This is a genomic window from Clostridioides sp. ES-S-0048-02 (genome assembly GCF_020658495.1).
Classification (GTDB): Bacteria; Bacillota; Clostridia; order Peptostreptococcales; family Peptostreptococcaceae; genus Clostridioides.
The window spans coordinates 1-41,748 of the sequence record NZ_JACVWH010000023.1; the positions used below are offsets into that span (position 1 = coordinate 1).

The following is a 41,748-nucleotide window of genomic DNA, read 5'->3' on the forward strand; positions in this document are numbered from 1 at the left end:
CATCAAATATTTGTTTAAGGCCATCCATTGTCTGGTCAGCATTTCCTGTTATAAGTCCCATTACAACATTTATAATTCCAGATATAAAAGATATAATTCCGTTTATAATTCCAGAAACAGTTGTTATAATAGCAGTTAATGTATTTAAAACCCATGTAAATGCTAAAATTATTCCACCAACAACACCAGCTATTGCTATTCCTATAGAAGGTAACAATTGTTGCCCTATTTGTGATAGGAAAGGCATAAATCCTTGAAACCAAGTTTTAACAGGAGCAAGTGCTTGACCTAAGCTTTGGAAAGAAATTTTAATTCCATCAGTAGATTTTTTAACACTATCCAATGGTTGACTTACCTTATTTACTGTATCTCCAACCTGTTTGGCTGGAGTAAAAAAGTCAGTAATTGCTTTTTTAACCTTATCAAAACACTCTTTCAAATTATCTAAATGAGGTTTTAAAGGTTCAAATGCTTTTACTAGATTATCTATATTTGTTTTAATATTTCCAGCTAATATATCCTTTAATTCATTAAATTTATCTTTTATTGAAGTTATTGATTCTTTGAATTTATTCTTAAAACTTACTCCAGAATCCTCTAGAACCTTTAGTGCAGGTTTAACATCATTTAATATCTTATTTTGCAGTTCTGTAAATTTAGTTTTTCCAGATTCAACTCCTTGACTTATAGAATCTGTCATAGGTTTAATAAAAGTTTTAAAATCACTAAATGAACCTTTTAAATTTGCCATTGTTTGTTTTAATCCACCTGTATTTGGTGTAGATTTTCCAGCTGCATCTGCTGCTTTACTTCCTTGGATATTTACATTTGTTTTGGCAGCAATTTTAGCAGTTGCTTCTATTGGATTTTCTAATGTTGTTCTTAAATCTCTCCATTTATCTGTAAGCCATTTAGCTTTATCTTTAAATAAACTGTCAGCTATATCAGCTATAGCTTGTATAGGAGCAGTTACAAAATCTATGAAACCTTTCCATATAGATTTTATAATTTTAGCGCCACCATCAAATATTTGTTTAACTCCATCCATCATTTTTTTACTATCGCCTGTGACAATACCTATAATTAAATCAAATATTCCATTTAAAATAGATGCAAGGCCATTTAATACATTAGTTATAGTATCAACTACAGCTTTAAAGGCAGTTGCAAGAGTAGACAAAACTACAACTAACTTTGCTATATGAAAACCTATTACACCAATTAAGATAGGTCCTAATACCTTCATTATCACACTACCTAAATTTAATATAGATGCAAATAGTGGTCCAAATGCTGATAACAACTCTTTAAATTTCTCTCCTAATTGTTTAAGTGCAGGCATACAAAAACTTACTATAGGTTTTGCAAATTCTACAAATGATTTTACTAATGAATTAACTTTATTTCTAAAGACTTCAGATTTAGCATAAGCGACAGTAAAGGCTACTGACAATGCAATTATAGCTGTTATAGTCCAACCCATAGGACCCATTACAGCCAAAAATACTGCACTTAATGGTTTCATACCAATTACAAAAGCTCTGAAGGCAATTTTTGTTCTTAATATTATAGGAATAAAGAAAGCGAATAGGCCTGCTGCTTTAGAAATAACAAGACTTACAATTCCTACAGTAGCGACCAACAAGCCAAATGTTGTAACAGCCAACAATATACCTGTTACAGTTGATTGGAAGGCTGTAGGCAAGTTAGAGAAAGCATTGGCCATATTAGATACAACTTGTACTGCACTTCTTATAAAAGGCAATAAATTATTCCCTATGATTATTGCTACTTGAGTAATCTGATTTTTCATCATCTTGAGTTGAGATTCTGTTGTTGCGTATCTCTGATTCGCTTCATTTGTCAGAGCTACATTTTCCTTCCAAGCGTCGTTACCTAATTGAATGGCATTATTAAATAAATCGCCAGCACCAGATGCTCTGAGCAATGCATCAGTCATGCCTATTTCAGTTATGCCCATCTTATTTAACATTTTTATAGCACTATTTCCATGTTTTTTAGCGTCTCCAAGACCTTTGACAAAAGATATAATCGCTCCAGCAGCGTCTTTTTGGAACGACGCTTTAAATTTTGATGCACTCATCCCAGAGACTTTGGCAAAACTATTTAATTTACTTCCTCCAATTTCACATGCCAACTGCATTTTTTGCATAACCTTAGAAAAAGCCGAGCCTCCTGCTTCTGCTTTTATACCAACTGAACTTAATGCACCAGCAAAAGACATTATTTGCGCCTCAGACATGCCAACTTGTTTCCCAGAACCAGCAAGCCTAAGAGCCATTTCAACAATTTCACTTTCTGTAGTTGCTAGGTTATTTCCAAGTTGAACTATCGTTGCTCCAAGTCTATCAAAATTTTTCTGTGGCATTTGAACGATATTTGCAAATCTAGCTAATGCTGTAGCTGCTTCATCAGACGACATGTTCGTTGCATCTCCAAGCATGACCATCGTTTTTGTAAAGTTTGTAATATTAGATGCATTTTTACCAACTTTAATACCTAATTGCCCTGCTGCTTCTCCAACTGCACTAATTTCAACAGCCGTTTGTGGCATTGTATTTGATAAATCCATGATATTTTTTTTAAATGTATTAATATCTGCATCACTTGCACTTACAGTCTTTTTAACTCCTGCAAAAGCACTTTCAAATTCAATAGCTGATTTGGCACTTAAAGCAAGTATTCCACCAGATACAGCAGCTATGGCACTTCCTGTTTTTAAAGCAGTAGAACCAACACTTTTTAAATTATTTTGAACATTATTTAAAGCCTTAGAGGCGCTAGAAGTTGAGTCATGCAGAGATCTTGTATTTGCTGCAACTCTTCTTAAAGTTGCACTAGCTTCGTCTCTCATTCTTATAATTGCTTGTAAAACTCTTGTACCATCACTCATACACTAAAACCACCTTCCAGCACCAGCTTTCATTTCTTCTTTTCTCTCGTCCAATTCTTGATCTATGAAGATGCTAGCAATTTCCTTATCGCCTTTAAGCATATTAAAAGAAACGGATGGCATTATACCTTTATATTTAAATAATAAGTACATCAGGTTAACTTCTCCATCCGTTTTTATTAGTTTTTTATATCTTTAGCTCTTTCTTTTTGTCTTTTTTTATCACCCTCAGCATCTATACCATTTACTTTATTAACTTCCTCATATAATTTATCTATTTCCCCACTAAGTAGTAGCTTTTTAACCAGCTCCTTAGGGGTAATTGCACTAAATTTTTTAACTAATTCCATATTGCTAAATATAGAACATGATTCTAATATTGTATTTACTTTAAGTTCATATATATTAATGCTTTCTACATCTCCACTATTAACATCCATTGAGTTCATTCTTATTTCGTCAAAACGTTCTGGATCAATAGCATGACACTCTATCTCTAAAGTGTCATCTAGTTTTTTACAATATAATTCAAATGTACTAGATGGCATTTTTAATTTACCTGCATCCATATTTAATAATTTTTCTACTGTATTCATATAATAAAAATCCTCCTATTTTTCTTTTATTTTATCTAAGTATTCAAAGCCTTCGAATGTGAATGGTACTTCTATTTCTCCAACTTTTGCAGCTTCCCAATCAGCTAAAGTTAAATCATCAAACATACATCCATAAAGCGCAATTCTTTCAGAGCCATATGAATCTGGATCTTGCAATTTACTTATTATAGTTACTTTAAACTCTTTGCCTTCATTCAGCATTTTTTCGACGTACTCACCAAATAAGGTACTTATCTTATAAAGAGTTATAGATCCTTTTCCAGTTGCACCTATCATTTTATATGTAGTCATTATTTGACCACAAAGTTTTATTTCTTCTTTATCTATATCAACTTTAGCTTCCATTCCTTTTGTTGATGTAAGTTGCTTATTATCTAACCAACATTCACCAAAAGTACCAGATATTATTCTTTTTGCATCTATTTTAGCTTTCAAATTTTAACCTCCAAACTACATAGAGATGTCTAAATACACATCTTCCATCGCATCTATTAATTTAATTTTTGCTTTTAAAAATACAAGAGTATCTGTATTACATTCTTTTATTTGTTGTTCTTCCATATTAGATATATCTACATTTTGTTTTTTTAACCATGCTCTTTGAGCGTCTAAATTAATTTCTACAGTTGAACCTTCATCAATTAAACCATCTTTTTCTAATTCTTGAAGATATAATTGTATTGCAACAATAAGTAAACACTTATTGTCATAAGTGTTTGGAGTTTTTCCTATATAATTTTTCACAATTATCTTTTTAATATCATTGTGAATTTGATCTAGTGTATCAACTAACTTAATCTTTTTGAATATATCACCTTTTGAATCGTTAGTAGTTGTAAAAGATGTAACCCCTCTAGCAACTACTATAGATCCACTTTCTTTTATTAAGATTAATTCTCCATTATTTATTTCTGTATTTGCTTCAACTCTTGTTAATTTAGGTATATTAGTAACTTCTGACAGTTCCGCATATGTTACAGATTGAGTTGAAGGAGTTCCTGCAATAAAACCCGCTATCCTTGGTAGAAATTCATTTGAAGTGTATTTTTTGCCTTCAACTTCAATGTCAGTTGTTGTAAAGTTTATTATACCTTCATAATCTGCTACATTATTTGCAGTGATAGCCTTAACTTTTATTTTATTATCTTCTCTCATCTTATTAATCCATGTCTTAATTTTAGGCAAATCCTGCTCTGTTTCTTCTGGCATACAAAGATAATTAAACTCACAAGTTTCAAGAAAATCTAAAGCATCATCTATTAATTCATCTGTATCTAATGTATAAACCAATATTTTATTTGGAGGATATATATTTCCTTTCATAGCCATTTTTATATAATCTAAATTAGCAGCAGAATAATTTTCTGGAATATCCTCCATTTCTTTTATCTCAACCAATCCTGTATTTTTTGCGTCTTTTAAAATAAGTGCTACAATACCCCCAGAACGTTTGACAAAAGTTTTCCCTGCTTGGATAAAAGAAATATTAATTTCCGGTAAACCCATTTAATCACTTCCCATCTCTAAATCTACGCTTTCCATGATTTCAAATGTTTCATTTTCAAAATAGACTTCTTCAAAATAAGATACAGTCATTAGAAAAGTTAGCTTATATCCTACAGGATCTTTTACAATTGATGGAGATATATTCTCTATAGTCAAACTCCTATCATTAACTCTAATGCTTCTGTTAAATATTTTTTCTAATCTACTTTGTATGTCATATAGATTTAATTTATTTTTTCTAGCTCTTTGATAATATTCAATATCTATGAATATCTTTTTAATATCCAAAACTTTATTTCCAATATTATTAGAAACAGGTAAGAGTTGCACAAAAAAACAAGCTTCCTCAAAGCCTTGTGTGTTATCTTCATTAATAAAAATATCTATATCTTTAAATTCATTCTCGATTCTTTTATTAACTGCTATTATAATGTCTCTGTTTGTAAGCAACTAATCACCTACCAATCAAATAGATTTGCTTTTGCGCTTGTCATATTTTCCTTTGTTTTTTCAATCCCTTTTTCAACCATAAATACACCAGGAACAACTCCACCATTTTTAGTTGCATGGCCATTATTTACTAAAGTAGCATAATCAACTTCATTTTTAACAATATAAGTATCATATTCTGGTTGTTTTTCTTCCCATCCTTTTTTTAACTTTTCAGTTTTAACAGGCGTTTCATCTCTTATATTTTCTGCTAGTTCTTGCCCAGTTTCTTTTGTAAATTTCTTGATTTTTCTATTGAAGTTAGATGCATTTAATTTTAAATCTAATGCTAATGATTCAAAAACCCCTAAATTATCTATTCCCATTATATTCTCTCCAATTCTGTAATAGGTATTTCCATATGGCTTGGATATATGTTAGCCATAGAAACCTTAAATATAGCTTCTTCTCCATGACTATAAGTTGCATTTATAGTGTCACCTGCTTTTATATCTACTTCTGGTCTACAAAATAGCTTTCTATTTACGACTATAACTCCAATATCACCACTTACAATAGCCTCTTCTTTTCTTGAAATGGCACATGGTACATTTTCAGCTATAACAACATTGCTAAAATCATTAGAACATGTTTCTTGATTCCAACCTTTTGATTTTCTGATAATAGTCATTTTATCAACATATGTCATTTCTAATATATCTGCTTCGGTCACGTAACCACCTCTTAATACATACTAACAATACAAAATGGACTTAGAAATTTTTTATCAGCATCAGTTAAAAAAGATGATGAACTTATGCTATTTTCAGCAGTTTGTAATGTCAGAGCATTATATTCTATCTTAGTGTCACCTCTAGTTATAGCTTTTAAGCCCTTTTCTAGATTATCAAGTCCACTATTTTTCTTAAGTTCCTCAAATCTTGAAGATAATATTGATATTACTTTTTCTTCTACAAATCCTTCTAGTGCTACACTTAGTTCCTGCCTACCACAATATTCTAAAACCATTTCACTTATCTTATTTAGATAAAGAGTTATAAGCTTATCATATCTATCATCCTCTAAATTCAAAATTAACTTAATATTATTAATCATTTTGGATACCTAATATCTGTAATAACTCTTCTTTAGATTTACTTGAATACCCCTTTATATTCTTACCTTTAGCAATTTCCATAAGTTCTGGTTTAGATAGATTAAATAAATCATTAGAGTTTTGTTTAACTATTTCGATTTTTTCCTCTTTTTTCTCAATATTATCCTTAGTTACTTCTTCCAAGTATATTTTAAATCCTTTTGAAATCAACTTATCTCTCGAAGTTTCATCTTCAACGACTTTAATCACATTATTTTTTTGAAGTGTAAACATTTAAAACAACTCCTTATCCTTGCACAGCTTTAGCTTGTTTTACAGAGGCTCTGCAAAGTTTTAAATATTCGTCCAATATCCATAAATCATGATATTTTCTATAATCTATTTGATAAGCATCTGCTGTTTGATTTTGATCTGGAGTAAATATTCTTGGTTTATCAGTCTTAGACACTGCAATTGGAGCAGATGCTGGAGTTATTAACCAGTTTATATCTAAAGCCTTTGCTCCTTCAGTAAATCCACCTTCTGTTTGCCCAGACGTTTTACCATCTCTAAATACATATTCTGTTTTCATTCTTTTTGATGGAACTTTTATTATAGGCACATTGTCTATAGATTTTACAATTCTTTTTATATCTCCATCTCCAAATTCAATATCATCAAGTTGAGATGATTGTTCTAATATGCTTGCAATTATGCTAGACATACTAATAATAAGAGGTATATCTCCAGATAAATCTTGTATTGATGCAAGTTGATTTTTCAATTCACTTAAAATTGTTGCAACAGATGCTTCATATGAATATTTTACACGCTCATCCACTTTAGCTGTTTCAGAAAATATTTTTGAGTATCTATATGCATCTATCTCTGGTATAACATGTTGCTTTTGAAATAATCCCATTACGGAAGATGCATTTACAACGAAGTTACTTTCATTTACATCCATTGAATCCAACATGAATGTTCTGCCTCTATCCATCTCCATTTTCATTGTTTCGTACTCAAGCGTAACTGCGCCTTGCGTATACCCTTTAGATCTATCATAATCACCTAAGCCATCCATCGTTACTTTTGGTACTTTTACTTCTCTTCCTCCATTATATATAACTTGGCCAGCATTTTTCTCCATCCATCCAGTAGTTGAGCCAACTGTTACCTGCATATCTAGTTCTTGTTGAAAAAGTGTTACATATTCTAATACATTTGCCATTTATAAAATCATCCTTTCTTTTTTATATTAAAGACTATTTAACCCTTGCTTTATTTGTTTTCTAATTTCTGATAGTGAACCTGCATTATCTTTACCAGGTGGAACGTATGAACCATCTTTAATTCTTTCATCTACCCTTGATTGTACATACTGTTTCATTGAATTTTCAAATATCTCTATATTTGCATTTGTTTTATCATCATCATCAGATAATAAATATTCAATTAAGTTTGTAGGTATTTTCTTTTCAACTAAAATATCTTTATATTTAGAAACTTTCTCTGCATGTTTCTTTTCTTTCTCTAACTTATTTAAACTTTCTCTTAATTCTCTTATCGCTTTTTGTTCTTCTGTTTCATTAGCTCCAGTTCTTTTTAGAACTTCAGCACTTATAAGTGTTTGCATATCTTTTTTCTTAAAGTTTTCAAGTGCTTCACTATGATATTTATTTTTTTCGCTATCTATAAAGGTTTTAAAGTCTGTATCGTTATTAATCAATTCTCTAAATTCTTCTATCGTAATCTTTTTATCAGATGCAGATTTGAATAAATCTGTTGATTGTAATAAAGAATCTATTTCTGCATCATCTTCTATTTCTTTTAGTAATTCCAATACTTCTTTTTTTAACATACATCATTCTCCTTTTTAAAAATTTAATTCAAACACTCTATTTTATTCATAACCTTTACTATTTTAGGAAATTGAATTGCAAAGAAGTCAATCATTTCTTCATTTGTAGCCCAAGAACTACAACTCTTCAATCCACTTTCACTAAGAAAGGCATGAATTATTTCATGCCTAGTAACTTCATTTTCATATACGCTCAAATCTTTTAATGAGCCTTCTTCAGAGTTTATTTTCTCTATAACAATTTCTTTAACAGAGTGATCACAATATCCAGCTCTTTCTTTTAATAGCACATCTTCGCTTTCAAGTTTCTCTGTCACTAAGTATTCTGTTCCTAGTATTTCAATTTTCATATTTCACCTCGTATTTTTTAGACACAATAAAAACACCTATTAAATTAATTAATACGTGCTAAACAGGTATATACTGACATCTACAATGACAATGCCTAGGCAAAGAAGGCCTATCTTCATTGACATAAAATATCACTCCATTATAAATACCACAGTCACTACATGTGTGAGAATCTAAATCTGCACAATACATTACTTTTATAATTCCTTGAACCTTGAAAAAATACTCATTTATCTCGCTTTGACATCTGGCGACTTCATTTTCTATTAGTCTGCTGGTCTGCCCTGCACCAGTTGAATATTTGTCTCTTATTGCTTTTTCTATTTTATTTACAGAAGTTTTTCCATTTAAAAAGTCCTTTATTTCTTTTTTAAGAGATTCTTCTATACCTTTTTTATTGATCCAAAGCCTATCACTCCAGTGTTTATTGTCAACTTTGTTGTTTACTATTTTATTTATAATTTTACTGTTAAGATTATTCATATCTCTAATTTTTACTATTACTCCTAATAAAATTACTAGATTTGAATACTTATTTCTAGATGAGTCAGATAAAATACTTTCTATATCCTTTATTTCTTCATCATAATTATTTGAATACTCATTTATAATTTTATTAAGTTTTGCTCTTAATCTTTTCTTATCTTTATCACTAATTTTTACATATTCATCAACAATATTGTATGATAGCAATATTTTAGCTATTTCCAGCAAGAGTTTATCCTTATTTTCTTTTTGATATTTATAAAATGATTTTGTTCTATTTTCAGCAGATTTATATATATCTTCAGTTGATTTAGTTATCGCTTTCTGATTCATCTAATAAAATCTCTCCTTCTGAAACTATTTCCTGCTCTTTTTTTGCTTTTTCCATTTCAGCATGAGGATTATCAATAAAACTTAATTGGGATAGCCCTGTCTCAGTAGATAGTTTATCTCCAAGTTGACTTAATATGTTTGCTACAACTAAATCATCACGAGGAATCTTAGGGGTAAATTTAGCCTTAATATCTTTGTAGTCATAGTCAAAACCATATTTCCTGTTAAGCCAAATGCACAATAATTTGTACCTATTAAATAAAGTATCTGCAATACTATCATTATTTTGACTACAAATCCATTCTGTACTGATTAATCTTGCTATAACTGCTAAACTTGATGTATTGCTTTGCATTTTCTCATTATGATTTATATGAGATGTAATTTCATACATATTTTCTTTTATTGAAGATAGTGTATTTTGAACAAATGTATCGTTCATATCTTTAATAAGCCACTCTATTTTACCTTCTCCATTAACTTGAAGTATTCCAAGTTCTTTCATCCTTGGCAAATCATCTTCTTTAATATTGCATCCAGAGAAGGTTAAATAAGCATTTCTAAAATCACTAATTTCATTACTTATATCGCTTAAATTAGTTTCATAAGCATCTTGTAAACCCTTTATGTCATTATATATTGTATTTTTTCCTAGTTCTTCACTTCTTTTGCATATTGATATTGGTACATGACCATCAAATATATTATTCACTGTAGGGCTTTCAACTTCTTTAAAATTTGAATCAAAATGATAGATGTATTCTTTATCATATACATCTATATATGTTTCATCTTCAAAATTTTTAGTAAATTCTCTAATAAAGCATACTATTTCTCCATTTTCATTTTCATAATGACAACCATCCGTTGGCTTTATTATCTTTACTTGCATCTCATCATCTTTTACATAGTAAAGTTCATAGCAAAGCCCAAATAGCAGTGTATATCTCAATAAATCTGAGTCATGTTTTTTACTCCAGTGGCAAGTATAGTATTCTAAATCATTTATAATCTTTTCATCACCAGATCTACTAGTATAAGTAATCTTATTTGCAAGAGAATAAGCGACCTCTTCATTGATAAACTTTTTTAAAAAGTTAGTATTTATCTTATTATTAGACCTCTTGGTAACCATTTTATAGTTACTAATAGCATCTGTTTCGCCCTTATAATACTTATACATAGTGTCATATTCAGATTTACTAGAATCCCAATCATCGTATATTTCTTTTATCAAATCTAAACCTATTTCCACTTAATGTATCACCTCCATGCAATCAAAGACCTAAATTTCTTCTATCTAATAGTGTAATACTTTCATTTACTTTAATATTAAAAATCCTATTTATAAATTCTGCTGATATATCTGGTGCATCATCATGTAGAGAGTACTTTTGTCCTGTAAAATCAAGGATTTGCTGTATAAATGCCTTATCTTCTTCTGCAAAAATCATTTGACCTTTATTTAAAACAGGTATTAAAGTAGAGATTTTATCATCTTTATTTTTCTTTTGGTGCTCATTAATGATTTCTATATCTCTGTAGTAAAGAATATCATCATTTTTTATTTTAAGTTCTAATTGATTAGCATCTGCACCATTAAATGTATTTTTTTCTATATAAACATGTGTTATATCTGGATACACTTTTAATAAATAAATCATATGGTCTATATATTTATCAAAATCAGTTCTAGCATTTATTTTGGCTAGTTCTGCCAATCTGCCATATAGTAAACCATTTTCTGATTCGCTTCCAACAAGAAAAGCACTATAGTCATGTTTAGACCCACCAGCAGATGCTGGATCACATAATAGCATTGTCTTTTTGAAGTTATGTGTTTCAATACGTTCCCTAGATTCAGTTCTTACTGTTTTAAACCATTTTTCACCTATTGAATTTACATCATTTTGTACTTCCTGTTTAAAAGAGGTTGGATTTTCATAATAACTTAAAGCCATGTCTAGACAATCCCAAAAACTTGGCCACAATATAGGAAATTTCATTTCTTTTTCATTTTCCCAGTAAAATTCTTTAGCATCTTCAAGATGATTTGTATTTTTAAAATCAAATAACAACTCTTTGAAATTAAGCCATAAACCAGAATTAAATAATTCATCTACATTATCGACTAAAACTCCTTTTTCACATTTAAATTTCCAAGTTGGCAAATTCTTTAGTCTACTATAGAAACATTCTTTGTGTTGTAAGGTTCCTAATGCTATAAAAGTTGTTCCTCTTTTTATAGTCTTACCATTTCTGATTACTGGTTTTTGAGCAGCATATTTTACATCATCAGAAAATCTTTTAAATTTTTTCTCTCTAGCATCTTCTGTTCTAACATTTTCTTCTGACTGATAGTCGTCAAGTATAATAAGATCTGGACGATTATTATTGTATTTTCTTCCTCTCATTGGCGATGAAGATGATATTGCTTCAATAAAGGTTTTATTAGTTAATTCTAGTTGAGTACTATTGCAAATATATTTTCTATCATTATCATTTAAAAGTACTCCAAATGCTTTTTTGATATACTCATTTTCAAGTAAAGCATTCTTTATATCTTTTACAAATTTTTCTGCTGTAGAACCTATATCTGAACAAATTAATGTGTACATTTTATGTTTATAACAGTGTGACCATACAGTTGTTGCCAAATCTCCAAATGCACTTTTACCTGTACCTCTTGGATAAATTCTTCCTAATTGTTGTGATCCATCTCCAATTATAGATTCTTGTATATCTTCCCATAACTCATGATGAACTTTAGCTATAGGAGCAGCAGCATTATCTTCTTTTGGTAAATATGTGTCTTGCATAAAATACATACAGAAAAATTCTAAATTTATTTTCCCAAGTTGATAGGCAAGGCCATTAACACCAAAAAGATTGTTTGAATTAGCTTTTATAATCTCATTTGCTTCTTTTTCAGCGTCTTTTATAGTTGCTCCATTTCTTATAAAGGTCTTTGCTAGATAACTAAATATTAATTGTATATTTCTTTCTAAATTATCCACTCGTATTTACATCCTTTTATTCCTTCTATTTTCTTTTTAGGTTCAGTTAGCAATATAGTTAATAAAATGAACAATACAATTTTCTCTATAATAAAATCACCCTCTTTGAAATATGTCTCTGGTTTTTAAATTTTACTAGAAAATTTCTAGAACTCATTTTCCATAAAAAATACTTTTTTCAAAATAGAAGGATACCCCCTATAAATAAAAAATAAATAAATATTAATTTGTTTTGAATTATTTTCTTGCAAGAAATATTTTTTTGGTTAGAATTATTAATTATCTTTCAACTATTCCTTAAATATGTATTTTCGGCATAGTTAAAAAGAACCTAGCATTTCCAATAGGTTCACATATATTCTAATAAACCTCAACACTTCACTGCATTAAACTTTAATTATTAAGTCTAACTAAATTTCATTAAATTCAATATAATTAAACTCAAATTCAATCTATATCTTAATTATTAAAGTTAATACATATATAATATATGTTTTACTTTAATTGATTTCAGACGTGATTAAACAATGTTCTTGCAAGATTTATTTCATATCTAATTACTTCTTGCCTGTTCTTATTCTTATCTTAGCTATAGCTGCCTCTATCTCCGTTGTATCCATACCCATGCCAACACTATTATCCTCTGCTTGTATAATTGTACTTGTAGGAGTACCATAGATACGATTTATAAGATATTGATTTGCTGCTAACATAACCCTCTTATCGCTCTTGTCACTAGCTAATTCCTTGATATTGTTGATATAACTATCTAAATCTTTTAATATCATTAAGTTCCCTTGGTTTGTTAGCTCCTGTTTCCGTCTGTCCATTTCTTTCCTAACATGCTCTTTATTCATCCAATTATATATTGTTTTTCTATTTACTCCAATAATTCTAGCAGTCTCTGTTACTGTAGTACCTGTAATCAATAGTGTTACCATATTGCACTGATCTTCTGTTAACTCTTTACCTTTTTCATAGCTACTATCGATTATTTCAACTTCATTCACATCCAATTAATCACCTCTTTACTCAGCTTCTAAATAAACATTTAAATATCTACATCCCTATAAATACCTTGAATAAATGACCTTTAATATGTATTTTCAGACATATTAATAAACATATATTATCCTTTGCAAATTCTATTGTTAAGCCCATTTACATTCTAATAATGTCCTGTTGCTGAAAAACGTAACATACTAAATTTCAGATAAAATACAAGATATTTTAATTTCTTTTTCTTTTCTTTAACTTATTAGTAAATTTAGTTATTGCTTTTACTTCTTCATCCTTATCTATTCCTATATACCTTCTAGTCATTTCTATTGTCTTATGCCCTAAAATCTTTCTGATAAGTTCTAGTGCATAAGTCTTGTTTTCTTCTTCATCATAAATATGTCTTGCAAATGTCTTCCTTAAAGAGTGTGTCGCAACATTTTCTTTTATTCCTACCTTTTCTGCTGCTCCTTTTATTATTCTTCCTGCTTGCCTTGTTTGGATGGGTCTATTAAATTTCTGTCTCTTATTACTTTTAAATAAGAACTCTTCTCCAGGTCTATCTTGAGTATAATTTTCTATAGCACTTCTTATTACTTCAGATAAGAAAACTTCTCTATCATAGTCCCTTTTTTCCTCTATAACTCTAATCCAATCCTTAGATACCCTTATCCTTTTGCCTTTTTTATCCCATTTGACATCTGTTACATCTGCAACTTTAAGTGCTAATATATCACCTATTCTAAGTCCAGTACACATTCCAAAGAGGGCTAATAAATAGTTTCTTTCATTCCATTCTTCCAGAAAATTTAAAAGTCTAAATACATCCTCTATATCTTTAATAGGGTTAACTTTTTGTCCTTTATGTGCTTCCATTCATTAAAAACACTCCTTATTACCATGATAATTTTTTCTTTGTCTCTCTTGGACTACTATCTTTAAATCTTCATCTACATTAGCAAAGGGGTCTGTAATTATAGAGGTTACATCATTTGTGTTATATTTTCTTTCTCCTGCATAAGTACTGGTCCTTATTCTAAATCCTAAATCATTTACAGTTTCAGTTACTTTTACTACATTTTCTAACTGCAAATATAATTTAAAGACAACCAACTCAACATGATCAGACTCATTAATTATACTTTCCTCTAAAATTTTTAGATATGAGTCTATCTTATTAATATTAGAATCATAATTTTTCTTAACCTTCTTTTTTAGTTTCAAGAGTTTTTCTTGCTTTTTCTTTATAAAATCTAAAGAACATTCTCTTCCATACATACCAGGAGTTTCTTTCATTACATTGTCATAATATTTTAGATTATCTGGTACATATGCAGCACTTGAAATTTCTTCTGTTATATCACGTTTAATCTTCAACACCTCTTTAGACAATAAAAAAGACTTAGAACGTAAATTCCAAGCCATTTTTTATTAAATATATTTTTCTCACAATACAATCTTACCATGATTAAAAGACACAAATCGGACATAAATCGGTCACAAATCGGTTATTTTTGGACACAAAATGGACATAAATCGGTTTAAAATCGTCACAAATCGGACATTTTTATAGTAATCCTTTTATTTTATCTATAATATCAAATCTCATTTGCTTACACTTACTTGCTGAAAAACCAATCATTCTACCAACGTATTCCCAAGATGTCCTACTGTTTGAAAAATATTTATACTGCACTATTTTCTTCTCTTCTTCACTTAATATTTTCATTGCATTATCTATTTTTTCTATTATCAACTCTTTATGTCTCTTCTCTTTTTCTTTTAAAGCAATTTTTTTGCCTTTTTCTTCAATCTCTATCTCAACTACACTTTTAATATCATATGTTTTACCTGCTTTTTCTTTAATTTCAACTCCACTGCATCCTCTGTAGTCATTTTTTATCATCTGAATATCAATGTCTATTTTTTCTATCTCCGCTTTTATTTTTTTATAATTATACAATTTACCTTCCGCATTACTAAATAGATTATCTTTTTTACTAATCTGCATTATCTCACGCTCCTAGTTATGATATAATAATATTGTGATGACAGTTTTAGATTTTTGACAAGTGAGGGGCGTGAGATAATGCTCCTTTTTTTCTTTTTTAGATTAACTCTTTATTCTCTAGGTACTAATTGTAACTTATAATCATCAGAACTATATAGATTATAACCTCTTACCTTCAAGTCTGCTTCTAATCGATTTAAACTTTTATAAGCACCAAATGAATCATATCCATTTTGCATATTTACAATAACATACCCACCTAATGCTTCCTTTAAAGAAAGAATCATGTATAATTCGTTATTACCATTAATTTCAATAATATCTCCTATTTTCAATTCTCTATTATTTTTTTCAATTACTTCTATCAACATATTAGATTGTCTCCTTGCCCTCATTAATATTTTTTAAAAACTCCTCCATTTTCACTTCATCAATATTTTTATTAACTTGTTTTAGAGCACCTAAATTAGTTAAAGGCATGCATAAATTCCATAACTTATCTACATCTAAAAATCGTATCTTTGCATTAAATTCTTTTTCATCAATACATTTTAATTTCTTGTTTATATTAATTAATTCATTAATCATTGAACTTTTAATTAAATTAAGTATGCCATCTCCTGTTTCCACAAGATCCCATCCTCTTCCCTTTAGTTTCTTATTATGTATCTCTACACCTTCTGCAATATAATCTTCCATTTCTAAAATTTGAAACATTGTTAAAATGGTTTGACAAACGTCTAATCCTTCTGCAATTATATCTTTAGTAATTCCTTCATCTATAGCCTCTTTAAATTCAGTTACTTCTTCATCAATTTTTGCCAACTGATCTTCTACTTTCCAATTAGGTATACTGCTAATTAATTTCAAATCCATATTTAATATCTCCCCTCTTATTGAAGTCCCAACTCTTTTTGAGTATATTTATTCATAATGCTCCTTTTTTTCTTTTTTTGAATTGTCCTAATTATTCTACATCTTTTTCTTTTTTTTAATCAATAACTCAATCTCTTGTTTTTTGGGAACATAAATATATTTACTTAATCGCTGCATCTTTTTATATAAGGAATTTTTTACTTCCTCATAGTCAAATCCTTTGAAATAGCCTGGAAGTTTTATTTCCAACTTTGTGGCATAAAACTCATACAGCATTGCAGAAACAAACTTAAGATCATTGATAATATGATTTGCTTCAAATAACATTAGATTTTTATTGTAAAATTCTATTCCCATGGCAACATAAAGATAAATATATTCATTCATAAATAATTCTTCCACAATATCTACATAAACTTCCAATAAATCATTTATACATCTTATCTGTTTTTCCGTTGCCTTATTAAATAGATATTGTTTATTATTTCGATGAACTTTATAGTGACAACTATTGCATAATGGAATTAAATCATCCAATTCTTCCACTCCTATTCTTCGATATGTTTTATGATGCAAAGATACTTTCTTTACTGAATCACACAAAACACATTTACATTCATTAGAAAAATAGAATTCATTTTTTAGTGATTCCCAGTGTTTAGTTTTTTGATATTCTTTATAATTATAGACAATCTCGTTTGTATCTTGACATACTATTCTCTTATTCATTTATTGAAGTCCCAACTCTTTTTGAGTATACTTATTCATAAATATCATTTCATCACAACTACTAAACATAAATAAGTCCCCATCTAATATAAATTGTAATGATACAATATCTTCTATATCAGTTAAATCCATTTCTCCATTTAGAATATTTTCATTATCTATGTCATTTAATTCAAAGAATATATTTTCTGTCTCAAATCTATTAATTAACTCATTTGCATCTTTTATATCTTTAATAGCATGATACACTTTACATTTCATGTCTGATCTTCTCCTCTTTCTCTTTTATTTATCTTCAAGCCAGTTTTTGTGACCTTCATTGCAATTAAGCACACAAGTTTCAACTTCATATATACACCATTGACAGGAACCATTATAAGCAAGAAATTTAATCATATCTTCTTTGTTCATATTTCTAATTTTTTCATAATTAGTTATTTTCTTATTCGCATTATCTTTAGATAATTCATCATAACATTTACCACACATATCTTTTCCAATGCTTATTATGTTACCTCTATCATCAATTCTAAATGTATTTATATTTTGAATTTCTACTATTGTTTCATCACAAAAATCACACTTTATAACGTAGCTCATCCTTAATACCCCCTTTTAATCTCTTTTACATTCCATATCTTGATACATACAACCACAATCCTTGCATTGCCACACCATTCCAATTGATGTTTCTATTTTAAATACATTTCCTTTGCAAATAGGACATTCATTCTCTCTGCCAGCAATAATTTTAATTTTCATTTTGCCTCCAATAATCTTAAATTATCATATCATTTTCCTAGTATATTAATTTCAGCTTTTAATTTTCCAAGTCTCCTAGAGATTGCTGTTTGGTTAGTTCCAAGTACTTTACTTATTTCTTTTTGAGTATAGCCTTTTTCTCTTAGATAAACTATTTTCTGTATATCTTTTATCTCACTTCTTTTTATACAAGATCTAATAACATGAACACTTTCTATATCTATATTCTCATTACTAGCTAATCTATCTTCTATTCTTATTCCTTCTCCAGAATCATTTTCATAGACACATTTTTCAAAACTATCTATATCACTTCTATAATGCTTTTTAACATATCTAGTTGTAAATGTCATTAAATATCCTAATATATATTGAAATGCTATTGTGGAAAATTTTCCTTTACTTTCATCAAAACAAAATGTTGCTTTATATAATCCTATAGAACCTTCTTGAAATAAATCCTCTTGCAAATATGGATACCTTCCTAAAAAATATTTGAAATATTTATTTATAATAAAATGTACAAGATCTATATTATCTTCAACTAATTTATTTCTCTCTTCTAAACTTCTCATATAATCACCACTCGCTTATTTAAACTTATCAATTTATCTATTTTGAATTACATTTCCATTCGTTTACTCCACTATTTATTCTATCTACAATTTCGTCTATGCAATGATTACACAAATAAATTATTATCTCTTTACCTTTTCTTCTCCCACAGACTGGAGTAAGTAGTTCTGAATCCATTTCTCTATTACAGGCTTCACATTTTATTTTACTCATTTTTTTAACCTCACTGTCCTTTTTTAAAATGGTATATCATCATCTTCTAACACTTGAAATCCAATTTTCTCATCTTTATCTTTGTTATTTTCTTCCTTTGGCTTGTGATCAAGTGCATTAACAATTTTTGTTCTTACTTTTGTGAAAGTTTTTTTCTCTCCATCTTTTTCATATTTCTCTATCCTTATTTGACCTTGAACTGAAACCATTCTTCCTTTCGCTAGATAATTAGCACAAAATTCTGCTGATCCTCCCATAACTTCAATTGGTATAAAATCAACTTCCCTAGTTCCATCTTTTTTTACATAGCCCCTATCAACTGCTAATGCAAAAGTGGCAACTGGAGTGCCATAGCCTGGAATATATCTCAACTCTGGATCTCTTGCTAATCTTCCAACTAAAACCGTATTATTCATATAGCAATGTCTCCTTTCTCATATGTTTCGTTTTCTCTTCTCTCCATCTGCTTTACAACCTCAATTGCATTAACAAAAGCATCTCCCTTTCCAATACTTTCATCTGTATACATGATTGCACTGGCTATTTTATCTGTAAATTCAGCTCTCTCTAAAATACTCATATTACAGATTCTTTTCATCTAATCCCCTCCTTGTTTTATCAAGAGGGCTTATTAAAGCCCTCTTGAATTTTCAATTAAGCAATTATATTTATATTTTTAAAATCTTTTAATTCTTCTTGCAAGTATGCTTTAATATTTAGCATTGCTTGATTCTTCCATGCTCCACCATCTGCTTCATATAATCCTGCTGCAGGACCAGAACTCATTCTAAAAATAAATTCACTTTCTGGCTGCTCTATCTCTTGGAAAGTACGATAAGGAATTAACTTTACTCTGTTTGGAACTATTGCTTCTGATACACTAGCAACACCTGTTTTTATTGTTACAGATTGAGAAACTCCATCATCTCCAACATTTTTTACTGTAGATTCTTGGATATTCCCTGCAATTTTCAAAAGCGTATCTCTATCACTATTTTTTATAAATGCTGATTGTAGCATTATGTTAAAAGTGTCTAAATCTAAAGGTCTATCAAATCTTTTATCTGGAAGTAGCGCAACACACTCAATGTATGTTTCTCTATCTCTATTTTTTCTTAAAGCAGATCTTAAAAGAACTTTTTTTGGAGTTAGAACTTGTATTAATAAAAGCTCATCCTCTTTATGATCTATGCCACTTTTTATATAGTCCACTAGCCCACTTAATGTAGTTATTTCTAAATCATTAGCCCTTGGCTCTTCTATTATTTCTAATCTATCTGTTGTGTAGTTAAATCCATCTACGCATACTGTTTCTCTTTTTCCTAACTTAACTAAATATTCCATTGCATTTTTTATCATTTTTTTATTCTCCTTTTTATTTAAATTTATATTTTATTATTTCTCTTAAATTACTTTGAACTTGCATTTCTAAAATCAATTACGCCAGCACTATTTTCTTCTGTTTCTTCAGTTTCATTACTGTCTGAAACATCCAGAGACAACTGACCAGCTAGTTGATTTTTAAATTCAGATGCCTCAACTCTTCCTGTTTCCAAGTCTTTTCCTATTAAAACTTTAGTTGTCGTTGCTTTTGCCTCTACTATAGTCGCCTTGGATTTTATATCTACTTCTGCAAGATCTCTATCTTCATTTGCTTTAAACACTATCTCTAAACTAATCTTTCTTGTTTTTTTAAAATCCGTATTTGGATCTGCAATATTATCTAAAACTTTTTGCAACTCTGTATTAAACTTTTCTTTTAGAACTCCACCTGCAAATTTTTCTAATGCTATCATAAAAATCACTCCTTTATTTATTTGAAATAATATTTTTCTACGAGGAAATTAATTAATAAACTTTGACTATAATTTAATAACGTTTTTATCGAAATTTTTGATTTTATTTTTTTCTCTCTATCATTACCATCTTTTAATGATTTTTGACAACTTCTTTAAACCTGTGTTTTTTGTGTAATGCAATCGCGTTCTATAAGTATTGCAATTGCTATATTTATTAATTTTTTTCAATATTGATTTTCAATACTTTGTCAAATTTTAATTTCAATATTGAAAAACGGTATTTTTTCAATATTGAATTTTTAAATTATTCAATATTGGTTTTTCTTATAAAATCATTACTTAATAAAATTTCCTATTTTTTATCCTTTTTTTTAAAATACATCTTCTGGAATTTCTGCTTGAACATATTGTTTATTTACATCATATTTGTAGTCTCTATTTAACTCCTCACTGGTCGTGTAAAGTCTTTTTCTTCTTTCCGAAAAATTCATTTTAAAACTTATATTCTGTTTTCCTGTTATTCTATTTTTTAAAATTAATAAATAAGTGTCGTCTGTCTCTTCTTCTTCATCAATAACTCTGTAAGTTGATAAAATATAATCTGCATAATTGACAATTTCACTTGCTCCAGATACATCATACATAGTTGGCTTCATGTCACCCATGTTTTTCCTAGGATGCGCAACTAAAATTATTGCTAAGTTGTATTTTTTAGCAAGATTTTTTAAGTTGCCTACTATCTGTTCTTGTCTATCATATTTCTCTGCCTTATTGCCAGTCTTTATTGTCATTAGATTGTCAAGTACAAAGAACCTAACCCCTTTTTTTAAATACAAGTGCTCTATGGTGTTTAATAGGTTTACTTCATCGCTTATTGCATCTTCATCATAGAGAAAAAATTTATCTTTTATCCAGTCCGCAATCAAATCAACTGCATAGTCTGGAATATCTGTGTATGTGCCTCCATAAATGCTTTGATATTCTTTTATATGGTAATCATTAGCTACAGTTTTTCTAAACCATTCCATAGCCATGAAGGCAGGTAATTCTCCAGAATATAAAAAGGCTTTTTCTCCAGTCATAATTGCTTCTGCTATAAACTGGTTAACTATAGTTGATTTACCAGATGCAGGTTTACCAGTCAAAATTGTAAGAGTTCCATATCTAAAGCCATCTAGCATATTGTTTAGTTTATTAAAACCTGTATCTATGGACTTGTGTACGCCTTTTTCACGTTTTATTTTTGATGCATCGATGTAATTATCATTTACGCTACTGCTCGTTGTTACAAGTGCTTTTAAATCGTTTATATCTACAATCAATTCGTCTATATTTGTATCTGAATTTGAATTATTAATTAATTCATTTGCTAACTCTGAAATTTGTCTTTTAAGTAACTTCTCTTTTATGATTTTTATATAGTGATCTATGTTTGAAGTAGTTATGACTATAGTTGTTAAGCTGGTAATGTAACTAACTCCTCCAACATCTACTAATCTATCTATTTTTTCTAGTTCATTTTTCAAAAGCAAAAGATCTAGTACTTTATTTGAATCAACTATTTTCTTCATGCAAGATAAAATAATTTTATGTGATTCAAAGTAAAAATCATTTTCTTTTAATTCTCTTATTTTGTAACCTATAGAGTCATTTATAAGAAAACTGCCTAGAATGTTTTGCTCTGCTTCTAAAGAGTAATTCATTTAATCACCCCTAACTTATTATTAAAATGTCACAACTAAAGGAATTACCCTTTCAACGTCATACAATACCCCACAAATACGATCCTTTGGAACATTTTTGTAAACTAAAATATCAATTATGTCAGCAATAAGTTTTGCATAGTATTTTGGGGTTTCAAATCCATAACTTCTATAGGCAAGTTTTTCCTCAACAAATTGTTCACATTTATTTCTTGTACTTGTTCTAGTTTCACAATCTTTGTTTGGCTTTATCTCTATATAATTTCCATCAAAATCTATCATTTTCATAGGTTCACTATGCTGAATTTTAAAAGATTTAGACTTTCTAGCAAGCTTATCCTTAACTTTCTCGCAAATCTCATCTATATCAACTACATTCTCTTTACTTTCAAATATCATTTCTTTTATTTTTGAATCAGTTCTTAATCCTTCAATAAGTCTTTGCAAATCTTGCTCTGTAAGTTCATATACTTTACTTTCCATTTAGCATCCCTCCTAAAATTGTACTTAACTATTTACTTGTTTCTTTTGATTTGAAACTATTCTACATCATGATATTTTACATGCTATAATTAATTTGAGCATATTGGCAGTATGTTCAAATTAATTAAAAAAGGTGGTGATGAATATGGGTGAACCTAGAATTATAAACGAAAAATGTCCTGTGCTAAACGAATTTATTTCTCTTTACTGCGAGTACTCAACTTCTCCAAATGCTTCTGGTGCTAAGTTAATATCCGCCGAATGCAATAGAGGATATATTTGCGATTCTTCTTCTGATGAAGAATGCCCTATTCTAAAGAAACTTATTAGATAATATTTTCATCTGAGCAACAAGTCTTAAGTATAGAAATTTTCACACCTGTCATTTTGCTTAACTTACCGAAAGTATCTATATGAGTAAAACGGTCCTTACACTCTTGCAGGTAATCACAAACTTCGCATGACGTAAGGGCTTCTCTATTCCCTCTAAATGCTATTTCTAACACTTCATTTTGCAAATGTCTTGCAATGCAGTGCAAATCCTTTTCAGTAAGTTCTAGCTTTTCATCTTTCATAAACAATCCTCCTAATTTATACTTAACTAAATATCTGACTTAATCTCGAACTCAATATTAAATTGGGCAAGTTTATTAATCGATTCTTGGAGTTGACAAATTCGCTCATTGACATTTTCTATCAATTCATCAAACTCTTTAATATCTCTAACTCCTAAGAATAACTTCACATTAGAACTATTCAAATAAACAGTCTCTTCTTTTTCACTCATCTTGTCTACCTCCTATCTATTTAATTTTTAAAGTTCTTTAAACCCACTAAGTGGATTCTTAGCCTTTGCAACTGGCTCTAATATACCTTTACTCATATCTCCATTTCCCCAAGTCAATAGGGCCCTATAATGGCTCTTATACCTACTCCCTTTTCCATTTACGATATAGTTTTCTAAACTAACAATTTTATCATGTATGTATTTCTTCCCAAACTTGCTTATAAGTTTGTCATATTCATCTTTAGTTAGTTTTACTTTTTCTATATCTAGGTCCAAGAATGATAGATCTAAATAATCAACTTTAGGTTTGTTATTTGTTTTTTTATTTGGTGGTATATTATCTTTAATAGAATAATCATTAATAGAATAATCTTTGTTGCGGTATTGATACCGAGTCTGTATCGGTATCAATACCGAGTCTGTATCGGTATTGATACCGACTCTATCTGGTATCAATACCGAATCTGTATTTATCTCATTATCATTACTAGTTATATGTCTTTTTAACTCATAGAACTTATTCGTAAATGAAAAGTAACTTCTAATTCCTATAGTTGGATTTTTTATCGCTTTGCTTCTTAATATGCCAATATATTTTCTGTTTTTAACTTTTTTTAACATCTTTTCAGAATAAGAACTCAATTTAGCATCCAAGCCTTTGGGTCTCTCTCCTAGAGAATGAACCATAATTTCCCCTAATCTTTCTTTAGTTATGTTTAGTATAGGCAAGTCATTAAGGAACTTTTCATAGTTAACCCAGTAAAACATGTATCCATTTTCATAAAAAGAATCCATTTTTCCACTACAAACAAAATCCTCAAAGTGTCTTAAAATTAAAAGTTCATCATTAGATAAACCAAATTCAATAGCCATTTTTTGGTCAAATCCATGTACATTAAACCTCAAATTTATCACCTCCTTTCACAAATTACTTTTTTAAGATAATAACTTAAGTTTATAGTCATCAAGCATTAGATCCTCTTTAGTCAAAGTTTTATATGCTATTTCCTCTGTCTCTTTTTCATAATACATGACTAGTATTTCATTCTTTTCTACTTTTGTAATGATGCAATCAACTTTTGTATCAAACCTTATATCTTGTAATTGAACTGCTGTTCCTATTTGATTTTTATTAAAAGTCAATTTTTAAGCCCCCTTCCTATATCTTATTTTTTTGCTTTTATTTCTTTCGGCTTCTTGTTTTAACTTCTCAATATTTACGTCTATTCTTCCGCTTATGTATCCAAACTCTTGAGGGTTTATCTTTTTAAGAAGTTCAAGTTTTAATAACAAATCATTCGCTTTTTCTTTTTCTTGATTCATTCTAACACTCCTTCCTGTGATTCAATTATATTACGCTTTGCATATTCTGTCAATACGCTTTGAGTTTTTATTTTGTTTTGCGTATTTTTTAAAAATTTATAATTGCAAAGCGTATTATTAAGTGTTATAATTATACTCATAAGGGGTGACGTTATGGAAAAACAAAACTTAGAAGATAATGAAAGAAGACAACGACTTAAAGATATAAGGCTTTCAAAAAAATTAAAACAAAAGGATTTTGGCAAAAAGTTAGGTTTGTCTCTTTCACAAATCTCTTCGTATGAAACAGGTCATAGAAAGATACCACAGAGAACCATAAATGACATTTGTAGGGAATTTAATGTAAATGAACAATGGTTATTGTATGGAGAAGGTGAAATGTTCGTTGACATTACAGAAGATCTAGAAACTAGTGAAGAAATAAAAACTATGATAAAAAAGATATTTGCATTGGAAGATGAAGATAGAGAAGCAATAGAAAAAATAATTGACAATGCATATCTAAAAATTAAAAATGAAGAGTTATAAAAAGAGGTTATACCTCTTTTTATAACAATACTCAAAGTCACCAAAACCCTATAATAGCTCTTATATCTACTCCCTTTGCCATTTATTATATAATTTTCTAAATCTTCATATGTTATTACCTTGTATCCTACATCATCATTTTCTTGCATGTAGTACATTGCAACTATTTCTCCTACTTCCACTTCTGTAATGATGCAATTTGTACTTGTATCAAATCTTGTTTCTTGAAGTTGAATTGCTTTACCTATGTGATTTCTATTAAAATCTGAAATTCTCAATATTTTCACCTCTTTTAACTTTGTAGATCTTTCCCTTCTTCAATGTCTTGTATTTCTTTTAATATATCTATTCTGTGTAAAGCTAATTTAAGTTTCTCATGATCAAGCATCTCTATTTTTCTGCATACTTCTTCTCTTATTTCATTTATATCTGTCATTTTAATCACCTCTCTTTTTATTGATTGTGTAATACAATTATAAACCCAAAAAGCTTACAAGTCAACTACTATGTAATACTTTTTTATTTATTTTTTGTTGACTTGTAAGCATCTACAGGTTATAATATTTTTATGGAGGGATAATATGTCAGATATGAATGAAATAAGGGAAGAAAATAAAAGAATAAGGGAATTGCGACTAAATTTGAATCTAAGTCAAGAAGAGTTCGCTAGCAAACTAAATCTAAAAAGAAATACTATATCTTTAGTTGAAAATGGTAAAAGAAATGTAAGCGAAAGAACTTTAAATGATATCTGTAAGACTTGGAGCATATCAGAAGATTGGCTTAAAAACGGAGTTGGAGAAATGTTTTTTATTAAAGAGCTAGACGAACAATTTGCGCATTTGGTTGGAGAGTTAAGTAAAACAGAAAATGAAGTAGAAAGAGAGATTATAACTAAAATGTTCAAGCTAAATAAGAAATATCTAACTGTATTTGACAAAATGATAGATTCCCTATTAGAAATAGAAGAATAGCAATTGCTATTCTTCTATTTTTTTCAAAAGACCAAAAATGTAATTTTTTATCATTAATAAATTTCTCTTATCTTTATCAATATCTAATTTTTTTATCATTTCAATTATTTCATATTTCTCTTTTTCTAAATCTCTCATAATCTTGCCCCCATATTTTCAAAATATTCTGATTTATATTCTTACAATTACCCCACTTTTGAAAAAAACAACAGACTCCTTTCTTCAATTTTTAAGTTTTAAAACTGATATAGTCTATATTTTTGATTGTATACGTCATGCCCTAAGATGAGTTTAAATTTGAAAGTAATATGATTATTTTAAAAGTGTTTTACGTACGTAGTTTTATATGTATTATTTCGATATATATCTTCTTTATGTTACAATTGTAACACCTCATTCAACATTAATCAAATGTCAAATTTTACCATTTTAAATATTTTTTTAAAATTTAATTTTACAAAAATAGAATTGTATACAATCAATATATAAAGACAAAAATTTATACTTATATTTCTTTTTATATTGATAAATTTTGATAATATTTTATTTTATTTACTATTACTTAAATTCTTTTTAAAAATAAATTAATTGGTAAAAATTGGAATAACATTTTTAGACATTTAGTATTGTGTAGTCAACTCTATTGTAATAGTATTGTAGATATACTTTTGAAAGCGGGGTGTAATTATGAAAATCAAAAAACTTCCAGAAAGTGAATTACTAGTCATGATGTTTATTTGGGATAGTGAAGATGAAGAAGTTGCATCTACTGAAATTTTAAAAACGTTAGGTGAAAAATATGAATGGAAAAAGTCAACTATGTTAACTTTTTTGAGAAGATTAACTGGTAGGGGTTTTTTAGAAGTTGTTAAGAAAGATAGATTTACATATTATAAAGCATTAATAGGAAAAGAAGAGTATTTGAAGGTTGAGACTAAAAGTTTCTTTAGTTTCTTTCACAGAAATTCTTTTGAAAGTTTATTAAGTGCTTTACATGATGATGAAGAAGTATCTGAAAATAAATTAAAAAGTCTAGAGAAATTTATCGAGGATTGGGAAGAAGATAAATAGAGAGCCAATATAATTTTATTTGGTTCTCTATTTTTGTATATGACCTTATATTTCCATTTTTAAGCAAATTTACATCTTTTTAGGTAAAGAACATCAAGATAGTAAATAAAATAGTTCTTATTGCCTCACAGAGCCTTAAAATGGTATTTATTTCATGAATTACTTTTTCAGTATTCTATTTTAGAGATAATATTTTTATAGAGCCTTTATGAAGAGAATAGTTCAGACATCTTTTCTAGTCTTTAATAGTTTTTAAAACAGTTTTTAAAGTCTTTAATAGTTTTTAGACAAGCTATAATAATTGGTATATCTAGGTTTCAGAGACGAAAGGTCATCATTTTAAGGGTCAAAGGTCATCATTTTAAGGGTCAAAGGTCATCATTTTAAGGGTCAAAGGTCATCATTTTAAGGGTCGAAAGGTCATCATTTTAAGGGTCAAAGGTCATCATTTTAAGGGTCAAAAGTGAGTGTATTTTAAAAATAGTTGACCTTTTGTTAAATCAAGTTTTATAATTTATATGAGGTGATAAATTTTGGAAAAAAAAGAAATTTTAATGCAACCAAATAATTTAATAAAAAGTAAATATGATTTTACAAATGTGGAAAATAAATTATTTTACAAAATACTTTTTAATGCTCAGAAACAACAAAATTCCTCTTATGTTACAACTATATCAAAAGAAGAACTAAAAGTATTTATGAAAAATAATAATGATTACGAACATAAAAATATAAAAGAAATTTTGAACATGTTTCAACAGAGTGTCCTGGAATTTGATTACATAGAAGAGACAACTGGCAAGTTAAAAACTTTTGGAAGTGGTTTAATTAATACATATGAATTGGATCATACAGACCAAATTTATACAATTATGATGCATGAAGTTCTATATAATCATATAACTGATTTTGTAAAAATGCAGAAAAAGAAAAATGGATATACAGCTATTAATTTATCAGTTTTATTTAATTTTAGAGGTGCATATACTCAGAGATTATACACTTTATTTAGACTATGGAGCAGAGAAAATAAGGAAGTGGAGATAAAATATAAATTAGATGAATTAAGATTTTATTTGAAATTAAAAGATAATGTATATCCAGAGTATAAATATTTTAAGCAAAATGTTCTAAAAAGAGCAATGAATGAAATAAATAAAAAAGGCAACATGGTTGTTTCAATAAAAGAAGAAAAAAGAAAAAATAGAAAAATAGATGAGATAATTTTTTCTGTGATAGATTATGAACCTAGAAAATATTTCGATAAAGATATATTGGTTGAAGATTATATACCTAAAAAGAAACAGGATAATGAAGTATCTTTTGGTTTTTATATACCAAATGAAAATATTTTTACAACAGGAACAATTAAACTATTTAAAGAAGATTTTAAAGAGTTTGATTTCAAGAGTGATGTTTATCTGAATGCTTTTAATAAATCTATTGCCATAGCACTTGAAAGAGATAATACTGACATTATAAATACAAAGAATTATGATTTTTTCAAATCAACACTTTCAAATAAAATAAGTGAAGTTATAATTCATCAAAAAGATGATTTAAAGTTTAAAGAGGAATTAAACAAATATTGGGATGATAAAGATGTTAAAAAAGAAGAAAGAGAAATTGATTATAGCAAAGATCCTGTCAGACTTGAAACTATTAGGAGAAATTTGTTTGATCAAGGTCTAGTAAATGAAGAAGGATATTACTATAAATAAGAATTGGAGAAAATAAAAATGTATTATGTTTATAAATATATTGATCCAGCTACAGAAGAATGCTTGTATGTTGGGAAAACGGAGAACATTTGTGATAGACATACTAGTCATTTAAGTAATAAAAAAGAAAATTGGTGTAATAAGAATTTAAGACTTGAGTATATGGAATTAGATAATAAATATACTATGGATTTTTATGAGATATACTTAATAAATAAATTAGAACCTAAATTCAATATTGCAAAAGGAGAAATGGATATTGAAAAAACAAAATTTTTCTATGATGGACAATGGGTAATTTATTCAGAAAGAGACTTGATGTCGAGTTTGGCATCAAAGAGATATGGAATAAACTATGAAGTAAATGCTAAGATGTTACACATAATGAGAAAATTAAAGAAGATAAGCAACAATGAAGAAATATTTATTGGAAATGAAAATATAAAAATAAAATATTCTTTTGAAACAACACTAGAAGGAATTGATTTAGAGCCATGTATATTGAGTGTAGCATATAAGACACTAAAAGAAAGTACAGTTGGAACAGTAATCTCAGTAAAACGTGAATATTTATCAGAAAATGTATGTTTAGTCATTGATAATATTTTTCTAAATGAAATCATGAAAGATCCTTTGATGTCTAAAGCAGATATTATAGATTTGAATAGTCAAGTTAATGACATTCTTAAGATAATTGATATTAATTGCGAATGGGATAAGCTTTCTGAATATTGTAGTACAAGTTATTAACCAGATATTGCAAAATATGGTATAATTAAATCTAGCAAGAAGAGCGTAATATACAATCTATAGAGTGGAGTTCATGTACAAAAGATTATCCTCCCAACGATTCGAGGGGAGGTGAGTTCATGGATAACTTTTTGTTTAACGTTTTAGCTAGTTTAACTGCTAGCGTGGTAGTTTACTTAATTAGTAAACTATTCAAAAAAGCAAAAAGCCACTCTCGCGCAAAGAGTGACTTACAGGTTGAATTTAAATTTATGTTTAAATTCAAAAAATAAACTATGTTTATGATGAACTCCACTCTAACGCAAAATAGATTGTAGTTCTTCTTGCTTTTATTATATCATAAAATCTTCAAAATGATACAATCTTATATTGAATTGTTAAAATTGGATTGTCAAAAATCTCTTTTATGGAATTGTTAAATAGTAAATATAAAAAATTTTTAGATAAACTTTAAAATAATAAAAAAAACAAGAGGTATTAATCTCTTGTTTTTTTATTATTTTTTTTATAATACATAATAATCATTATTATATATAGAGTTAAAATTGTTCCAAACATAAATATCTCTAATTGAAGTTGATTATAAACAATATTGAATAAATTGTGTGAAATCTTTAATAAGACTTGTGGAATTTGCATTATTATTATACAAATTATGCCTATAATCAAAGATATTATATGAAAACTTTCTTTTTTTATGAAAAATTTATATATAAATAATGCAAATATTAAAAAATAAACTAATATAAAAATTAGGAATTGAAGTTTATTAATATTAAATCTTATTATTTGTTCATATAATGATGAGTTAAAAAACATAGCTATTAATACTAGAAAAGGATAAATAATAAGAAATATATTATTTAATATATTTTCTTTATTCATAATCACCAACTACTTTCAAAATTTTAAGAGTATGTGAACTCGACATTAATCGTATGTGTTGCAGTCATCCCCTGAACATGAATTTTAGCACTGCTCCAAGCTCTTGGTGCATTATTGCCCCAAGCTCTATCGTTGTATCCCCATCCAGTAGTATATGAGAAAGTATTTGATGTTGGGCTCTTAGTTAATTTTTTACCAGTAATAACACCAGAATGTGCATTAACTGACCTATTTGATAAAGTATATAAACTAGAGTTTGGAGTCCAACTACCATAAACTCTATTTAATCTGACTTTTTCATTGGTAGAATTAACATCATAATCAACATTCAACTTAGCGGTTACTCCTCCTGATGTGTGTGTTCCACCTGTAGATTCAAAAGGAGTAATCAATTCTCCTATTGGAATAAAAACTTCACATCCTGTATTTGTTGATTTATTATTATATGCAATTGGATTTAAAGTAGTGATTTCTCCTGTTTGATCGTTTGTAATTGTAACTTTAACTTTATGTATTATTTCGTTGCTTGAGTCACTTGCATAACTTCTGCCTGTTATCAATAGTATTAGAGAAAACATTAAAGATAGATAAATAAATAATTTAGAAAATTTTTTCATAAAATCACCCTTTCTTATTAATTTGTCTGGTTAAATATTACCAGTCAAAACTGCTATTGAATCCTCCTTTTTTAAATTATATCATATATTCTATTGCAATAGAATAGAAAAAAGTAAAAATATTTAGAAAATTGTAAAAATTAAACTTTCGACTTCTGAAAAAGAATCGTCATTAGAAATAAAGTACAAAGATGAAAAGGAAGGGCTTAAGCAAAAATTTGAATACTCATATAAGTTTTTAGCTGGCAAAGAAGTAATTAGAACTGTGAATGAAGATATAGAGGTTGGCCAAGAAAAAATAATAAAAGGTCAAAAAAATGGGAAATACCAAGGAGATGGGTCTGAGGAAACTATAAATTTGAAAAAGAAATAATTATCTATGAAAAGAGTGTTTAGAAATAAGTGAAACACTCTTTTTTGTGCAAAATAAAATAAGTATCTTGTGAAAATATATAAATATATATAAATGTATATAAATATTAATAAATTTATGTATTTTTATAATAAAACTTTCCATAAAACTATTGAATTATTATATAAAATATTATAAAATATATATAAATATTAATAAATTTTATAATATTTATATAAAAAGGAAGTGAGTGTATGGCTAAAATACTTTTGACATTTAAAAATAATGAAAAAGAAAAGGCTATAGAGAAGTTTTTAGAGGACAAAATATCGGCTACAGCGTACTTAAAAGAGTTAGTTTGGGAAAAGATGAATGAAAAAAAGGATAATGCTGTAGTTGAACAGAAAAAAGAAATAGAAGATCCAGCAAATAATTTTGATTAAAAAATAGCTACACACACTCGTGACTTTAGTCATGAGTTAGTAGCTAAAATAGTCAGCATATAGGAAAACCTATATGTAGAGATAGGATAGAACCTATCCAATACTACTTGAATTGCTGGAAAACCCTAAAGCTAACCAAACTAAAACATAAGGATGAAATAAACCTAAGTGTGAAAGTTACGAAAGTAGAAAAAATTGGTTAGATGGTATAAGGTTAAACCCTAAGTACTTTAAAATGGGCAATCAGCAGGTAAGCTCCGAATAGGAGAAACTTCAACGACTATTCCTCTTGAGGGAAGTACACTACAAGCTATCGGTAGTGGAAGTGGGTAGACCTTAACGGATAATGCCGAAGGATAAGATATAGTCTGTGCTTACATGAAAGTGTAAGAAGTTCATAAGAGAACTGCATAGGTAGTAGCGAACTTGTGTGAACGACAACCTCAAAAATGATAAAAGTTAAGGGCTTATGGTTCTTACATATGTTATTTAAAAATAAATATAAAAACCTTCAAAATACTTGTTTTAAGTAAATTATATATGTTAATGTTATGATGAGTAACGAAATATATTAATAAAAACAAGTAAAGTGAGGTGATAGTAGTGGAAAAAGCTTATAAGTTTAGAATGTATCCAAATAAAAAACAGCAAGAGTTAATTAACAAAACTTTTGGATGTTGTAGATTTGTATATAATAAATATCTTGCTAAAAGAATAGAAGTTTATGAAAACGATAAAGAAACTTTTACTTATAAACAGTGTAGTTCTGATTTGACCCATTTAAAAAAAGAATTAGAGTGGCTTAAAGAACCTGATAAATTTTCACTACAAAACACCTTAAAAGATTTAGAAAACGCATATAAAAAATTCTTTAAAGAAAATGCAGGATTTCCTAAATTTAAATCAAAGAAAACTAATAGATTTTCATATAAAACGAATTTTACAAATGGAAATATTATGTACCTTGGTCAATATATAAAATTACCTAAACTTGGTATGGTTAAAGTAAGGGATAAACAAGTACCTCAAGGGAGAATACTTAATGCTACTATATCCAAAGAACCAAGTGGTAAATATTATGTATCATTATGTTGTACTGATATAGATATTGAAGCATTTGAAAATACTAATAATCAGATAGGTTTAGATTTAGGAATTAAAGAATTTTGTATCTCAAGTTGTGGACAATTTATAGAAAATCCTAAGTATCTTCTAAAGTCATTAAACAAACTTGCTAAATTACAAAGAGAATTATCGAGAAAAACAATTGGTAGTTCAAATAGAAATAAAGCAAGATTAAAAGTTGCAAGACTTCAAGAACATATAGCTAATCAAAGGAAGGATTTTCTACAAAAACTATCTACTAAATTAATAAAAGAGAATGATATTATTTGCATAGAAGATTTACAAGTAAAGAATATGACTAGAAATCGTAAACTATCTCGCTTAATTTCTGATGTGTCATGGTCAGAATTTATTCGTCAATTAGAATATAAGGCTAATTGGTATGGTAGACAAGTTGTAAAGGTAGGTAAATTCTTTGCAAGTTCACAAATATGTAATAAATGTGGGTATAAAAACGAGGAAATAAAGAATTTAAATATAAGAGAATGGATTTGTCCTTGTTGTAATGTAACTCACGATAGAGATATAAATGCGAGTATAAATATACTAAAAGAAGGATTAAGACTAATAACAGTTTAAAATAGATAATGTATGTAAGAACCGTAGGAACTACGGGGATAGCCTGTGGAGAATTGGTAAGACATATTTTAGTATGCGAAATTCTATGAAGCAGGAACCCTGTGACTTTAGTCATGGGAGGTTCAGTTTGGAAGTTTAGAATAAAAGGGGGAAATAATACAAATGAGTAAATTAGGTATAGATACTGGAAATTATGCAGTTAAAACAAGTTCAGATGATATTTTTGAAAGTAAAGTTACAGAGGTAAAAAACTTTGGTTCAGATTCAGATAGCATTAAAATAGGTAATAAAACATATTATTTAGGCGAAGGCGATGAGGAAATAAATATAGTTAAATATGAGAAAGAAAACTTCTTGCCACTTTTACTTGGGGCTATATGCAGAAATACAGACGATGAAACTGTTGATTTAGGACTAGGTCTGCCAGTGAAACAATTCGCTGGATTAAGAAAAAATCTTATTGAAAAATTACAAGGAAAAGAATATCATGTTGAGTTTACAAGAGGAAATGAGACTACTAAAAGAGATATAACAATAAGATCTGTTCAAGTTTTTCCAGAGGGCATCACAGGCTATTTATATTATGCAAAAGATATAGTTGACCAAATTGCAGGAAGAGATGTTGTACTAATTGACATCGGCGGGAAGACAACAGATATTGCACTTGTGCAAGGAAATAAAGCAACTGATCCTTATTCTATAAATATAGGAACGATAAATATATATGATGCAATAAAAAAATCCCTTGAAATGGATGAAAGATTTCTGGGTAAAGTTGAGATAAAAAGAGAAAAAATACAAGACTATATAGACAAAGGGTTTTACTTAAATGGTGAAAAACAAGATATAAAGAAAAATATAGATGCATCTGTTTCATTGTTTAAGCAAATTTATAACGAGTTAAAATTAAATTATCCAATCAGTACAGCTGCGGTTGTCGTTATGGGTGGAGGTGCTAAATTGTTAGGTGAAGCATTTAAAAAGAATATACCTGGTATAATAGTCATGAGTGATGTAGATAAACATGTTTTTGCAAATGCAAAAGGATACAAAAAAATGATGAAATAAAAAAGGATTTAGTTTATAGTATGTATAATAGATTACAAGTATATGATACTTGTAATCTATTATTTTTTTTGGAGGTTTATATATGACTTGGAGTGATTTAAAAGAAAAAAATATTAATGAAGTTGTTGATTGTATTAATAATAAATTAAATGAATTTGAAAGTCTTAAAAAAGTTGGATATGAGTTAGAAGTAAATGAAAGCACTATAAGAAAGTGGCTTAATAAAAAAGGATATAAAAGAGTTGGAAATAGGTTTGTAGAAGATAACAAAATTGATGATGACAAATATCATATAAGTATCATTGATAATAAAATTGATGATGATATTAAATATTTATCTAGTGAAATTGATAATATAAAGAGTGTGCTGGAATGGTTTAAAACTAAAGATGATAGTTATCATATAGATGTCATTAGAGAAGGTGATATATCTATAGATCTTCCAGATGATTCTATAAAAAGAACAACAATTAGGGTGAATAATACAGTGTGGGAAATGTTTAATAAATTTGCAGATGAAAATAAACATTATGATAAACATGATTTGCTGAGTCAACTTTTACTTGAAAGTTTATTGAAATATAGCAGGGATAAATGAAGGAGATATTTAATCTTCTTCATCTATATTTTTGAATTTATGTGCAGTGGACATTAATCGTACAAAGTATCCATCCAGATAATTTGGCTCTAAATTATTCATTTTACATTTAATGTATTCCTTTTCTGTAACTATAGGTATGTAATATATGTGGAAAAATTTAATTCTCTTAAGCAGAACTCTTTTTTTAACAAGTCTTTTAAGTAGAATTTTTGTTGTAGATTTCCGCCACTTGTATTTTTCATTACAGAGGCGAATAATTTCTTGACTTGATATGCTTGAATTTCTTTTCCAAAAGATTTTCATTATGCTTAATTCGCCACATTTTAAACTTTGCGTTAACATGATGTACTCCTTATAAATGGTTTATAATATAGTAACATCTTTTTAATTAAAATAGTCCAGGTAAGTTATTCCAAAAAAAGGTGGCAGGAGAAACCTACCACCTTTTTATTTTATTCTAACTAATATCTATCTTATTTTTTACTAGCTACTATATTGTCTCTATATGCTCTTTCAATTCTATTTTTACCTTGAAGAAAATAATTGTTATCTAACTCTATTCCAAAAAATTTTCTGCCTGTATTTGCACATGCTACGCCTGTATTACCAGATCCAAAGCAATTATCTAGCACAAGTTCATTTTCTTTTGTATAAGTTCTTATAAGATATTCTAAAAGATCTGTTGGCTTTTGAGTTGGATGGATGCAATTTGTTTCTTTATTAAAATACAGAACGTTATTAGGATAATTTGTATATTCTTGAACATATTCTTTTGACAAAGTATGATGTCTATATATCCCATCTTTAGTTTTACTTTTCTTTTTACATGCAATAGGTTTGCCTAATTTTTTTAAGCCTTGAGGATTGTATAAAGGGGCCTTTTTATAGAACACATTAATATCTTCTACTTTTCGAAGTGGCTGGTATTTAGAAAATGCAAATCCTGTTGTAGTATTTTTTATCCAATACCAAGAATATTTATAATTTTTGATATTGGAATTTATCAAGTTTGTAGTAAATGGCTGTGCTGAAAATAGTACTATAGCACCTCCATTCTTTATAATTCTATTGTATTGATTCCAAAGCGATTTGAAAGGAATTACTGTATCCCATTTGCAATTAGTAGTGCCATAAGGAAGATCACAAAGAATTAAATCTATTGTTTTATCTTCTATTAGATTCATTACTTCTAAACAATTTCCATTGTATAATTTATATTTTTCTATGTTAAGCATGTTGCAAATCCTCCTAAGTTGAATAAAATTTTATATTGATTAGATGTTGCAACAATTTATTATTTGATAAAATATAATATCTTATTAAGTGTATCAAATCTATCGCTACCTTTTATCATAGTATAATTTTCGTTAGTCATAGAATTTATCTTATTGCATGCTCCTCCACCCACAATATATAAGTTTTCGGTTTGGCCTGGTACATAATCTTTTATATCACATATTAATATTTTTCCGTCACTATATTTCCAACCAAGTACAGTTGCAAGTATTTTGTCAACTTCTCCATCATAAACTATAGTGTGTTTATACATCTGTTTAACTCCCTCATTACTTATATTTTTATTCAATGTGCCTTCTACAATTAACTTAGCAATACCTTCATACCCCAATTTCTTAGCTTTATCATAATCATCTTTATTGTCACAGAAGAAACTTTCAATTAATATGGCTGTAGGCTTGGAACTGTTTAAAATATATAATCCTTTGTCTAATTTAGCACCTCTATTTTTAAATATTGTACCTAGTTTCTTACATATCCTAGTTGCATACTCTAGACCTTTATTACTATAATATAGCACCTCTGAGCCTTTTCCTTTACCATCACTTGCATTTAAATGTAACTCTATAAGTAAGTCATAACCTCCACCGTTAACTCTAGGTATTTTATATGACTTTTCTTCATTCTTAGTTTTAAACTGCTTTTCAGGGCATATTATTACATCCACCCTATGACCTTCTTTTCTGAATGTATCTGCTAATACTGGTGCAATAGATTTATTATATTGATACTCGTTAACCACTCCATCAGCAGAAGTACATGCACCATTTTTTAGAATACTGTGTCCTACCGTAATACATATTTTCATTATTTATTCCCTCCCTTAACTTTTAATTCGTCTGTCATTGTATCTAGTAAATTGCCTATTTTCTCCTTTAGTTTTTTAGGCACTGGCAATCCACATAAGTACATATTTTTTAATATACTTACACTTTCATACAAAATGAATAAAATAGAGAAAAATTCAGATATTCCAAGATGATTTAATCTCAGAAAATCAATCCATTCTTGTGGTAACATAAATAAAAAGTTAAACTTTGTAAGTATGTCAACTACTGCTAAAAAAAATATACATGCTATCATTGCAACTTTTCTTATTCCTCCATTTATGCCAAAAGAACTATTAAACTGATGTGTTTTTATTGCTCTTAAACAGCCTAGTAATGTATCAAATGCTATTGCTAATATTACTAACTTTATAAATATATTTGTTGCTAAAAAAACTATTGTTATATTCATACATCCTCCTAGTTTTTGTATTAAAAAGGACCTAGAATTATCTAAGCCCTTTAAATGTATTAATTTATTATTTTACCTTTAAATTATTAACGAAGTCTGCAGCTATAATAAAGTATGCTGCATCGCATTTTGCTTTTCCCATAAGTCCTGGATTAGAAATATAACAACTTGTTGGGTTTTGTTCTATCCCCTCTAGCTTTATATTTTCTACCATTATAAATATCTCCCCCATAGTAGGCATAATTAACATTAGAACTAGAATGCAAATTATAATTATTTTCTTCATTTTTTAATCTCCTTTTAATAGAATTTTTTTATTATAGATAAAAATAAAAAATATATAACTAAAGAAGGAAATTATTTTTAATTTATATAAAAAAAGAACCTATATTGTTGGTTCTACTGGTATTTCTTCTTTATTTAATAAACCTGTTAACTCTAAATATTGTTCTTCTGTAATCCTATTTACTGCATAGAATACATCCATTTTATGTTGTAAATCTTCCTTAGTACTATAGTTCTTTTGTTCTATCATTAATTTTAATAAGTTATACATGTTAATTCCTCCTATAAATTGTTATTTAATTTAATATTTACTACTTCAAAAGCTGTGTTTACTATCTCACTATCTCTATTCTTATTTTCTTCTTTTAACATACTTAGTTCTTCTTCTAATGCTTGTAATCTCTTTTGTTCATCTGTCAAAACAATTTCTATATCTTTGATAATAGGTTCTTTTGTTAATGGATTTATCGACTCTATATACTGTTTACTATAGTCTATACTTCCAAACTCCAAATCTAAATAATGAAATTCTTTTATTTCTGACCACTCTTGTATATCTCCTGTTGCTTCTCCAGTTTGAAGCCATATATTGCCTGTTTGGTCGTAAATTATTCTATTATTTCTATTCATATTATCACCTCGTTTTATTGATAAGCATACCAATTTATAATTTGTTCTTTTCTTGTATAGCCGTTTCTTCTGCTATCAACTCTAAAAAATTCAATTTCAAATTTACTTTGAGATATATTTTTAATTATAGTTTTGCAATCACCTGTAAAAGTTTCACCAGTTCCTCGTATAGAAAAAGTTTCTTGTTTGTTATTAGAAGAATGAACAGTTGTGTATTCGGAAGAATTATCTGTATAAAAAGATATATCAAAGAAAGCAATGATAAAACTTGGAATAAAATCTAAATTAATTGGAATGTTAACTATACCTGGATTTTCATTAAATATTATTTTTGCTGTGTTAGTGTAAGTACCACTAGCCCACTTTTTCCTTTGACTAAGCTGATTGGTTAATTCTGTTATCCTATTTTGTAATTCCTGCACACTAGCATCCGAACTATCAAAACTTGTTTTTATTTTCTCTGATAATTCTACAAGTGTGTTATTTAAACTTGCGTCTATATTCTTTAATGCTAAAGTATTTATAATACTTGTTTTACCATTCTTAAACCCTTCTCCAATCTCTGCTAACTTAGTTGATATATCACTTAAACTAGCGTCTGTTTGCAGTGGCATTATTTCTTTACTTATGCTCAAAACTTTTTCTGCTGTTGCATTTTCTGCATCTGTAGCAACTATTTTTAATGTGTGAATTGCATTGTCTGTAAGTTCGTAGTTGATGGTTTTCTCTAAATACAAATCTGTTGTTATTGTTTCTTTTAATACATCATCAATGAACCACTCTATTTTAGATAAATTATTATCTGTGTCTATTGCTGTAAAGATTGCAGTAGTTGAGTTATAAGAGGATATATTTAATTTTGGTTTAGTATTACCTTTTGTAAATGTAACTGTTTTAGCTAACATATTTCTATTATTAAAATCGTTAAACTCAACAACAATATTATTAGTTGAATTATGACTTAATTTAGATAAATATTCATCTGTAAGACTTATTTTATATTTTGAATCAACAGTATTAACAATTTGACCTATAATATCATTATTCAATTTATAAACTATATTATATCTTAATTCGGGATAACCATCACTTATAGTATACTCAATCTCACAAGCATCACTTATAACACCTAAATTATCTTTTATATTAATAGTTGGTTTTGCTACAAACTTTGCAGAAACATTTTGGCGCATAACAACATCTCTAACTATAACCTCAGAACCACTAGTTGAATAATAACGCACATTAGTTGTAGTAGTAGTATAAAGTCTACTTCCAAGTTCAAATACTTTTATCCCATTGCCAACTTCAAAAGTGCCATAATAAGTACGTCCACCAGTTTGATATGAGCAAGTACGAAGAAATATTTCTTCATCTGTATGTTTTCCTTCTCTTAATTTAACTCCCCTATCAACATCATAAGTAGCCATTTAACCTCCTCCTTTCTACATTGGTATCAAATTACTGTTTATACTAAATATAATACTAGTTCTATTATTTTTTACTTCCTGCATAACTTCTTTTAATGCTCCCTCAACATTGTCACTTTCAAATAAGTTATCTGTATCTTTTATAGTTGTTTTCTCTGCTGTTGTTTCTATACTATCTACACTAGTTTTTACCTCATTAATTGCGCTAACTATATTGGTTTTATCTGTTGTATCAAGTTGTGTTGTATCTCCTATTTTATTGTTTAACTCTGTCTTAGTAGTTTCTATGTTGCTTGTTAACTCTGTTTTAGTTGTATCTATTTTAGTGTCAACAGTATTTATTTTGGCATCTAAATTCTGTATATCTTTGAGTGTAGCTAAAACAACGGTTGGGTCTATTTTTAAATTTATACTTGCTGTATTAGACACAGCTAATATAATTTTAATTAATATTTCTTTTACTGTTCCCGAATCCGGAGCAGGTTTATAAGTCTCAGGATAACTAGATACTGCTAAAAGTTGGTCTTTAGAGTCAAATACCCCTACTTCTCTAATTGTAAAGGTTCCAGTATCCCCAGTGATGGTCTTTTGAATAACTATCCAATTAGGATTTTTTTCATCCGCTTGAACATGCTCTAATGTGCTTTCCCACACTACATTTTTAAGTGCTGTCTGAGTTTCCGTTGGAATATATGCACTTCCACCACCATCCCCGACTTTTATTTTTGCAAAATCAACTCTAGTCCCAAGTGCTGTAGCATTTGCTATAGCCGCTTTACCTATTTCTGTAAGTAATGTATAATATTGTGCTTGTGCCAACTATATCACCTCCTGTTTAGGGTATAATGTTACCCTTTCAGCACTTTTATTGTTTCCACTAGCTAGTATTATTTCTCCAAAACACTCTATATTTTTAGGTGTGTAAGGGTATATAGTAACTGTTTCTCCTGTGCTGGTCATTGCTCCTGCGTAAAGTCCATTTTGATTGTATAAAATCATCTCAAATTTATGTTCAAGATGACATGGTTTTATTTCTTCTATTTTCTTATCTAACTCTAAGAGGGTATTATAACTACAATTATTTGTTATAAAACTAAGCGTAAAACTAAATAGATTACTAAATACCTCTACGTCAACATTAGTCTTTGTATAAGCTTCTGAGATTGCCTTTATAACTTCTATTGTAGTTGTACCCTTACCTCTTAATTTAGCTTTTACATTACTTCTTCTAGTATCAAAATCCAACTTAGAATTTGTTTTTATTTTTAATAGATCTTCCCAAT

Annotated in this window: 62 protein-coding genes; 11 read left to right on the forward strand and 51 right to left on the reverse strand. The window is 28.3% G+C overall.

Annotated features, from left to right (window positions below; translation table 11 throughout):
* The 33 genes from IC173_RS17975 to IC173_RS18135 all read right to left on the reverse strand — a co-directional run.
* Positions 1 to 2,914, reverse strand: a 2,914-nt coding sequence (locus IC173_RS17975; protein ID WP_227856003.1) for a phage tail tape measure protein, incomplete at its 3' end; no start/stop codon positions are given.
* Positions 2,915 to 3,093: 179 nt separating this feature from the next.
* Positions 3,094 to 3,510 (reverse strand): phage tail assembly chaperone, encoded by a 417-nt coding sequence (locus tag IC173_RS17980; RefSeq protein ID WP_054277893.1) that lies wholly within the window; start codon positions 3,508 to 3,510, stop codon positions 3,094 to 3,096.
* Positions 3,511 to 3,525: 15 nt separating this feature from the next.
* On the reverse strand, positions 3,526 to 3,966 hold the full coding sequence (locus IC173_RS17985) for a phage tail tube protein (protein ID WP_003425675.1): 441 nt from the start codon (positions 3,964 to 3,966) through the stop codon (positions 3,526 to 3,528).
* A gap of 15 nt (positions 3,967 to 3,981) precedes the next feature.
* The gene (locus IC173_RS17990) at positions 3,982 to 5,037 is read right to left on the reverse strand and encodes a phage tail sheath subtilisin-like domain-containing protein (RefSeq protein ID WP_227825460.1); all 1,056 of its coding nucleotides are present in this window, start codon (positions 5,035 to 5,037) and stop codon (positions 3,982 to 3,984) included.
* Positions 5,038 to 5,487 (reverse strand): DUF6838 family protein, encoded by a 450-nt coding sequence (locus IC173_RS17995; protein ID WP_227825459.1) that lies wholly within the window; start codon positions 5,485 to 5,487, stop codon positions 5,038 to 5,040.
* Between the two features lie 8 nt (positions 5,488 to 5,495).
* Positions 5,496 to 5,852, reverse strand: a complete 357-nt coding sequence (locus IC173_RS18000) for an HK97 gp10 family phage protein (protein WP_227825458.1) — start codon at positions 5,850 to 5,852, stop codon at positions 5,496 to 5,498.
* Positions 5,852 to 6,199: a hypothetical protein gene (locus IC173_RS18005; protein WP_227825457.1), complete on the reverse strand. Its 348-nt coding sequence runs from the start codon at positions 6,197 to 6,199 to the stop codon at positions 5,852 to 5,854. Before IC173_RS18005 ends, IC173_RS18000 begins: the two co-directional genes overlap by 1 nt.
* An 11-nt stretch (positions 6,200 to 6,210) precedes the next feature.
* Positions 6,211 to 6,582 (reverse strand): phage head-tail connector protein, encoded by a 372-nt coding sequence (locus tag IC173_RS18010; protein ID WP_227825456.1) that lies wholly within the window; start codon positions 6,580 to 6,582, stop codon positions 6,211 to 6,213.
* Positions 6,575 to 6,856 (reverse strand): hypothetical protein, encoded by a 282-nt coding sequence (locus IC173_RS18015; protein ID WP_227856004.1) that lies wholly within the window; start codon positions 6,854 to 6,856, stop codon positions 6,575 to 6,577. The genes IC173_RS18010 and IC173_RS18015 overlap by 8 nt, the downstream gene beginning before the upstream one ends.
* Positions 6,857 to 6,869: 13 nt before the next feature.
* Positions 6,870 to 7,793, reverse strand: coding sequence for a hypothetical protein (locus tag IC173_RS18020; protein WP_074179422.1), 924 nt, complete (start codon positions 7,791 to 7,793; stop codon positions 6,870 to 6,872).
* A 27-nt stretch (positions 7,794 to 7,820) separates the two neighbouring features.
* Entirely contained in the window at positions 7,821 to 8,423 is a 603-nt protein-coding gene (locus IC173_RS18025) for a DUF4355 domain-containing protein (protein ID WP_227825454.1), read from the reverse strand.
* 23 nt (positions 8,424 to 8,446) lie between these two features.
* The gene (locus IC173_RS18030; protein WP_054277885.1) at positions 8,447 to 8,773 is read right to left on the reverse strand and encodes a hypothetical protein; all 327 of its coding nucleotides are present in this window, start codon (positions 8,771 to 8,773) and stop codon (positions 8,447 to 8,449) included.
* Positions 8,774 to 8,831: 58 nt separating this feature from the next.
* Positions 8,832 to 9,593, reverse strand: coding sequence for a minor capsid protein (locus IC173_RS18035; protein WP_227825453.1), 762 nt, complete (start codon positions 9,591 to 9,593; stop codon positions 8,832 to 8,834).
* Positions 9,571 to 10,848 (reverse strand): phage portal protein, encoded by a 1,278-nt coding sequence (locus tag IC173_RS18040; protein ID WP_227856005.1) that lies wholly within the window; start codon positions 10,846 to 10,848, stop codon positions 9,571 to 9,573. The genes IC173_RS18035 and IC173_RS18040 overlap by 23 nt, the downstream gene beginning before the upstream one ends.
* A 22-nt stretch (positions 10,849 to 10,870) precedes the next feature.
* A complete protein-coding gene (locus tag IC173_RS18045) occupies positions 10,871 to 12,610 on the reverse strand; it encodes a hypothetical protein (protein WP_227856006.1) in 1,740 nt (579 codons plus the stop codon).
* Between the two features lie 557 nt (positions 12,611 to 13,167).
* Positions 13,168 to 13,620 carry a phBC6A51 family helix-turn-helix protein gene (locus IC173_RS18050; RefSeq protein WP_227856040.1) on the reverse strand — a complete coding sequence of 151 codons (453 nt, stop codon included), beginning with the start codon at positions 13,618 to 13,620 and terminating at the stop codon, positions 13,168 to 13,170.
* A gap of 220 nt (positions 13,621 to 13,840) precedes the next feature.
* Complete coding sequence (locus tag IC173_RS18055) at positions 13,841 to 14,485, reverse strand: tyrosine-type recombinase/integrase (protein ID WP_095890301.1); 645 nt, start codon at positions 14,483 to 14,485, stop codon at positions 13,841 to 13,843.
* Between the two features lie 3 nt (positions 14,486 to 14,488).
* Positions 14,489 to 15,034 carry a hypothetical protein gene (locus tag IC173_RS18060; protein ID WP_227856007.1) on the reverse strand — a complete coding sequence of 182 codons (546 nt, stop codon included), beginning with the start codon at positions 15,032 to 15,034 and terminating at the stop codon, positions 14,489 to 14,491.
* Positions 15,035 to 15,176: 142 nt separating this feature from the next.
* On the reverse strand, positions 15,177 to 15,620 hold the full coding sequence (locus tag IC173_RS18065; protein ID WP_227856008.1) for an RNA polymerase subunit sigma: 444 nt from the start codon (positions 15,618 to 15,620) through the stop codon (positions 15,177 to 15,179).
* Positions 15,621 to 15,730: 110 nt separating this feature from the next.
* A complete protein-coding gene (locus tag IC173_RS18070; RefSeq protein ID WP_227856009.1) occupies positions 15,731 to 15,991 on the reverse strand; it encodes a hypothetical protein in 261 nt (86 codons plus the stop codon).
* A 1-nt stretch (position 15,992) separates the two neighbouring features.
* Positions 15,993 to 16,496 (reverse strand): hypothetical protein, encoded by a 504-nt coding sequence (locus IC173_RS18075; protein ID WP_227856010.1) that lies wholly within the window; start codon positions 16,494 to 16,496, stop codon positions 15,993 to 15,995.
* 96 nt (positions 16,497 to 16,592) lie between these two features.
* The gene (locus IC173_RS18080; protein ID WP_227856011.1) at positions 16,593 to 17,225 is read right to left on the reverse strand and encodes an HNH endonuclease signature motif containing protein; all 633 of its coding nucleotides are present in this window, start codon (positions 17,223 to 17,225) and stop codon (positions 16,593 to 16,595) included.
* Positions 17,226 to 17,486 (reverse strand): hypothetical protein, encoded by a 261-nt coding sequence (locus tag IC173_RS18085; RefSeq protein WP_227856012.1) that lies wholly within the window; start codon positions 17,484 to 17,486, stop codon positions 17,226 to 17,228.
* Between the two features lie 24 nt (positions 17,487 to 17,510).
* Complete coding sequence (locus IC173_RS18090) at positions 17,511 to 17,825, reverse strand: hypothetical protein (RefSeq protein ID WP_227856013.1); 315 nt, start codon at positions 17,823 to 17,825, stop codon at positions 17,511 to 17,513.
* 15 nt (positions 17,826 to 17,840) lie between these two features.
* The gene (locus tag IC173_RS18095) at positions 17,841 to 17,987 is read right to left on the reverse strand and encodes a hypothetical protein (RefSeq protein ID WP_227856014.1); all 147 of its coding nucleotides are present in this window, start codon (positions 17,985 to 17,987) and stop codon (positions 17,841 to 17,843) included.
* Positions 17,988 to 18,016: 29 nt separating this feature from the next.
* Positions 18,017 to 18,562 carry a sigma-70 family RNA polymerase sigma factor gene (locus tag IC173_RS18100; RefSeq protein WP_227856015.1) on the reverse strand — a complete coding sequence of 182 codons (546 nt, stop codon included), beginning with the start codon at positions 18,560 to 18,562 and terminating at the stop codon, positions 18,017 to 18,019.
* 37 nt (positions 18,563 to 18,599) lie between these two features.
* Positions 18,600 to 18,776, reverse strand: coding sequence for a hypothetical protein (locus tag IC173_RS18105; RefSeq protein WP_227856016.1), 177 nt, complete (start codon positions 18,774 to 18,776; stop codon positions 18,600 to 18,602).
* A 23-nt stretch (positions 18,777 to 18,799) separates the two neighbouring features.
* Positions 18,800 to 19,192 carry a single-stranded DNA-binding protein gene (locus IC173_RS18110; RefSeq protein ID WP_227856017.1) on the reverse strand — a complete coding sequence of 131 codons (393 nt, stop codon included), beginning with the start codon at positions 19,190 to 19,192 and terminating at the stop codon, positions 18,800 to 18,802.
* On the reverse strand, positions 19,189 to 19,374 hold the full coding sequence (locus IC173_RS18115) for a hypothetical protein (protein ID WP_227856018.1): 186 nt from the start codon (positions 19,372 to 19,374) through the stop codon (positions 19,189 to 19,191). Before IC173_RS18115 ends, IC173_RS18110 begins: the two co-directional genes overlap by 4 nt.
* Positions 19,375 to 19,430: 56 nt before the next feature.
* A complete protein-coding gene (locus tag IC173_RS18120) occupies positions 19,431 to 20,135 on the reverse strand; it encodes a hypothetical protein (RefSeq protein ID WP_227856019.1) in 705 nt (234 codons plus the stop codon).
* Positions 20,136 to 20,185: 50 nt separating this feature from the next.
* Positions 20,186 to 20,572 carry a hypothetical protein gene (locus tag IC173_RS18125; RefSeq protein WP_021382783.1) on the reverse strand — a complete coding sequence of 129 codons (387 nt, stop codon included), beginning with the start codon at positions 20,570 to 20,572 and terminating at the stop codon, positions 20,186 to 20,188.
* Positions 20,573 to 20,946: 374 nt separating this feature from the next.
* On the reverse strand, positions 20,947 to 22,278 hold the full coding sequence (locus IC173_RS18130; protein ID WP_227856020.1) for a DnaB-like helicase N-terminal domain-containing protein: 1,332 nt from the start codon (positions 22,276 to 22,278) through the stop codon (positions 20,947 to 20,949).
* 21 nt (positions 22,279 to 22,299) lie between these two features.
* Positions 22,300 to 22,761, reverse strand: coding sequence for a hypothetical protein (locus IC173_RS18135; protein WP_227856021.1), 462 nt, complete (start codon positions 22,759 to 22,761; stop codon positions 22,300 to 22,302).
* Positions 22,762 to 22,906: 145 nt separating this feature from the next.
* On the opposite strand from IC173_RS18135, the gene IC173_RS18140 reads away from it, so the two are divergent.
* Positions 22,907 to 23,095, forward strand: coding sequence for a hypothetical protein (locus IC173_RS18140; protein WP_227856022.1), 189 nt, complete (start codon positions 22,907 to 22,909; stop codon positions 23,093 to 23,095).
* On the opposite strand, the gene IC173_RS18145 is transcribed toward IC173_RS18140, so the two are convergent.
* From IC173_RS18145 to IC173_RS18165, 5 genes are read right to left on the reverse strand one after another with little or no spacing between them, the layout of a single operon-like run.
* Entirely contained in the window at positions 23,088 to 23,336 is a 249-nt protein-coding gene (locus IC173_RS18145; protein WP_227856041.1) for a hypothetical protein, read from the reverse strand. The genes IC173_RS18140 and IC173_RS18145 overlap by 8 nt on opposite strands.
* Before the next feature lie 26 nt (positions 23,337 to 23,362).
* Positions 23,363 to 23,548: a hypothetical protein gene (locus IC173_RS18150; protein WP_227856023.1), complete on the reverse strand. Its 186-nt coding sequence runs from the start codon at positions 23,546 to 23,548 to the stop codon at positions 23,363 to 23,365.
* 27 nt (positions 23,549 to 23,575) lie between these two features.
* On the reverse strand, positions 23,576 to 24,454 hold the full coding sequence (locus IC173_RS18155; RefSeq protein WP_227856024.1) for a hypothetical protein: 879 nt from the start codon (positions 24,452 to 24,454) through the stop codon (positions 23,576 to 23,578).
* A 30-nt stretch (positions 24,455 to 24,484) separates the two neighbouring features.
* The gene (locus IC173_RS18160) at positions 24,485 to 24,691 is read right to left on the reverse strand and encodes a hypothetical protein (protein WP_194668229.1); all 207 of its coding nucleotides are present in this window, start codon (positions 24,689 to 24,691) and stop codon (positions 24,485 to 24,487) included.
* Positions 24,692 to 24,694: 3 nt separating this feature from the next.
* A complete protein-coding gene (locus tag IC173_RS18165; RefSeq protein WP_169470186.1) occupies positions 24,695 to 24,871 on the reverse strand; it encodes a hypothetical protein in 177 nt (58 codons plus the stop codon).
* A gap of 153 nt (positions 24,872 to 25,024) precedes the next feature.
* On the opposite strand from IC173_RS18165, the gene IC173_RS18170 reads away from it, so the two are divergent.
* Positions 25,025 to 25,399 (forward strand): helix-turn-helix domain-containing protein, encoded by a 375-nt coding sequence (locus tag IC173_RS18170; protein ID WP_095890313.1) that lies wholly within the window; start codon positions 25,025 to 25,027, stop codon positions 25,397 to 25,399.
* A 292-nt stretch (positions 25,400 to 25,691) separates the two neighbouring features.
* Here the strand turns inward: IC173_RS18170 and IC173_RS18175 are convergent, their stop codons facing one another.
* The gene (locus IC173_RS18175) at positions 25,692 to 25,835 is read right to left on the reverse strand and encodes a hypothetical protein (RefSeq protein ID WP_227856025.1); all 144 of its coding nucleotides are present in this window, start codon (positions 25,833 to 25,835) and stop codon (positions 25,692 to 25,694) included.
* 145 nt (positions 25,836 to 25,980) lie between these two features.
* Here IC173_RS18175 and IC173_RS18180 point away from each other — a divergent pair, with 145 nt between their 5' ends.
* A complete protein-coding gene (locus IC173_RS18180) occupies positions 25,981 to 26,373 on the forward strand; it encodes a helix-turn-helix domain-containing protein (protein ID WP_227483845.1) in 393 nt (130 codons plus the stop codon).
* Positions 26,374 to 26,379: 6 nt separating this feature from the next.
* Here the strand turns inward: IC173_RS18180 and IC173_RS20810 are convergent, their stop codons facing one another.
* Entirely contained in the window at positions 26,380 to 26,511 is a 132-nt protein-coding gene (locus IC173_RS20810) for a hypothetical protein (RefSeq protein ID WP_255613437.1), read from the reverse strand.
* 549 nt (positions 26,512 to 27,060) lie between these two features.
* On the opposite strand from IC173_RS20810, the gene IC173_RS18185 reads away from it, so the two are divergent.
* The 4 genes from IC173_RS18185 (at position 27,061) to IC173_RS18200 (ending at position 30,187) form a co-directional block, all read left to right on the forward strand.
* Complete coding sequence (locus IC173_RS18185; RefSeq protein WP_227856026.1) at positions 27,061 to 27,444, forward strand: BlaI/MecI/CopY family transcriptional regulator; 384 nt, start codon at positions 27,061 to 27,063, stop codon at positions 27,442 to 27,444.
* Positions 27,445 to 27,977: 533 nt separating this feature from the next.
* On the forward strand, positions 27,978 to 29,165 hold the full coding sequence (locus IC173_RS18190) for a replication initiation protein (protein ID WP_227483847.1): 1,188 nt from the start codon (positions 27,978 to 27,980) through the stop codon (positions 29,163 to 29,165).
* Positions 29,166 to 29,183: 18 nt separating this feature from the next.
* Complete coding sequence (locus tag IC173_RS18195) at positions 29,184 to 29,915, forward strand: endonuclease (protein ID WP_227483848.1); 732 nt, start codon at positions 29,184 to 29,186, stop codon at positions 29,913 to 29,915.
* A 119-nt stretch (positions 29,916 to 30,034) separates the two neighbouring features.
* On the forward strand, positions 30,035 to 30,187 hold the full coding sequence (locus IC173_RS18200) for a type I toxin-antitoxin system toxin (RefSeq protein ID WP_054277857.1): 153 nt from the start codon (positions 30,035 to 30,037) through the stop codon (positions 30,185 to 30,187).
* A 636-nt stretch (positions 30,188 to 30,823) separates the two neighbouring features.
* Here IC173_RS18200 and IC173_RS18205 read toward each other — a convergent pair.
* Positions 30,824 to 31,417, reverse strand: a complete 594-nt coding sequence (locus IC173_RS18205) for a hypothetical protein (RefSeq protein WP_227483849.1) — start codon at positions 31,415 to 31,417, stop codon at positions 30,824 to 30,826.
* A gap of 606 nt (positions 31,418 to 32,023) precedes the next feature.
* Between IC173_RS18205 and IC173_RS18210 the strand changes: the two genes are divergently transcribed.
* From IC173_RS18210 to IC173_RS18225, 4 genes are all read left to right on the forward strand, one after another.
* Positions 32,024 to 32,212: a hypothetical protein gene (locus tag IC173_RS18210; RefSeq protein ID WP_227856027.1), complete on the forward strand. Its 189-nt coding sequence runs from the start codon at positions 32,024 to 32,026 to the stop codon at positions 32,210 to 32,212.
* 594 nt (positions 32,213 to 32,806) lie between these two features.
* Positions 32,807 to 33,916: an IS200/IS605 family element RNA-guided endonuclease TnpB gene (tnpB, locus tag IC173_RS18215; RefSeq protein WP_227856028.1), complete on the forward strand. Its 1,110-nt coding sequence runs from the start codon at positions 32,807 to 32,809 to the stop codon at positions 33,914 to 33,916.
* A gap of 162 nt (positions 33,917 to 34,078) precedes the next feature.
* On the forward strand, positions 34,079 to 34,984 hold the full coding sequence (locus IC173_RS18220; protein ID WP_227856029.1) for a ParM/StbA family protein: 906 nt from the start codon (positions 34,079 to 34,081) through the stop codon (positions 34,982 to 34,984).
* A gap of 82 nt (positions 34,985 to 35,066) precedes the next feature.
* A complete protein-coding gene (locus IC173_RS18225) occupies positions 35,067 to 35,582 on the forward strand; it encodes a hypothetical protein (protein WP_227856030.1) in 516 nt (171 codons plus the stop codon).
* A gap of 9 nt (positions 35,583 to 35,591) precedes the next feature.
* On the opposite strand, the gene IC173_RS18230 is transcribed toward IC173_RS18225, so the two are convergent.
* From IC173_RS18230 to IC173_RS18275, 10 genes are all read right to left on the reverse strand, one after another.
* Complete coding sequence (locus IC173_RS18230; protein ID WP_227856031.1) at positions 35,592 to 35,927, reverse strand: BlaI/MecI/CopY family transcriptional regulator; 336 nt, start codon at positions 35,925 to 35,927, stop codon at positions 35,592 to 35,594.
* A gap of 131 nt (positions 35,928 to 36,058) precedes the next feature.
* Positions 36,059 to 36,820: a site-specific DNA-methyltransferase gene (locus IC173_RS18235; RefSeq protein ID WP_227856032.1), complete on the reverse strand. Its 762-nt coding sequence runs from the start codon at positions 36,818 to 36,820 to the stop codon at positions 36,059 to 36,061.
* 59 nt (positions 36,821 to 36,879) lie between these two features.
* The gene (locus IC173_RS18240) at positions 36,880 to 37,689 is read right to left on the reverse strand and encodes an N-acetylmuramoyl-L-alanine amidase (RefSeq protein WP_227856033.1); all 810 of its coding nucleotides are present in this window, start codon (positions 37,687 to 37,689) and stop codon (positions 36,880 to 36,882) included.
* Complete coding sequence (locus IC173_RS18245; RefSeq protein WP_227856034.1) at positions 37,689 to 38,120, reverse strand: phage holin family protein; 432 nt, start codon at positions 38,118 to 38,120, stop codon at positions 37,689 to 37,691. The genes IC173_RS18240 and IC173_RS18245 overlap by 1 nt, the downstream gene beginning before the upstream one ends.
* A 67-nt stretch (positions 38,121 to 38,187) precedes the next feature.
* Positions 38,188 to 38,406, reverse strand: coding sequence for a hypothetical protein (locus IC173_RS18250; RefSeq protein ID WP_227856035.1), 219 nt, complete (start codon positions 38,404 to 38,406; stop codon positions 38,188 to 38,190).
* 99 nt (positions 38,407 to 38,505) lie between these two features.
* Positions 38,506 to 38,676: a hypothetical protein gene (locus IC173_RS18255; RefSeq protein WP_176702431.1), complete on the reverse strand. Its 171-nt coding sequence runs from the start codon at positions 38,674 to 38,676 to the stop codon at positions 38,506 to 38,508.
* A gap of 11 nt (positions 38,677 to 38,687) precedes the next feature.
* Positions 38,688 to 39,035, reverse strand: coding sequence for a hypothetical protein (locus IC173_RS18260; RefSeq protein WP_227856036.1), 348 nt, complete (start codon positions 39,033 to 39,035; stop codon positions 38,688 to 38,690).
* A 14-nt stretch (positions 39,036 to 39,049) separates the two neighbouring features.
* A complete protein-coding gene (locus tag IC173_RS18265) occupies positions 39,050 to 40,465 on the reverse strand; it encodes a hypothetical protein (protein ID WP_227856037.1) in 1,416 nt (471 codons plus the stop codon).
* Between the two features lie 15 nt (positions 40,466 to 40,480).
* A complete protein-coding gene (locus tag IC173_RS18270) occupies positions 40,481 to 41,284 on the reverse strand; it encodes a phage tail protein (RefSeq protein WP_227856038.1) in 804 nt (267 codons plus the stop codon).
* On the reverse strand, positions 41,285 to 41,748 hold a 464-nt coding region (locus IC173_RS18275; RefSeq protein ID WP_227856039.1), incomplete at its 5' end, for a putative phage tail protein. It abuts the gene before it with no gap.

Coding starts and splice junctions, on each gene's coding strand:
- IC173_RS18260 (WP_227856036.1), bottom strand. CDS start 39,035: ATGAATAGAAATAATAGAATAATTTACGACCAAACAGGCAATATATGG.
- IC173_RS18015 (WP_227856004.1), bottom strand. CDS start 6,856: ATGTTTACACTTCAAAAAAATAATGTGATTAAAGTCGTTGAAGATGAA.
- IC173_RS18020 (WP_074179422.1), bottom strand. CDS start 7,793: ATGGCAAATGTATTAGAATATGTAACACTTTTTCAACAAGAACTAGAT.
- IC173_RS18035 (WP_227825453.1), bottom strand. CDS start 9,593: ATGAATCAGAAAGCGATAACTAAATCAACTGAAGATATATATAAATCT.
- IC173_RS18165 (WP_169470186.1), bottom strand. CDS start 24,871: ATGAATCAAGAAAAAGAAAAAGCGAATGATTTGTTATTAAAACTTGAA.
- IC173_RS18080 (WP_227856011.1), bottom strand. CDS start 17,225: ATGAATAAGAGAATAGTATGTCAAGATACAAACGAGATTGTCTATAAT.
- IC173_RS18250 (WP_227856035.1), bottom strand. CDS start 38,406: ATGAAGAAAATAATTATAATTTGCATTCTAGTTCTAATGTTAATTATG.
- IC173_RS18010 (WP_227825456.1), bottom strand. CDS start 6,582: ATGATTAATAATATTAAGTTAATTTTGAATTTAGAGGATGATAGATAT.
- IC173_RS18075 (WP_227856010.1), bottom strand. CDS start 16,496: ATGGATTTGAAATTAATTAGCAGTATACCTAATTGGAAAGTAGAAGAT.
- IC173_RS18065 (WP_227856008.1), bottom strand. CDS start 15,620: ATGCAGATTAGTAAAAAAGATAATCTATTTAGTAATGCGGAAGGTAAA.
- IC173_RS18210 (WP_227856027.1), top strand. CDS start 32,024: ATGGCTAAAATACTTTTGACATTTAAAAATAATGAAAAAGAAAAGGCT.
- IC173_RS18105 (WP_227856016.1), bottom strand. CDS start 18,776: ATGAGTAAAATAAAATGTGAAGCCTGTAATAGAGAAATGGATTCAGAA.
- IC173_RS18175 (WP_227856025.1), bottom strand. CDS start 25,835: ATGACAGATATAAATGAAATAAGAGAAGAAGTATGCAGAAAAATAGAG.
- IC173_RS18085 (WP_227856012.1), bottom strand. CDS start 17,486: ATGAAATGTAAAGTGTATCATGCTATTAAAGATATAAAAGATGCAAAT.
- IC173_RS17980 (WP_054277893.1), bottom strand. CDS start 3,510: ATGAATACAGTAGAAAAATTATTAAATATGGATGCAGGTAAATTAAAA.
- IC173_RS18235 (WP_227856032.1), bottom strand. CDS start 36,820: ATGCTTAACATAGAAAAATATAAATTATACAATGGAAATTGTTTAGAA.
- IC173_RS18180 (WP_227483845.1), top strand. CDS start 25,981: ATGTCAGATATGAATGAAATAAGGGAAGAAAATAAAAGAATAAGGGAA.
- IC173_RS18090 (WP_227856013.1), bottom strand. CDS start 17,825: ATGAGCTACGTTATAAAGTGTGATTTTTGTGATGAAACAATAGTAGAA.
- IC173_RS18055 (WP_095890301.1), bottom strand. CDS start 14,485: ATGGAAGCACATAAAGGACAAAAAGTTAACCCTATTAAAGATATAGAG.
- IC173_RS18200 (WP_054277857.1), top strand. CDS start 30,035: ATGGATAACTTTTTGTTTAACGTTTTAGCTAGTTTAACTGCTAGCGTG.
- IC173_RS18000 (WP_227825458.1), bottom strand. CDS start 5,852: ATGGGAATAGATAATTTAGGGGTTTTTGAATCATTAGCATTAGATTTA.
- IC173_RS18135 (WP_227856021.1), bottom strand. CDS start 22,761: ATGGAAAGTAAAGTATATGAACTTACAGAGCAAGATTTGCAAAGACTT.
- IC173_RS18025 (WP_227825454.1), bottom strand. CDS start 8,423: ATGTTAAAAAAAGAAGTATTGGAATTACTAAAAGAAATAGAAGATGAT.
- IC173_RS18195 (WP_227483848.1), top strand. CDS start 29,184: ATGTATTATGTTTATAAATATATTGATCCAGCTACAGAAGAATGCTTG.
- IC173_RS18205 (WP_227483849.1), bottom strand. CDS start 31,417: ATGAAAAAATTTTCTAAATTATTTATTTATCTATCTTTAATGTTTTCT.
- IC173_RS18100 (WP_227856015.1), bottom strand. CDS start 18,562: ATGAGAAGTTTAGAAGAGAGAAATAAATTAGTTGAAGATAATATAGAT.
- IC173_RS17990 (WP_227825460.1), bottom strand. CDS start 5,037: ATGGGTTTACCGGAAATTAATATTTCTTTTATCCAAGCAGGGAAAACT.
- IC173_RS18150 (WP_227856023.1), bottom strand. CDS start 23,548: ATGAGTGAAAAAGAAGAGACTGTTTATTTGAATAGTTCTAATGTGAAG.
- IC173_RS18130 (WP_227856020.1), bottom strand. CDS start 22,278: ATGAATTACTCTTTAGAAGCAGAGCAAAACATTCTAGGCAGTTTTCTT.
- IC173_RS18230 (WP_227856031.1), bottom strand. CDS start 35,927: ATGTTAACGCAAAGTTTAAAATGTGGCGAATTAAGCATAATGAAAATC.
- IC173_RS18185 (WP_227856026.1), top strand. CDS start 27,061: ATGAAAATCAAAAAACTTCCAGAAAGTGAATTACTAGTCATGATGTTT.
- IC173_RS18095 (WP_227856014.1), bottom strand. CDS start 17,987: ATGAAAATTAAAATTATTGCTGGCAGAGAGAATGAATGTCCTATTTGC.
- IC173_RS20810 (WP_255613437.1), bottom strand. CDS start 26,511: ATGAGAGATTTAGAAAAAGAGAAATATGAAATAATTGAAATGATAAAA.
- IC173_RS18070 (WP_227856009.1), bottom strand. CDS start 15,991: ATGTTGATAGAAGTAATTGAAAAAAATAATAGAGAATTGAAAATAGGA.
- IC173_RS18225 (WP_227856030.1), top strand. CDS start 35,067: ATGACTTGGAGTGATTTAAAAGAAAAAAATATTAATGAAGTTGTTGAT.
- IC173_RS18115 (WP_227856018.1), bottom strand. CDS start 19,374: ATGAAAAGAATCTGTAATATGAGTATTTTAGAGAGAGCTGAATTTACA.
- IC173_RS18145 (WP_227856041.1), bottom strand. CDS start 23,336: ATGAAAGATGAAAAGCTAGAACTTACTGAAAAGGATTTGCACTGCATT.
- IC173_RS18245 (WP_227856034.1), bottom strand. CDS start 38,120: ATGAATATAACAATAGTTTTTTTAGCAACAAATATATTTATAAAGTTA.
- IC173_RS18125 (WP_021382783.1), bottom strand. CDS start 20,572: ATGATAGCATTAGAAAAATTTGCAGGTGGAGTTCTAAAAGAAAAGTTT.
- IC173_RS18030 (WP_054277885.1), bottom strand. CDS start 8,773: ATGAAAATTGAAATACTAGGAACAGAATACTTAGTGACAGAGAAACTT.
- IC173_RS18240 (WP_227856033.1), bottom strand. CDS start 37,689: ATGAAAATATGTATTACGGTAGGACACAGTATTCTAAAAAATGGTGCA.
- IC173_RS18060 (WP_227856007.1), bottom strand. CDS start 15,034: ATGGCTTGGAATTTACGTTCTAAGTCTTTTTTATTGTCTAAAGAGGTG.
- IC173_RS18255 (WP_176702431.1), bottom strand. CDS start 38,676: ATGTATAACTTATTAAAATTAATGATAGAACAAAAGAACTATAGTACT.
- IC173_RS18170 (WP_095890313.1), top strand. CDS start 25,025: ATGGAAAAACAAAACTTAGAAGATAATGAAAGAAGACAACGACTTAAA.
- IC173_RS18140 (WP_227856022.1), top strand. CDS start 22,907: ATGGGTGAACCTAGAATTATAAACGAAAAATGTCCTGTGCTAAACGAA.
- IC173_RS18110 (WP_227856017.1), bottom strand. CDS start 19,192: ATGAATAATACGGTTTTAGTTGGAAGATTAGCAAGAGATCCAGAGTTG.
- IC173_RS18120 (WP_227856019.1), bottom strand. CDS start 20,135: ATGATAAAAAATGCAATGGAATATTTAGTTAAGTTAGGAAAAAGAGAA.
- IC173_RS18265 (WP_227856037.1), bottom strand. CDS start 40,465: ATGGCTACTTATGATGTTGATAGGGGAGTTAAATTAAGAGAAGGAAAA.
- IC173_RS18220 (WP_227856029.1), top strand. CDS start 34,079: ATGAGTAAATTAGGTATAGATACTGGAAATTATGCAGTTAAAACAAGT.